Source organism: Micromonospora sp. NPDC049529 (genome assembly GCF_055586685.1).
This window is the reverse complement of record NZ_JBVJHT010000020.1, coordinates 57,016-114,686: the sequence shown is the minus strand read 5'-3', so window position 1 is coordinate 114,686 and position 57,671 is coordinate 57,016. Positions and strand designations below refer to the sequence as shown.

The window sequence follows — 57,671 nt, the reverse complement described above, 5'->3', positions numbered from 1 at the left end:
TGGGTCAACCACGACTTCGCGACGTACCACATCACCTCGAACGCGGACGTCGAGCGGATCGACGCGCACTGGATCGAGGAGGACGATCCGCACCTGGGCCCGCTCGGTATCAAGGGCGTCGGGGAGATCGGCATCGTCGGTGCGGCCGCCGCCGTCACCAACGCGGTCCACCACGCCACCGGGGTACGGATCAGGGAGCTGCCGGTGCGGCTGGACAAGCTCCTGACCGGGGTCGGCGCACTCGCGTTCTAGGTTCCGTCTCACGGACCACGAGAATCACTGGTTGGGCCTGTCGCGGCGGCCCGCGCCACCGACCTCCGCGTGCGTGAATCGGCAATGCGTCATGCCGGTCGGGTCACACTTCCGGGGACTTTCCGACCTGGCTACGAGGTGTACGCGACGTCCGCTGACTTGAAGCGGTACATGGCCGCGATCGGCGCGAAGTTCGCCGGCCCGTTCGGCGAGCCGTGGCGGGACCCGCCACTAGGGCAAAGCACGTTGACCACGGCGGCGTCGTGTGTGAAGGGGTTCTGCACCAGGCCGGACTGGGAATCAACGAGCGGCTCGGTGCGCAGTTGAACCCGACCCGACCGCCGTCGCGAGTGGACCGCGATCGGGCGCCGCTGGAACACGTCAAGCATGAGCTGCACCTGTCGGACCTCCATCTGCGCGAGGACGCGGCGTGCGGCGAGTGCCGGTCGGCGCACTCGCGTGTCTGTCACCGGGAGGGCACCGCGACCAACACGAAGTGGCCGTGGTCGCTGGAGGACGGCGCGGTACGGGGTGGACTGATCAAGCGGGTCAGCCCCGCGATGATCCACACCTACTTCGAGTACGTGACCACGGAGTACCCGGTCGGAGCGCAGCACGGTCTGGAGGCTGCATCCTCGTGGGACTCTCCGTAGATCATTCGCGTGAGACACCTCAGTGTTCACAGGACCACGAGGAGAACCAGAATGTACGAGTCGGACAGCCTCTGGCGCGATGTCGACGCCTACTTCGTCGAAACGTTGGTCGACGAGGATGCCGCGCTCGCGCGGGCCCGGGAAGCCGGGGCACTCACCACGATGCCGCGCGCCGAGGTCGCCCCGAACCAGGGAAAGCTGCTGGCGCTGCTGGCCCAGATGACCGGAGCGACCCGCGTACTGGAATTCGGCACCCTGGCCGGCTACAGCACCATCTGGCTCGCGCGTGCCGTCGGCGAACACGGGCGCGTAACAACCCTCGAACTGGAGGAACAGAACGCCGCCGTCGCCCGCGCGAACCTGGAGCGCGCACGTGTGAGTGAGCGCGTGGACATCATCGTCGGACCAGCCGCGGACTCCGCTCGACGACTCATCGACGCCAACACAGAGCCATACGACTTCGTCTTCATCGACGCAGACAAGCCAAGCAACCCGGACTATCTGAAGGCATCCCTCACCTTGAGCCGCCCCGGTACCGTGATCGTCATCGACAACGTCGTCCGCGACGGAGCGGTCATCAATCCCGACAGCACTGACGAAAGAGTCCACGGCGTCCGCACCGTCCTCAAGGACATCGCCGATGACCCACGACTCGACGCAACCGCCCTTCAGACGGTCGGTTCGAAAGGCTGGGACGGTTTCACACTCGTGCGACGCATCCGCTGACGACACGCGAAAGCGATCGCAGACACAGTTCGCAGGCAGAACGGTCGTCTTCGTGCAATCGCCTCCGCGCCGCACCGGTGTCGGGCACGCCGCATGTCACAGGCCCGAGCGCGAACGCGACATATCTACCCGAACCACGTACCAAATCGCCTTCAGGGTGACGCCCCCCGCGGTGGCCGCACCGTCGGCCGGCACGGGTCCGGCCCGCCCAGCGACCCCAACCTGACCGGCGGCGCCACCTGGATCCATGCATCGGCGAACCTGGCCCAGATCGGCAACGGCTGGAACAACCGGGCCAGCGCACTATGGATCTCCTGATCACGGTTCGGCGGCTCCGGATCGTCCCCCCGAGTTGACCCTTCTCCGGTGGGGGTGCGCCGTGCGGCGTACCCCCCACCGCTCTTGCCGTCACGAGGAGGGTCCACATTGGAGTCTCGGCGCCGTTGATCAGGGCATCGATGACAACCAGTAGCATAAATGCACCCGTTTCGCTACCATCCGTACCCGGAGCATGACCCGAGGTGAGTCCTCGGGTCATGGTCGCGCCACCGCACGTCGTACGCGTCATCTGAGAATGCGCCATCTGACGATAGGAGCCCCGGTGACGGACCTTCAGCAGGTGTCGGGCGCCCGCGCCTACCCGTTCAACCCACCCGAACGGCTGGATCTCGACCCGCACTACGCGCAGCTACGTGAGCACGAACCGCTGACCCGGATCCGGATGCCGTACGGCGAGGACGCCTGGCTGGCGACCCGCTACGCCGACGTGCGGGTGGTGCTCGGCGATCCCCGGTTCAGCCGGGCCGCCGCCGCGGCCCGCGACGAGCCGCGCAGCACCGAGCAACGGCTGGCGACCGGCATCCTCGGCATGGACCCGCCGGAGCACACCCGGATCCGCACCCTGGTCACGAAGGCGTTCACGGCACGTCGCGTGGAGCAGTTGCGGCCGCGTACCCAGCAGATCGCCGACGAACTGGTCGACGGGCTGATCGCCACCGGTCCGCCGGCCGACCTGGTCGAGCAGTTCGCCACCCCGCTGCCGATCCGGGTCATCTGTGAGCTGCTCGGGGTGCCGGTCGCCGACGAACACAAGTTCCACCTCTGGTCCGAGGCGATCGTGTCGACCACGTCGCTGCCGCCGGAGACGATCCAGGAGTACTTCGGCAACCTGTACGGCTACATGGGCGGCCTGATCGCCCAGCGTCGCGAGGAGCCGACCGACGACCTGCTCGGCGCGATGGTGCGGGCCCGCGACTCCGACGAGGGCCGGCTGACCGAGGAGGAGATGGTGCAGCTCGCCGCCGGTCTGCTCGCCGCCGGACACGAGACGACCGTGACCCAGATCCCGAACTTCGTCTACACCCTGCTGAGGTACCCGCAGGAGCTCGCCCGGCTGCGGGCCGACCGGACCCTGCTGCCCGGTGCGATCGAGGAGCTGCTGCGCCACGTGCCGCTCGGTGCCGCCTCCGGCTTCGCCCGGTACGCGCTGGAGGACGTCGAACTCGGCGGCGTGCTGGTCCGGGCCGGCGAACCGGTGATCGTCGAACTCGGCTCGGCCAACCGGGACGAGCGGGTCTTCACCGACCCGGACCGGCTCGACGTCACCCGCGAGCACAACCCGCACATGGGCTTCGGACACGGTGTGCACCACTGCCTCGGCGCGCAGCTGGCCCGGATGGAGTTGCAGGTGGCGATCGGTACGCTGCTCGACCGGCTGCCCGGACTGCAACTGGCCGTGCCGGAGGCGGAGCTGACCTGGAAGAGCGGGATGCTGGTCCGGGGCCTCAAGAACATGCTGGTGCAGTGGTGAGCGCCGGCTGGCGGCTTCGGGTGGACGCGCGCCGCTGCATCGGCTCGGGGATCTGCGCCCACACCGCACCGAAGCACTTCGTCCTCGTCGACGGGCTCTCCACCCCGGTCGCCGAGACGATCGTTCCGGCGGACGAGGTCGCCGACGCGGCCGACTCCTGCCCGGTGGAGGCGATCACCGTACGCGACTCGACCGACGACCGGCTGATCGCGCCGGAACCCTGATCGGCGGCTCCCCCATGGTCGGTGCGGCCCGGCCGACACCACCGGGCCGGACCCGCCGACGGATGGCTAAGCTGAGCAGGTGATCTACAAGCTGCTGGCGGCGGGTGAGTGGGCCGAGGCCGTGACCGTGGGCCGGTACGACGGTTCGGCGGTCGACCTGCGCGACGGCTTCATCCACCTCTCCGGCCCGGACCAGGTGGTCGAGACCGCCGCCCGGCACTTCGCCGGCCAGTCCGGGCTCGTCCTGCTCACCGTCGCCACCGACCGGCTCGGTGCCGACCTGCGTTGGGAGCCGTCGCGGGGCGGGGCGCTCTTCCCGCACCTGTACGGACCGCTGCCGACCGACGCGGTGGTGGCGGCGGCACCGGTGCCGGACCACCTCCCGGTCCCGGACGCCGTGACCACTCTGCTCACCTGAGCCCGGCGCGGCACGGGCCCGGCGACGCCATCGCTGGGCGCGCCGGACCGGCCGCCGTCCGGCCACATTCGCAAAAACCGGGCGGACATCGTTCGCCATCTACGCCACACTGAGCGGCATGGATCTGCATCGTCCGCATCCCCGCTGGTCACGGTCGTGCCGACGTGGGTGAATCCGACGACGCACTCGACGATCTCCGGGCCGAACTCGCGGTCGGGGTTCGGGCATATCTCGCCCTGACGGATCGGGACTCGGCGGCCGGGCAGGAACGGCTGCAACGGGTCTGCGCCCAGCTGGAATGGTTCCTCAACGGCCTGCTGCGCGACCATCCCGACTGGACCCGCCACCGGTACGTGGACGGGTTGCTACCCGCGTCCGTCGTGGTCGTCCCGCCGCTCGGGATCCAGATCCGGGCGATGATGGTCTGGGGCAAGGGACGCAGTCAGTGGGCCGAGCCGTTTCTGGGCCTGCTGGCCATCGCCGGCACGGCGGACCGGATCGAGTCCTACACCCTGCGCTTCGGCAACGCCGCCCAGGGGCTCGGGCAGGTGCCGTTCCGACCCCGCCGACGGCGCCCGGCCGACCCGGCACGCTGGCTGGTCACGCTGACCGACGGGGGTGACCCGACCGTCGGCGCGGAGCCGGACTGACCGGCGCCCGGGCCCGGGCCCGCCATCGTCTCCGGATGCCGGCCGACCCGGCGTACGACATCGCTTGTGACCCGCGGCGACTCGCGGACATCGGCCGACCGGCCGGGAACGGGGAGAACGGACCTTGATGAGTGCACCGGCGCGGGACGATCTCGGCGGGCGGCAACTGCGGGCGATCGCCGAGGTGCTTGCCCTGGCCGAGCGGGAGCGGATCGAGGTCTGGCTGCGCGGCGGCTGGGCGATGGACTTCTTCCTCGGGTCGCGGACCCGCGACCACGTCGACGTCGACTGGTTCTGCTGGTCGGCGGACGCCGGCCGGCTGACCGACGCGCTGACCGCCCTCGGCTTCCGGCCCACCGGTGGCGCACCGCCGCAACAGCAGCGCGACTTCGTCCGGGGCGACGTCGAGTTGGGGGTGGCCCTGCTCGACCGGGACGACACCGGCCGGGTGGTGGTGGCCGGTGGACCGTACGCCGGTGAGCCCTGGCCGGACGGGATGCTCGACGCGGCACCGGGCCGGCTCGCCGGGCTGACCTGTCCGATCATCGCGGCACCGGCCCAGATCGAGATCAAGCGGATGATGCCGGTCTGGGTGCCCGGATTGCCGCGCCGGGACAAGGACCGGGCGGATATCCTCCTGCTCCGCCGGGCTCTTCCACCGGACTGACCGGCACCACCCGCGCCGACCGGCGCACCACCGTCGACGCCGTACGGCGTCCCGCGCGTCCCGAGGTGCCCGTGGAACATCCGAACGTCGCCCTGATCACCCGGTTCTACGCCGCGCTGGCCGCCGGTGACGGCGCCACCATGGGGGCCGCATACTCCGACCGGGCACGCTTCTCCGACCCGCTCTTCCCCGACCTCGACGCCCGTGAGGTGCGCGGCATGTGGGCCATGCTGACCGCGCGGGCGCGGGCCGAGATCGAGGTGTCGGAGATCGTCGCGGACGACCACGGCGGTTCGGCGCACTGGATCGCCACATACCCGTTCGGCGGCCGGACCGTGCGCAACGACGTACGCGCCCGCTTCACCTTCGCCGACGGCCTGATCCTGACCCATCACGACGAGTACGACGTACGGCGGTGGGCGGCGCAGGCGCTGGGCGTGAAGGGACGGCTGCTGGCCCTCACCCCGGCCGGGCGGCGGGTGCTGCGACAGACCGGCCGGCAGCGTCTGGACGGGTTCCTGGCTGCCGGGCGCTGACCGGCGACGAGCGCGTCGCACCCGTGCTCCGGCGCCCATCCAGACGATGGGCACGCTCCCACACGTCCGTGTTACATTGACAATCGTCATTGCATTGACGATCGTCGTCGTAGTTTCGGGAGGGTGGAGATGAGAGGTCGCCTCGTTGTCGGGCTGGCCACCACGGTCGCCGTCGGTGTCGCCGGGCTGGTCGCCGTGACCGCACCGGCAGCCGGCGGAGTCGGGGTCGCCGGGAGAGACGGCGCCGGAATCGCCGCGGTCGGAGACTTCGACTTCACCCGCCCCCAGGTGGTCGCCACCAACCTCCAGACCCCGTGGGGCATGGCGTTCCTGCCCGACGGCAGCGCACTGGTCGCCGAGCGCAACAGCGCCCGGGTGCTCCAGGTGCGTCCGGGCCAGACCCCCCAGCAGGTGGCCCTGATCTCCGGAGTCGCGGCAACCGGCGAGGCCGGGCTGCTCGGACTCGCCGTGTCGCCGACGTACGGCCAGGACGGCTGGGTGTACGCGTACTTCACCTCCAGCAGCGACAACCGGATCGTCCGCTTCCGGTTGACCGCGCCGACGACCCAGACGCCGATCCTCACCGGGCTGGCCCGGGCCGCCATCCACGACGGCGGGCGGATCGGGTTCGGTCCGGACGGGATGCTCTACGCCGGAGTCGGTGACGCCGGCCAGACCGCCAGCGCGCAGGATCCGCAGAGCCGCAACGGCAAGATCCTGCGGCTGCGGCCGGACGGCGGCGTACCGGCCGACAACCCGACCGCCGGTTCGCTGGTCTACAGCCTCGGCCACCGCAACGTACAGGGGCTGGCCTGGGACGCGCAGGGTCGGCTCTACGCCAGCGAGTTCGGCCAGAACACCTGGGACGAGGTGAACCACATCGTGCCCGGCGGCAACTACGGTTGGCCGACCGTGGAGGGGCGGGCGAACGACCCGCGCTTCCGCGACCCGATCGTCACCTGGACCACCGCCGAGGCGTCACCGAGCGGCGCCGCCATCGCCGGCAACCGGCTGTTCGTCGCCGCCCTGCGCGGCGCTCGACTGTGGACCGTGCCGCTGACCGGCAACGGCGGTGCCGGCACCCCGGCCGCCCAGCTCACCGGCCAGTACGGGCGACTGCGCACGGTCGCGTACGGCCCCGACGGGTGGCTCTGGGTGAGCACCAGCAACCGCGACGGACGGGGTACCCCGGCGGCGACCGACGACCGGGTCCTGCGCTTCCCGCCGCTGGACGCCCCGCCCACCACCGCTCCCCCGACCACGCCACCGCCCACCACCGCGCCGCCGACCACCCCGCCGCCCACCACCGCTCCCCCGACCACCCCGCCGCCCACGACGGCACCGCCGACCACGCCGCCGCCGACCGGCCTCGTCTCCTGCACGGTCGGCTGGGCGACGAACCAGTGGGCGAGCGGGTTCACCGCGAACCTGACCGTCACCAACCGTGGTCCGGCCGTGAACGGCTGGACCCTGACCTGGGCCTTCACCGGCGGTCAGCAGGTCACCAGCGCGTGGAACTCCGTGATCACCCAGAGCGGTCAGAACGTCAGTGCCCGCAACGCCGCCTGGAACGCCGCGATCGCCACCAACGCGAGCACCACCCTGGGCTTCCAGGCGAACCACTCCGGCAACACCCCGCGACCAGCCGAGTTCCGCTTGAACGGGACCGTCTGCGGCGCCGGCTGATCCGTCGTGCCGGCCGGTCGACCGCCGGCACGACGGACAGCCGTACCCGGTGTACGCGCGGGAGGCCCGGACCACGGACACAGGTCCGATCGGCCCACGGGACCAGGCTCGAACCGGAGCCGCTCCCCGCTTCCCGCGCGTAGCCCGGGCGCGGAACGTCCATTTCTGCACGCACGTCGGGCCCGTTCGGTTCGACCGATTGAAGAGACAACTATCACTGCTTTTATCGGGCCTCACCTATGCGATTGTCTGTAAATGGGCGGCGGAAAATCGAACCGGCTGCTGCTGGTCGAGGATGACCCGGATCTGACGGATCTGCTCACCGAGACGCTGGTCGACGAGGGCTACGTCGTCGACCGCGCACCCGACGGTCAGCGTGGCCTGCACCTCGGCCTGACCCGGCCGTACGACGTGATGGTCATCGACCGGCTGCTGCCCGTACTCGACGGGCTCGACCTGCTCGCCCGACTGCGCTCACGGGCGGTCCCGGCGAGGACGCTGATCCTCACCGCGCTCGGCACGGTCGACGACCGGATCGCCGGGCTGGACGCGGGCGCCGACGACTACCTGGTCAAACCGTTCGACCTGGACGAACTGAGCGCCCGGCTGCGGGCACTGTGCCGACGTACGTCCGACGCCACCGAGGTGCTGCGGATCGGCACCGGGCTGCTCGACCTGGCGCCGCGTGACGTCGTGCTGGCCGACGGCACCCGGGTCGCGCTCTCCGCCCGGGAGTTCGAGCTGCTGCGGGTGCTGGCCGCCCGGCCGAACGCCGTGCACACCCGCAACGACCTGCGCCGCCGGGTCTTCGACGAGGCCGCCGCGGCGTCGATCGTGGACACCTACGTCTACTACCTCCGGCGCAAGCTCGGTCGCGCGGTGATCCGGACCGTACACGGGCTCGGCTACCGGCTCGGCACGCTCTGATGGACCCGGCCGAGCGGATGATCGTCCGGCGGGCCCGGCTCCGGATCGGGCTGCTGATCGGGCTGGCCATCGGCACACTGCTGATCCTGGGCGGTGGCATCTCGTACCTGGCCCTGGTCCGCAGCCAGGAGGCCCAGATACAGCGTGAGCTGGAGTGGGGCACGACCTACGGCACGATCGCCGGTCCCCCGGCCTGTAGCTGGATCTTCCAGTACGACGGCAGCACGGTGGACACCGGCGTCAATCCGCCGCCACCCGGCTTCCCCCTGGACGGGGCCCTGAACGCCGTCGCGGCCACCGGGATCACCGAGATCGCCACCGTGGCCCGCAACGGGACGGTCTACCACATCCGTACCGAGGCTCGTGGCGACGTGGTGGTGCAGGCGGTGTTCGACGCGCGTTTCCAGCTGTCCGACCGCCGGCACCTGTTGCTCGCCTTCAGTCTCGCCGCGGCCGTCGGACTGCTCGCCGCCGTGCTGACCGGCATGCTCGTCGGCCACCGGGCCGTGGCGCCGCTCGCGGAGGCGCTGACCCGCCAGCGCCGCTTCGTCGCGGACGCCAGCCACGAACTGCGAACCCCGATCGCCCAGGTGCACACCCGTGCCCAGTTGCTGGCCCGTCGAGCGCGCGGCGGCGGATCGTCCACCGACCTGCACGACCTGGAACGACTGGTCGGTACCACCCGCCGACTCGGCGAGATCGTGGACGACCTGCTGCTCTCGGCCCAGCTCGCCGCGGCTCCCACCGGCCAGCGGCCGAACTCGCCGGTCGACCTCACCGAACTGGTCGGCGCGAGCGTCGCCGCCGAGACCGAACGCGCCGCCGAACACCAGGTCACGGTCACGGTCGAGACGCCCGACGGCCCGCTGCCGGTGCCGGGCGTCGCGTCGGCACTGCGCCGGGTCGTCGGCGAGTTGCTCGCGAACGCACTGGCCCACACTCCCACCGACGGGCGGATCAGCGTGACGCTACAGGCGGGCGACGGCTACGCCGAGCTGGTCGTCGCGGACACCGGGGAGGGCTTCGACCAGACGGACGCGCGGCGTATCTTCGACCGGTTCCACCGAGGCGCGGGCTCCGGCGACCACCGCTTCGGCCTCGGCCTGGCCCTGCTGCACGAGGTCGTCACGAGCCACCACGGCACGATCGAGGCCGAGGGCCGTCCGGGCCGGGGCGCCACCTTCACCGTACGGCTTCCCACGACCCGGTTCCCCGCCTCCCAGCAGGGCCAGCTCCGGGGCATCGGGCGGCTTCGCGTGCGGCAGCTCGGAGCCGACAGCTAGCGGATCGACGCCGTCAACACATCGATGACTTTGAGATCAATCTGAAAAACGACCTGTACAAAATCTCCTATCCGCTGATTCGCGAGGAGACCATCGTGCATTCCCTCCGTCTTCCCGAACTGGTCACGTCCCTCTATCGGATCGTGGTCGGTCTGCTCTTCACACTGCACGGCGTGGTATCGCTGTTCGGCGTCTTCGGCGGCAACCGGGGCACGGGCGAGGCCATCCCGTTCGGCACCTGGCCCGGCTGGTGGGCCGCACTCATCCAACTGATCGGCGGGCTGCTCGTCCTGGTCGGGCTCGGTACCCGACCGGCCGCCGTGATCTGCTCCGGCTCCATGGCGTACGCCTATTTCGTGGTCCACCAGCCGGACGACCTGTTGCCGCTGAACAACGGCGGTGAGTCGGCCGCGCTGTTCTGCTGGTCGTTCCTGTTGATCGCCGTACTCGGTCCCGGCCGGTGGTCGCTCGACCATGGGCTGGCCGCCCTGAACCGGTCCGGTCGGTCGGCGCCGCAACCCGCGTCGGTGGCCTGACCGAGCCCGGCCGCCCCGCCTCGACCGCGTCGGCCGGCGGGCCTCCCGGAGATCCCGGGGTGCCCGCCGGCCGACATCAACCACTGCCGGGCCGACTGGCCCCGGCGCCGCCGTTCGTCCGGACCGGACTCGGTCAGTTCGCCCCGGACCGGCCGGACGCGCTGCCGGCGAGGAGCACCGCCACCGCGAGCAGGACCGCCCCGACGACGCCGGCCACGCCGAGGCGGTCGTGCAGCAGCACCGCCGCCAGCAGGGCCCCGGTCAACGGCTCCAACAGCGCCAGCACCACGGCGGTGCTGGGGCCGACGGTACGCAGACCACGGAAGTACAGCGTGTACGCGAGCGCGGTCGGCGCGGTGCCGAGGGCGACGAGCAGCCCCACTGTGAGCAGGCTCGGCTGGAAGCCCAGCCCGACCGTGGTGACCGCGAACGGCGCCACGAGCAGGCCACCGACCCCGAATCCGAGCCCGACCGCGGCCTGCTGGTCCAGCCCGGCGACCGGACGCGCGCCGAGTCGGGTGACGGTGGCGAACCCGGCGGCGGAGACCAGGGCCAGCCCCGCGCTGGCCAGTACGGCACCCGGCGTGTGTCCGCCGGCCGGCAGGCCCACCAGCAGACCCAGCCCGACAACGGCCAGACAGACGGCGCCGATCATCCGCCGGCTCGCCCGTTGCCGGGTGGTCGCCCACTCCGCCGCCAGCACGAGCACCGGCGAGGTGCCGATGGTGACCAGGGTCGCCAGCGAAACCGAGGTCAGGGCGACCGCACCGAAATAGCAGACCTGGTAGGCGCCGAACAACAGCCCGAGTACGCCGATCCGGGCCCAGGCGGGCCGAGTGCGCGGCAGTGGCCGACCGGAGATCAGCAGGACGAGGACGAGCAGCAGACCGCCCACCGCGAGGCGGTACGTGGCGACCGCCACCGGGGAGAGGCCGGCGTGCCGGCCGAGCAGGCTGCCGAGCAGTCCGCCGGTTCCCCAGAGGACCCCGGCGAGGGCGAGACACGACAGACCGACACCGGTACGGCTACGGGCAGCCGCCGTCGGCGTTGCCGGGACAGGCGGCATCGATGAGACGAGCATGGAAGGACGCTCCTGCGACGAGAAGGAATTGGTCGCGGAAGCGGGGCACGACGAACCGGCCCGGACACGGGCGGCGTCAGCTCAGACGGCGTGACGCGGAAGGCGCTCTGCCCCGCTCAGGAGCGGGGCGGGGAAATCGGGAAGCGTCGGTGCACGGCGTCACTCTAGCCGGACCGCGTGCGGCACGCACCCGGAAAACCTCGGGCGGTGCCGGCGTGGTTAGCTCCCGTCGGGCCCGTGTCCGGCGGCACCGGGCGCTGCGTCGTCGAGGCGCCCGTGCCGGTACGGATCAGCGCAGGTCGGCCACGTCGAGTCGGCGCTGCATGCCGCTCACCGCGTCGAGCGGATCGAGGTCGGCGCGGGGCAGCACGTACCGGGCGGTCAGGGTGTCCACACCGGTGCCCCGGGAGCCGCTGGGTCGGTACGTGACCGTGGCGGCGCCCGCCGAGGCGACCTCGACGACACCGGCCCGCCAGGTACCGGACCGGAAGATCCAGACCGGGTCTGTCGGTTGGTAACTGTCGGTGGGGACCACGTCGTGCGAGTCACGCTGGTTCGGGTCGATGGTCGGTGCGGCCATCTCTGCCTAGCCTCCTGTCGTTGCGCGGCTGGTCGGGTGGTCAACGCTCGTGTCGGCCCGGTTGGCGGTAACGCCGGGCAGTTGATCCGTCACGGGTCAACCCTCCCCGTCATTACTAACCGTGAGTAACCGGGCACACCTACACAAGCGCTATCATGCTCGCTGTGCGATGCAGACGCAAGAGCAGATGCACGTGCAGATGACCATGCAGAGCGGTCGGGAGAGGGAGCGTCACCGCGCCACCCATCTCCGCCCGGGGAAAAAGGTCCCGGGCCACGACCTGACCGACACCCGGCCTGTCCTGGCCGTTGAGAGAGACTTCGATGAATCAGCCATACAACGGGATTCCCGCCACCGAGCTACCCCCCATCGCCTGGCGGAAGAGTCGTCGCAGCAATCCGAGCGGTAACTGCGTCGAACTGGCAGAACTACCCGGTGGTGCGGGAATTGCGGTCCGTAACTCCAGGGACCCCGAGGGACCCGCCCTGATCTACACCCCGGACGAGATCACCGCGTTCATCCTCGGTGCGCGCGACGGCGACTTCGACCACCTCATCGGCTGAGCGCCCGCTCCCGGTGACGCCCGGGTCCGTCCGCCGGGGAAACCCGTGGATATTCGAGACCTCCCGTTGGTCCCGCACAGCACGCCGTCATGGCATGCTTACGCGGCAGAAAAGGCGGCCATCTCGGCCCGCGCGCAGCATCGGGAGGTCGGTGCATGACGACTACTCGGCCCGACGGGGAGACCGCCACCGGTCCCACCGTGCTCCGCATGCTGCTCGGCGCCCAGCTGCGCCGACTCCGCGAGGCCAACGGGGTCACCCGGGAGACCGCCGGCTGGGAGATCCGTGCCTCCGAGTCGAAGATCAGCCGGATGGAACTGGGCCGGGTCGGTTTCAAGGAACGCGACGTGGCCGACCTGCTCACCCTCTACGGCGTACACGACGACGGGGAACGCGCCGTACTGCTCGGGCTCGCCCGCGACGCCAACGAGCCCGGCTGGTGGCACCGGTACGGCGACATCCTCCCCCAGTGGTTCCAGTCCTATCTGGGCCTGGAGGCCGCCGCGTCGCTCATCCGTACCTACGAGGTGCAGTTCGTCCCGGGCCTGCTGCAGAGCCGCGACTACGCCCGCGCGGTCGTCCTGCTCGGCCACCGGACGGCCTCACCCGACGAGGTCGAGCGCCGGGTCAACCTACGGATGGCCCGGCAGCAACTACTCACCCGCCCGGACGCGCCGCAACTGTGGGCGGTGGTGGACGAGGCCGCGCTGCGCCGGCCGATCGGCGGGCCCAAGGTGATGTGGGACCAGCTCAACACCCTGATCGAGGCCACCAGACTGCCGAACGTGAGACTCCAGGTGATGCCGTTCGCCTCCGGCGGCCACGCGGCGGCCGGCGGCGCGTTCAGCATCCTGCGCTTCCCGGACCGGGACCTGCCCGACGTGGTCTACATCGAACAGCTCACCAGCGCCCTGTACCTGGACAAGCGCGACGACGTCGACCACTACGCGGCGGCCATGGAGCAGGTCTGCGTGGAGGCCGAGCCGCCGGCCCGTACGCCGGAGATCCTGGCCCGCATCCTGGCCGACCTCGACGCCTCGACCAACGACGGCTGACCCCCGGCCGGCCGGGTCTAGCGGGGCGCGTCCACCCCGGTCGCCCTGGCCACGTCGTCGAGGATCAGGTGCGCCCCCTGCACCCCGATGCCGGTCATCCAGGTGTCGTCGCTGACCTGGGTGGTGCGGTTGTTCCTGACCGCGGTGAGCTGGTTCCACAGCGGACTGGCCAGGAACGCCTTCTGCTGGGTCTTCTCCGGGTCGCCGTAGGTGGCGACGAAGACGAAGTCGGCGTCGGCCCGGTCGATCAGCTCCGGTCCGATCTCGGCGATCAGCTCGGTGCTGCTCTGCTGCGAGGCGGGCCGGGCCAGGCCGGCGTCGGCGAGGACCACCCCGCTGAAGCTCGCCGGCTGGTAGAGCCGGGTCGGCCCGTCGACGAACCGGACGATCGAGAAGGTCGGCATCGTGCCGCCGTTCTTCGCCCTGATCCCCTCACCCAGCGCCCTGGCCCGGTCGCGGTAGCCGGTCAACGCCGCCTGCGCCTCCCGGTCCCGCCCCATGGCTCGGGCGAACAGGGTGATGTTGTCCTGCCAGGCGGCACCCGGTGACTCGGAGAAGACGGTCGGCGCGATCTGGCTCAGCCGGTCGTAGATCTTCTCGTGGCGTACCTTCGAGGAGATGATCAGGTCCGGCCCGAGGGCCAGGATCCGGTCGATGTTCGGCTCGTCCAGCGGGCCGACGTCCGGCACACCGTCGAGTTCGGTACGCAGGTGCGCCGGGTAGGTCCCGTTCACCGGGTCCACCGAGACGGCGGCAACCGGCTTCACCCCGACCAGCAGGGCCGCACCCGCCTCGGCGGTGTCCAGCACGACAACCTTCGCCGGTTTCGCCTCGATGGTCGTCGCGCCCATCGCGTGCTGCACCGTACGGGGGAAACCGGCGGCGGCGTCGCCCGGCGTGGTCTGCGGCGTCGAGTCGTCACCGCCGCAGCCGGCGGCGGCGAGACCGACAACCGAGGCGAGCACCAGGGCGGCGGCGAATCGGCGCGGAGAGTACGGAGAACGCATCGTGGTCCTTTCGTCGTACGTCACGGAAGGTCGACCGGTGTCAGGGACGGGTTGGCGGTCCCGGGTGCGGGTGGACGCGGGCGGCGGTCGTGCGGCACCACCAGTGGGGTGCCGGTGATCGGGTCGGGAATCACCGCACACGGCAGGTCGAACACCTCGGCCACCAGTTCGGCGGTGAGCACCTCGCCCGGCGCCCCGGCGGCGACCAGCGCACCGGCCTTCATGACCAGCAGGTGGCTGGCGTACCGGGCGGCCTGGTTGAGGTCGTGCAGCACGGCCACCACGGTCCGTCCCTCGTGGACCAGACCGGAGAGCAGGTCGAGCAGGTCGAGTTGGTGGCGCAGGTCGAGGTAGGTGGTGGGCTCGTCGAGCAGCAACAACGGGGTGTCCTGGGCCAGGGTGAGGGCCACCCAGGCCCGCTGTCGTTGGCCACCGGAGAGCTCGTCGACCGGCCGGTCCCGCAGCTCGGCGACCCCGGCACGGTCCAGGGCACTGTCGACGGCCGCCTGGTCGGCCACGGTCCAACCGCGCAACAGCCCCTGGTGCGGGAACCGGCCACGGGCCACCAGCGCCGAGACGGTCAACCCGGCCGGCACCGACGGTGCCTGCGGCAGCAGCCCGAGTCGCCGGGCCACCCGGCGGGTCGGCAACCGGGCGATGTCGGCACCGTCGATCAGCACCGCGCCGCCCCGGGGTCGCAGCAGCCGGGCCAGACCCCGCAGCAGGGTCGACTTGCCGCAGGCGTTCGGCCCGACCACGACGGTGAAGCCGCCGGGCGGCACGGTCACGTCCAGGCCGTCGATCACCACCCGACCGTCGTACGCCAGCGTCACCGCCCTCGCCTCAAGCTCGGTCACGGCGCCTCCTCACTCCGGCCGGGTCGGGGCGGCCCGGTCATGACCGGCTCTCCCGGCGGTGGTGCCGCCAGAGCAGCCAGAAGAACAGGGGTGCCCCCACCGACGCGGTGACCACCCCGGCGGGCAGCGCGGTCGGCAACGCGTGCTGGGCGAGGACATCCGCCGCGAGCAGCAGTGCCGCCCCCATGGTGAGCGCGAGCAGCAGGGTGGCCGGGGTGAGCGGGCCGGCGATCAGGCGGGCCAGGAACGGCACGGCCAACGCGACGAAGGGCAACGGTCCGGCGAGACCGACCCCGACGGCGGCCAGCGCCACCGCGACCGCGAGGGTGGCCAGCCGGGTCAGCCGCACCCGCAGCCCGAGCCCGACCGCCAGGTCGTCACCGAGATCGAGTACGCCGAGCAGCCGGAGCAGGAGCAGCGCGGCCGGCACCAGCAGCGCCATCGCCACCGCCGCGACGGTGACCTCGGTCCAGGTCCGGTTGTAGAGGGTGCCGACGGTCCAGAGCACGGCTGACTGCACCAGGTCGTCCGGGAAACGTACGACGAGGAAGGTCTTCGCCGCGTACAGCGCGGTGTGCAGGCCGATGCCGATCAACACCAGCCGTTCGGTGCCGATGCCACGCCGCCAGGCCAGTACGGTCAGCAGCAGCGCCGCCGCGAACGCACCGAGTACCGCACCGCCGGTCGTCCACGGGCCGGGCACCCCGACCACGATGAAGGTCACCGCCACCACGGTGGCACCCATGTTGACGCCGATGACGTCCGGTGAGGCGAGCGGGTTGCGCAGGAGCAATTGCAGCAGTGCACCGGCACCGGCGAAGGCCGCCCCGGCCAGCAGCGCGCCGACCACCCGGGGCAGCCGCCAGGTCTGCACCACCAGCAGGTCGGCGCGCGGCCCGTCGCCCACCACCGCGCGGGCGGCACCGACCAGGCCGATCGGGTAGTCGCCGAGGGTGAGCGCCCAGACGCCGAGCAGCGCGGTCGCGACCAGGACGGCGACGATGACGGGCACCACCGGGCGGGTACGGGTCCGCCCGGCCCGCCCGACACCGCTGACGTCGGGTCGCCCGAGTGATCGGCTGGTACGGGGCCGCCGGCCGGTGGTCACGTGAGCACCATCCGGGCCCGCCGGGCGAGCAGGATGAGCACCGGCGCGCCGAGGAAGGCGGTGACGATGCCGACCTCCAACTCCAGCGGGATCAGCACGATCCGACCGATCACGTCGGCCAGCAGCAGCAACGTCGGCCCGATGATCGTGCAGGCCGGCAGGAGCAACCGGTGGTCCGGACCGACGATCTGGCGGGCCAGGTGCGGCGCGGCCAGTCCGATGAACGCCAGTGGCCCGGCAGCCGCGACCGCGCCGCCGGCCAGCAGGGTGACCGCGACCGCGCCGAGCAGGCGGTAGCGGACCGGGTCGAAGCCGAGCGCCGCCGCCGCGTCGTCGCCGATGGCGAGGGCGTCCAGTGGCCGGATCAGCAGCACCGCGAGGATCCCGCCGACGATCAGGAACGGCAGTACGGCGGCGAGCACCCCGACCGGGCGGCCGGCGAGCGAGCCGGCGATCCAGAACCGCGCCTCGTCCAGAGTGCGCCTGTCCAGCGCCATGACGGTGCTCATCCAGGAGACCGCGGCGGTGGCGAGCACCGCTCCGGACAGCGCCAGGCGTACCGGGGTGGGTGTGCCGGTGCCGGCTCCGGCGAGCAGGTACACCACGAGCGCGGAGAGTCCGGCGCCGCCGACGGCGAACCAGACGTAGCCGTACGGGCTTTCGATGCCGACCAGGTAGATGGAGAGGACCACGGCGAGGGCGGCGCCGGCACCGATGCCCAGCACGTCCGGTGAGGCGAGCGGGTTGCGGGTCAGGCCCTGCATCAGGCAGCCGGCGACGGCCAGGGCCGCGCCGACCGCGATCCCGAGCAGGGTACGGGGCAGCCGGATCTGCCGGATGACGATGTGGTCGCTCGACCCGTCGAAGTGACGCAGCGCGTCCACCGTGGCCACGGGATTGATCGGGCGGGCGCCGACGAAGAAGCTGAGTCCGATCGCCAGCAGGAGCACCGCCAGCCCGGCGAGCAGCCATCGCGGCCGGGACCGGTGCCCGGAGCGGCTGGCTGGGGGCACGAGTCGACCGCCTTTCGAGGGCGTTGACCTGGCTGTCTACCGGACCGGGGCAGCGTATAAAGTGAGGCTTGCCTAAGTCAAAGGGAATCCCTGTGGACCTGCCCCCCTCCGCCGCCGGACGACCGGCGCTCACCGAGGCGGACCTGCCCCCGGTCGTCCGCGACCACCTGCTGTCCGGCGCCCGCGCGGCCGACCCGGTCAGCGGTTACCTGTACGACCCGGCGGTGGCGGTCAGACGGGCCACCGAGTTGCGCGGCGCACTGCCGGACTGGGCCAGGGTCTGCTACGCGGTGAAGGCCAACTCCTATCCCCCGCTCGTGCACGCGCTCGCCCCGTACGTCGACGGGTTCGAGGTGGCCTCCGCCGCCGAGGCGACACTGGCCCGACACGTACACCCGGAGTCGGACGACGGCGGGCGGCTGATGGTCGCCGCCGGTCCGGCCAAGACCGAGCGGCTGCTGCACCGGCTCGTCGATCTCGACGTCGACGTGGTCAACGTGGAGAGTGCGCTCGAACTGCACCGCCTCCAGGCGGTGGCCGACCGACTGGACCGTCGGGTCGACGTGGCACTGCGGGTCAACCCGGCCACCGTGGCGGTCACCGGGGCGCTGACCATGGGCGGGGCGGCCACCCAGTTCGGCATCCCCGAGGCCGGGGTGCCCGACGTGTTGCGGCTGGCCGCGAGCCTGCCCCGGCTGCGGGTGGTCGGCTTCCACGTACACGTGGTGGGCAACAACCTCGACCCGGTCGCGCACGCCGCCTACGTGGCCTGGTGCCTGAAGTGGAGCCGGCGTACCGCCGCCGCGCACGGAATAGACCTGCGGATCGTCGACGTCGGCGGTGGACTCGGGGTGCCGTTCGGCGGCGAGGAACCGTTCGACGTGAAGGAGTTCGGGGTACGGCTCGCCGACCTCACCCCGCCGCCGGACTGCCGGGTGCTCTTCGAGCCGGGGCGCTACCTGGTCACCGACGCCGGCTGGTACGCCGCCGAGGTGGTCGACGTGAAACAGGCGTACGGCACCTGGTTCGTGGTGCTGCGCGGCGGCATCAACCACTTCCAGTTGCCGACATCGTGGGACATTACGCACCGGTTCGCGGTCCTGCCGGTGAATGACTGGCCGCACCCGTACCCCCGCCCCGAGCTACGCAGTCACCCGGTCACCGTCGTCGGCGAGCTCTGCACCACCGAGGACACCCTCGCCCGCGACGTCACGGTCGACTCGGTACGCGTCGGCGACCTGGTCGTCTTCCCGATGGCCGGCTCCTACGGCTGGGAGTTCGCCATGCCCGCCTTCCTCTCCCACCCCCCAGCCACCAGAACCCTGCTCCACCCCTGCCCCCCCGACCCGCCCCACCCCTCTCGTTGATCATGAGGTTGGCGCACTTCTCCGGCCCGATTTCCGTCGCCAACTTCATGGTCAACGCGCTTGGAGGCGGTCAGACGCGGTCGGGGGTGTTTGCGCGGGCTGTGGTGTACTGGTCGCGGATCGTGGGGGCGGGGTCCGGCTCGTAGACCTCGGTCTGCCCGACTGTCCACGAGGGGGGCCTCTGTTCGCCCGACACCATCCAGGCTGCCTGGCGGGCGGCGCCGTCCGCGACGTACTCCCCCAGTGGTGGGACGAGCACGGGGCAGCCGAAGACCATGGGTGCGATCCGGCGCACCGCCTCCGAACGGGCGCCGCCGCCGACCAGGATGACCCGGTTGACCGTCGTACCCCGGGCGATCATCGCGTCCAGCCCGTCGGCGAGTGCGCACAGCATGCCCTCCACCGCCGCGCGGGCCAGGTGCGCCGGGGTCGAGGTCCGCAGGGTGAGGCCGTGTACCGCGCCGGTGGCGCGCGGGCGGTTCGGTGTGCGCTCGCCCTCCAGGTACGGCACCAGGACCAGCCCGTCGGCGCCCGGCGGGGCGGACAGCGCCAGCGCGGACAGGTCCGCGTGGCCCACCCGAAGCATGGTCGCGGCCGCGTCCAGCACCCGGGCGGCGTTGAGCGTGCACACCACCGGCAGGAAGCGGCCGGTGGCGTCGGCGAACCCGGCCACGATCCCGCTCGGATCCGCGGCCGGCACATCGGAAACGGTGGACACTATGCCGGAGGTGCCGATCGACACGATCACGTCGCCCGGCTCGGCGCCGACACCCAACGCCGCCCCGGCACAGTCACCGGCGCCGGGGCCCAGCAGCGCACCGGTGCGCAGCTGCCCGGCCCGACCGGTCGGCCCGAGCACCTGCGGCAGCAGCACGTCATCGCGACCGAACGCCAACCGGACCAGGTCTCGACGGTATTCACCGGTCGCGGCCGACCAGTACCCGGTCCCGCTGGCCTCGCTGCGGTCGGTGCGCAGCGCGTCCAGCCCCGGTGCGCCGGCCAGTCGCCAGGTCAGCCAGTCGTGCGGAAGGCACACCGCTGCCGTGCGGGCGGCGTTGTCCGGCTCGGCCGAGGCCAGCCAGCGCAGCTTGGTGACGGTGAAGCTGGCCACCGGCACCAGGCCGACCGCCTCCGCCCAGGCCCGCTGTCCGGTCTCGCCACCACCGAGATCCAAGATCAGGTCGGCGGCGGCGCCGGCCGAGCGGGTGTCGTTCCACAGCACGGCGTCCCGGACCACCGCGCCGTCGGCGTCCAGGCACACCATGCCCTGCTGCTGCCCGGCGACCGAGGCCGCCACGACGTCGTCCAGCCCGCCGGCCTGTGCGACCGCGTCGGACAGGGCGGCCTCCCACGCGGCCGGCGGCACGGCGGTGCCGACCGGGTGCGGTGCGCGACCCTCGCGCACCAGTTCTCCGGTCTCGGCGTCGCGGATGACGACCTTGCACGACTGGGTCGACGAGTCGACCCCGGCGACGAGCGGCACCGGTCCTCCCGGGACTTGGCGGGTGGGGGTCAGCTGGCGCGGCTGGTCAGCGGAAGCGGAGCAGGTGGTCGACGGCGAACCGGTTGAGCCGGACGGACCCGCAGTCCATCGACGCCAGGCGATGAGTGAATTTGTTTAATGGCTGAATTATTTGACCCGTGGCGGGGCGTTGTCAAGACCGAGCCGGGCCGTTGACGGGCCCGGAGGACCCAACGGATCAGAGGCGTTCGAAGCCCCGGTGGCGTTCCCAGTCGGTGACGGCGCGGGCGTACTCCGAGAGTTCGGCCTGTGCGGCGGCGGCGTAGTGGGTGACGACATCGGAGCCGAAGGTGTCGTGGGCGAGGGGGCTGTTCTCCCACAGGTGGACCGCCTCGGCGAGGGACTGCGGGAGGCGGGGCAGGTCGGGGGCGGTGAAGGCGTTGCCCGCGTGTGCGGGCCGCAGGGGTAGCTCCCGGTCGATGCCGTGCAGGCCGGCGGCGATGATCGCGGCTACCACCGTGTACGGGTTCGCGTCGCCGCCGGCCACCCGGTGCTCGATCCGCAGCGAGTCGCCCGTACCGACGACCCGGATCGGGCAGGTGCGGTTGTCCCGGCCCCAGGCGAGCGCGGTCGGGGCGAACGCGCCCGGCGCCAACCGCTTGTACGAGTTGACGTTCGGTGCCATGAGCAGGGTCAGTTCGCGCAGCGCGGCGAGTTGGCCGGCGACGAAGTGTGCCATCAGCGGTGACATGCCCACCCGGTCACCGCTGCCGTCACCGGCGAAGACCGGGGTGCCGTCGACGTGGCGCAGTGACAGGTGCACGTGGCAGGAGTTGCCCTCGCCCTCGTCGTACTTGGCCATGAAGGTGACGGCCAGACCCTCCTGGGTGACGATCTGCCGTACCCCGGTCTTGTAGAGGGCGTGGTTGTCGCAGGTGGTGAGCGCGTCGGCGTACCGGAAGACGATCTCGTACTGGCCGGGGTGGACCTCGCCGCGGGCGGACTCCAGCCTGAGTCCGGCGCGGGTCATCTCGCGCCGGATCCGGCGGACCACCGGGTCGATCTCGGTCACCCCGGCGAGCGAGTAGTCCACGTTGTGCCGGGTGGCGGTACGCAGACCCCGGTAGTCCCGGTCGTACGCCTCCTGGAAGCTCTCCCGGAACAGGATGAACTCCAGTTCGGTGCCGGCGTACGCGACCAGCCCCCGTTGCGCGAGCCGGTCGAGTTGGGTCCGCAGCACCTGCCGGGGCGCGAATCCGATCGGCCCACCGTCGGGCCGGTACGCGTCGGCGAGCACCAGTGCGGTTCCCTGGTCCCACGGCAGTTCGCGCAGGGTACGGATGTCCGGGGTGAGGGTGACGTCGCCGAAGCCGGCGGCCCACGGGTCGACGGCGTAACCCGGTCCGGTGTTCATCTCCACGTCGGCGGCGAGCAGGTATACGCAGGCGGCGAAGCCGTCGGCGAGCACCCGCTCACAGAAGTGTTCCGCGTCGATCCGACTGCCCTGCAACCGACCCTGGAGGTCGGGGACGGCGACGATGACGTTGTCGATCCGGCCGGCGGCCACCTCGGCCCGCAACCGGTCGACCGGCATCGGGAACGGAAGTGGCGGCAGCGGCGTGTTCATCGGGCTGGCTCCGGGGCGGTCGGGGGCAGGTGCAGCGGGTTCGCGACCGGGGCGGCGTCGAGGTGGAAGGAGGCGTCCCGTTCGGCCCGGTCGTGGTAGCCGCCGGGCAGCAGGCGTTCCCGGTTCAGGCAGACCCGGGCGAACTCGGGCGCCAACAGGTCGAACCGGGCGAACCGCTCGGCCAGCTCCGGGAACCGGGCCTGGTACGCCAGGATCTCCGCCCTGGCCAGCCGCCAGAACTCGTCCTCCGGCACGCCGAGCTGCTCCGCGCAGAGCGGGGCGAGGTAGCGGAAGTGGCACATCAGCAACGACTTGGCGATCGAACCGGTCAGTTCCTCGGCCCCGAACCGCATCAGTACGCCCAACGCCTGCGCCGGCAGGTCGGCGTACTCGGGCAGGTCCTCGTCGAGCAGTTTCATGTCGTCGACGAAGTCCTTCACCACCAGCCGGACCGGCACGTCCGACCCGTCGTAGACGACGATCGCGTTCTCGCCGTGCGGGTTGAAGCCGATGCCGTACCGGTAGAGCAGGTGCAGCAGCGGCGGCAGCACGGCGGCGAAGAGCGCCGCCAGCCAGCGGGTCGGTGCCAGCCCGGACCGGTCGACCAGTTCCGCGACGAACGCCCGGCCGGCCGGGTCGACGTGCAGCAGCGCGGCCAGCGTACGAGCCCGCTCGCCCGGATCGAGCGCGGCGGCGACCGGCTCCCGCCAGATCACCCCGAGCAGTTGCCGGTAGCGGTACGGTGCCGCCGGCAGCGCCTCGAAGACCGGGTGCCGGACCGCCACGGCGGCGACCTCGCCGGGCAGGATCACCCGGCACTCGTCGCGCAGGAACGCATCGGTGTCCCGGATGTGGTGGATCCACGCGGTGCTGTGCGGGGCGGCGTGCACCAACTCGGTCGGGATGCCCCGGTAGACCATGGTGTTGAGGATGGACAGCGGCAGCTTCACGTCGAACCGGTCCGGCCGGGAGACGTTGCCGAACGTACGGATCGACTGCTGCGCCCGGTACGAGTCCGGTGCCGCGCCCAGTGGCACGATGTGCCGCCGGGCCAGTTCGGCGGCGAACAGCGGCACCACCACCTCGTCCCACTGCCACTCGTGCACCGGCAGCCAGACGTACGCGGCCGGGTCGAGCCGCTGCGCGGTGAGCAGTTCGGTGAAGCGCTGGCGGGTGTGTTCGTCCAGTTCCCGTTTGCGCAGCGCCGCCTCGTCCAGCCCCGGTACGCCGTGGAAGCTGGCCAGGTCCCGGTGCACGGCCATCCAGTGCAGGGGCAGGGCGTGGCGGGACTCCGGTGCGTGGCGGGACCGGTCGACGGCCGAGAAGCCGATCCGACCCTTGTTCGCGAAGATCCACGGATGCCCGGTCTGGTGCCCCTCCAGTTCGAGGTGGGGCAGCTCGGCCAGGTCGGCGGCCGGCAGGCCGGTGCTCAGCAGCCACGAGTCGGCGGCGAGGGTGGCGCTCAGCTCGCTCACGGTCAACGCGGTGACCGCCGGATCCAGCGCCCACGCCTCGTGCAGGTCGAGCAGCAGCCGGTACGGGTCCGCCGGTGCGAAGCCTGCGTCGGCGACGCCGTTCGTTGCGCCGAGGGCCGGGACCCGGCGTACCGAGTCCGGCTCGATCCGCCAGGAGTCCATCGACACCGGTCGGCCCCGGAATTCGTACCCGACGTCGGGCAGCACGGGCACCCGGTAGCGCCCGTCGCCGAGCGGGGCCGGGGTGAGCGCCTGCTCGAAGGCGAGTTCGGCGATCATCTTGGCGGCGAGGGCGGCGTTCACCCGCTGCCAGATCTCGGGGGCCAGGCCGGGTGGGACGAGCAGGTCCATCTCAGTCTCCGTCCACTCCGGCGCGGTGCAGGGGGTTGGCGAGGGTGCCGTACATGACGTCGAACTCGGCGTCGCGTTCGGACCGGTCGTGGAAGCCGCCACCGAGCAGTTGCTCCCGGTTGAGCGCCACCCGCCCGAACTCGGGCCCGAGCAGGTCGAACCAGGCGAACCGGTCGGCGAGTTCGGGGAAGCGCCGGTGGTAGGCGTCGATCGGTTCGCGTACCAGGGACCAGAATTCGCGCTCCGGTACGCCCAGGTGCCGCTCGACGATGTCGGTGAAGAAACGGAAGTGCCCGGCGCAGATCGCGGACAGGATCGAGTGCGCCAGGTCGGTGGCGGGCCAGCGGTGCAGCAGGTTCCGGGCCTCGGCCGGGATGTCGGCGTATTCGGGCAGGTCGAACGGGAGCAGTTCGACGTCGGCGCCGAAGTCCTTCAGCGCGATCCGGCTCGGCCGTTCGGTCGCGTCGCTGACCAGCACCACGTTCTCGCCGTGCGGGGTGAACGAGGCGCCGTACCGGTGGAGGTAGTGCAGCAGCGGCGGCAGCAGCGCCCCCAGGTACGCCCGCAGCCACTCCCGCGCGCCCAGGCCGGACCGGTCGACCAGTTCGCTCACCACCGCGCGCCCGTCGCCGCCCTCCAGCAGCAGGGTCGCCATGGTCCGGGCCCGCTCCCCCGGCTCCAGGTAGCCGTGCACCGGCTCCCGCCAGATCGCGCCCAGCAGCTCCTGGTACTTGTACGGGGCGTCCGGCAGGTCGCGGAAGGTCGGGTGCGGCACGGTCACCGAGGCGACCTCGCCGAGCATCGCCACCCGGCACTCGTCGCGCAGGAAACCGTCGCCGTCGCGCAGGTCCTGCAACCAGGTGGTGAGCCGGGGCGCGCAGGTGGTCTGCGCCTCGGACAGACCGCGCCAGACCAGCGTGTTGCGGATCATCAGCGGCACCTTGACGTTGCGCCGGTCGGGTCGGTCGAGGTTGGTCAGGGTACGGATCGACTGCAACGGGCGGTACCGGTCGACGCTCTCACCGAGGTGGATGACGCTGCCGTCGGCGATCTGCCCGGCGAACAGCGGCAGGACCACCTCGTCCCACTGGAACGGGTGCACCGGCAGCCAGACGTAGGTGTCCGGGTCGGCGCCCCGGTCGCGTACCCGGTCGGCGAACCCGGCGCGGGTGGCCGGGTCGAGTTCCCCGGCGAGCAGTGTCTCCCGGTCCAGGCCGGGCACGGCGGTGAACCGGGCCAGGTCGGGCGCGACCGCGAGCCAGACCAGCCGGAAGTCGCCGGCCGCCTCCGGGGTGTACCGGTCGGTGTCGGCGGCGGAGAACCCGAGCCGGCCCTTGTTGAGGAACATGCACGGGTGGCCGGTCTGGTGCGCCTCCAGGTCCTCGTGGGACAGGTCGGCGAGGTCGGTGGCCGGAATCGCTCGGGCGTGCAGCCGGGCGTCGGCGGCGTGGGTGGCGGTGAGGTCGCGGACCAGGTCGGCCAGGACCGACCGGGACAGGCCGAGCACACCGGCGGCGTCCACCACGAACCGGGTCGGGTCGGTCGCGGCCGACTCGTGGTCACCGCAGCGGCGCAGCAGGGTCTCCGGCCGGATCCGCCAGGCCCCGAACGCGCCCCGGCGGGCCTGGAACGCGTAGCTCACCCCGTCCGGCAGGTCGAGCCGCCAGCTCTCCGCCGGGCCGTCCGGGCGCGGGGTGACCATTTCCTCGTACGCCATTTCGGCGATCGTGCGGGCCAGCAGCGTCCGGCCGGCGGCGGTCCAGTGTGCCGGGACGAGGTGCGGCGGTGGTGCGGTGCCGGGCACGGCGCTCCTTCGTGGAGGGTGAGCGGGGTGGACGCGGCGGACGGGGTCAGTGCGCCAGCGCGTCGGGCAGGTCCTGCGCGACGGCGTCCTCGGGTACGCCGAACCCGGTGTACGCGGTCCGCGCCGGCAGCCGGTACGCCTTGCCGCCGGTGACGGCGTTCAGGATGGTGGCGCTGCGCCAGGCGCCGAGCCCCAGGTCGGGTGTGCCGACCCCGTGGGTGTGCAGTTCGGCGTTCTGCACGAACAGGGAACCGGTGACCGTCGGGGCGAGCGCGACCCGGTAGTCGGCGTCCACCCGGTAGCGCCCCTGCCCGTCCCAGCGCACCAGGTCGGCCAGGGGTTCGAGCAGCGCCGGCCGGCGGGCCCGGTAGCCGGTGGCGAGCACCACCCGGTCCGTACGCACGGTGAAGAGGCGTTCCTGGCGGGTCTCCCGGCAGGAGAGCAGGTAGCCGTCGTCGGTGACGCGGGCCGAGTCCACCGCCACGCTCGCGGTCAGCCCGACCTCGGGCCGGTTGCCGCCGACGGAACGCTCGTACAGCAGGGTGTGGATCTCGTCGATGGTCTCGGCGCTGATCGCCTTGTAGAGCTGCCACTGCTCGGGCACCAGCCGGTCCCGGGTGGACTCCGGCAGTTCCCGGAAGTACGCGGTGTAGTCCGGGGTGAAGTGCTCCAGCCCGAGTTTGGAGTACTCCATCGGGGCGAAGCCCGGCGACCGGGTGAGCCAGCGCAGCCGCCAGCCGTGTTCGGGTGCCCGGCGCAGCAGGTCGAGGAAGACCTCGGCACCGGACTGGCCGGATCCGACCACGGTGACGTCGCGGGCGCCGACCAGGTCCGGCAGCCGGTCGAGGTAGTGCTCGGCGTGGAAGATGTGCTCGCCGACCAGGTGGGCCAGGGATTCGGGGACGACCGCTTCGGTGCCGACGCCGAGCACCACGTGCCGGGCGGTGATCCGGCTGGTGGCACCGGTGTCCGGATCGGTCAGTTCGATCAGGAACCGGCGGGTCGGCGCGGACCAGCTCAGCCCGTCGACCCGTGCGCCGAACCGGCAGGAGGGCAGCGATTCGGCGACCCAGCGGCAGTAGTGGTCGTACTCGCGACGCGGGACGTGGAACCGCTCGGCGAAGTAGAACGGGAACAGCCGGTCGTGTTCGCGCAGGTAGGACAGGAACGACCAGCGGCTGGTCGGGTCGACCAGGGAGACCAGGTCGGCGAGGAACGGCACCTGCAACCGGGCACCCTCCAGCAGCAGGCCGGGGTGCCAGGCGAAGTCGGGGCGGGCGTCGAGGAAGAGCGTACGCAGACCGGCGATCGGTTCGGCCAGCGCGGCGAGTCCCAGGTTGAACGGTCCCAGGCCGATCCCGACCAGGTCGTATCCGGTGTCGCCCGGATCGGTGTCGGAGACGGTCGGTACGGCGTCGGTGTTCATCGGCTGGCTTCCTCCGGGGTGTGGCTGGTCCTCGCCCTCGGGGCGACGGCGTCCGGTGCTGCCGCGCCGGCTCGCCGGGCACCAGTCTGCTGCTGTGCGGCGGACTGCCGCTCGGCGGCACCGGCCCGGACCACCAGGTCCAGCAACGCGTCCACGTCGGCGGCGGTGGCATGGGGGTTGAGCAGGGTGAGCTTGAGCCAGACCGCGTCGCCGACCTCGGTGCGGCCGACCACCGCCGAGCCGTCGGCGAGCAGGCGTCGGCGCAGCGCGGCGTTGACCCGGTTGCCGCGCGCGCCCGCGCGGTAGCGGAACACCACGGTGCTGAGCACCGGTTCGGCGGCCAGTTCGAGGTGCGGGTCGGCGGCGATCCGGGCCGCCGCGTGCCGGGCCAGGTCGTGACAGGCGTCGACCAGGGCACCCATCCCGCGCCGACCGAGGGCTCGGAAGGTGACCGCGAGCTTGAACGCGTCCAGCCGCCGGGTGGTGCGCAACGAGTGTCCGAGCAGGCTCGGGTAGCCGGCCGCCTCGTCGTCGGCCGGGTTGAGGTAGGCCACCCGGCGGGACAGCGGTGCCATCGCGGCGGCGTCGCGGGTGAGGAACACTCCGGCGGCGACCGGTTGCCAGCCGAGCTTGTGCAGGTCGAGGGCGACCGAGTCGGCCCGGTGCAGGCCGTCGAGCAGGCTGGCGAGCCGGTCGGAGAAGAGCGCTCCGCCACCGTACGCGGCGTCGACGTGCAGCCAGGTCCGGTACCGGGCGGCGGTTTCGGCGAGCGCCGGTAGCGGGTCGATGCTGCCGAAGTCGGTGGTGCCGGCGGTCGCCACCACCGCCGCCGGTAGCCCACCGGCGCGTACGGTGGCGGCCAGCCGGTCGGCCAGCGCCACCGGGTCCATCCGGTAGGTCCGGTCGACGGGCACCGGGACCACGGCCTCCTCGCCGAGCCCGAGCAGGGCGGCGTTGCGCCGGATCGAGAAGTGGGCGACCTCGCTGCAGAAGTAGCGCACCCGGGAACCGACCGCGCCCAGGCCGACGGTGGCGGCGGTCGAGCCGGTGGCGGCGAGCACGGCCGCGTCGCGGGCGAGCAGGAGTCCCATCAGGTTGGACTCGGTGCCGCCGGTGGTGACGACGCCGGCCGAGCCGTCGGCGGGGTATCCGACCAGTCCGGACAGGGTGGCGATGACCAGCGGTTCGAGTTCGGTCGCGGACGGTCCCTGGTCCCAGGAGTCCAGTGACGGGTTCAGCGCGGCGGCGACCAGTTCGGCGGCGACCGCCACCGCCAGCGGCGGGCAGTGCAGGTGGCCGGCACAGTGCGGGTCGGCGGGGTCGGCGGTGCCGGCGGCGAGTTCGGTGGCGAGAGTGGTCAGTGCGGTTGCCGCACCGGTGCCCCGCTCGGGCAGGAGTTGCCCATCGGTCGCGGCGGCGACGGCGCGGGCCACCCGCGCCGGTGCTCCGGCGGGAAGTGGTCCGCCGCGTCGCCGCGCCCCGTGCCCGAGCGCGGCCAGCGCGACCTCGACCAGGGGGCGCAGGGCGGCGGGGCCGTCGGCGCCACCGGCCAGCGCGGTGTCCAGCGGATCGGCCGACATGTCCTGCGGGTCGTCGCTCACGGGCGGGGTCCCGGGTGGTCGAGCCGGGCGGCCCGGACGGCGTCGGCCAGCCGGGCGAGGACCGCGTCGACCTGCGCGTCGGTGATGATCAGGGGCGGCAGGAGCCGGAGTACGGCGTCGTGCCGCCCGCCGAGTTCGACGATCAGCCCCCGGTCGAGGCATTCGGCGCGGATTCGGCGGGCGAGGTCCGGAGCGGCCGGACGGGCACCGAGGTTGTTCGTCCCGGCGTCCGGCTCGACGATCTCCAGGCCGATCATCAGGCCCCGTCCGCGTACGTCGCCGATGGCGGGTTGCTGCGCCTGCAACAGCCGCAGTTCGCGCAGCATCCGGTCGCCGACCCGACCGGCCCGCTCCACCAGCCCGGACTCGCGGACGTGGTGGATGGTCGCCGAGCCGGCGACCATGGCGAGTTGGTTGCCACGGAAGGTGCCGGTGTGCGCGCCCGGCCGCCAGGTGTCCAGTTCGGCGCGGTAGGCGATCACGGCCAACGGCAGGCTGCCGCCGATCGCCTTCGACATGACCAGGACGTCCGGCACCACACCGGCGTGTTCGACCGCCCAGAACGCCCCGGTGCGGCCGACCCCGGTCTGCACCTCGTCGACGATCAGCGGGATCCGGTGGGCGGCGGTGAGCCGACGCATCTCGCGCAGCCAGTTGTCCGGGGCGGGCACGGTGCCGCCCTCGCCCTGGATCGGTTCGAGGATCATCGCGGCGGGTGGCACCACACCGGAGTGCGGGTCGGTGAGCATCGTCTCGGCGTACCGGGCGGCGAGGTCGGCGGCGAGGTCACCGCCGAGACCGAACGGGCACCGGTAGTCGTACGGGAAGGGCAGTCGGGTGACCTCGACGGCGGCGCGCGGCAGTGGCGCCTTGACCTCGACGTTGGCGCTGACCGCCAGCGCGGCGGCGGTCATGCCGTGGTAGCCGCCGGTGAAGGCGAGTACGCCGGAGCGCCCGGTCGCGGTCTGGGTGAGCTTCAGTGCGGCCTCGACGGCGTCGGTGCCGGCCGGTCCGCAGAAGTGCAGCCGCCAGCCGTCGGGTCCACCGGGCATCGTGTCCAGCAACGTGGTGGTGAACTCGTCCTTCTCGAAGGTGCCGAGGTCCAGTACGTGCAACGGCGCACCGGAGTCGAGCAGCCGGCGGATCGCGTCGACGACCACCGGGTGGTTGTGACCGAGTGCGAGGGTGCCGGCGCCGGAGAGGCAGTCGAGGTAGTGTCGGCCGTCCGCGCCCCGGACCACCATTCCGTCGGCGCTGACCGGCACGATCGGTAGTGTGCGCGCGTAGGTGCGGGCCGCGGACTCGCGATCCTGTTGGCGTGCCAGCACACCGGCGACGGCCTGGGCGGCGGGCACGGATGACGGCAGTTGCGAGACGACCACGAAGCCTCCAAGGTTAGCCTCACCTAACTACCACATCCCTGGCCACTCAGGCACCTTGGACCGGCAGCTTTTCGGTTAATGTCCGAAAAGTCGCCAAGAAACGCCCAGCCCTCGGTCACCGGCGTCCCCCGAACCGGAGCCGCCGAGACTCCGCTCGGTCCGTCCACAGACGATCATGCGCCCATCCTGGCACGTCGCCGCCCGGCGCGATTCTCTCGCCCGCGTGTCGGCAACGGACCCGACCCCGGCTCGACGGAAATGCGCCGACGCGACGAGATTAATGGTGAATACGTTGCAAAGTGTTCGACGATGAGCGAAACTTTGTGGGTCACAATCTACGCACCTATCAATTGCCCAAGGGGCGCCGACATGGCCAAGCAGACAATCACCCTACTCACCGACGACCTGGACGGCGGCAAGGCCGACCGCACCGTGGAGTTCGGTCTGGACGGGGTGAACTACACCATTGATCTGTCCGAAAAGAACGCGGGCAAGTTGCGCAAGGCCTTGGACGGCTTCATCGCCGCCGGCAGCCGAATGGGACGCAGCACCGCCGAGGGCCGGGGCCCCGCCCGGCGCGGCGCCAGGGGCACGACCCGCACCGACCGGGACCAGAACAGGGCGATCCGCGAATGGGCCGTCAAAAACGGATACGACGTTTCCGAACGGGGCCGGATACCGGCCGAGGTGGTCCGGGCGTACCAGAGCCATTGAGCCCTCACCGGGCTGATTGAATCGCACCCGACGGCGGTCGGGGACGGAGCCGGACACCGGCCGCGTCCCCGACCCTCGTCGGCGGCGCCGCACCGAGGCGCAAGATTCGCTCAAGACTCCCGCCGTGGGCCTTCCCGTGGCGACCGGGCCGATCCAGGCTGGTGGAAACCGTGCCGGATCCCGAGGGGAGCGAGTCGATGGCGACGATAACCCAGCTCAGAGCGACAACCGCGACTCGCGAGAACACGAACCCGCCGTGGCTGGACTGGCCCGACCTGGTCGAGGCGCTCGAGGTCGCCGCGCTGGTCCGCTGCACCCCCATCGGCGCCACCCCGGACGCCCGCCCGGCCGGCTCGCCCGGCCCGCACGGGGTGCTGGTGGCCGAGTTCAACCAGCAACTCGCCGCGCACCGGATGGCGTACCTGCTCGGCCGGCTGAATCTGCCGGTGACCAGGGAGGCGACCGTCGCCGGGCTGCGCCGCCGCTACCAACTCCACCGGCTCTACCTGCCGCAGAGCGAGCGGGCCGGTTACGGGGCGCTGATCACGGCGGCCTGGAGCCAGGGCCGGGCCGCGATCCTCGACCCGACCGCCAGCGGCGGATCGAGCGCGCGCCAACTGTGGCGTCCCCGGCTGGCCGGGGCCGTCTGGCGCTCGGTGCTCACCGCCGCCGGGCGCCACCTGCACAAGAACATCCTCGGCGTACGGGTCGCCGACCACGACCTGGCCGCGATGCTGATCCGGGGCGCCCAACTGCTCGACGCCCGTGCCGCCCTGCGCCGCCGCTCCGGCTGCTTCCTGATCAGTGTGGATGTCGGCCCGGACACCCAGCGGCTGTTGGGCGCGCTCCGCTCGGACGAGCAGTTCGACCTCGCCGTGTAGGGCCGAGGGGGTTGACCGTTCGGTCGGTATGCACGACCGAACCGGGTGGGCCAGACTTGCCGCGGCGACCCCTACTTCCGCCGGAGAGTTCGACCCGTGCCCCTCATCCCGCCGCCCCCGGACGGGTTACCACGCTCGGCCCGGCGGGCCGCCTTCGCGATCTGCGCCGCCGTACTGACGGTGCTCGTCGCCGGCTGCGTCGACACGGCCACCGAGCCGGTACGGATCCGGATCGCCACCGGCAGCCCGACCGCCGTCTACCACGCCTTCGGCCAGTCCCTGGTCACCATCATCAACCGGGAGATACCGGGCGTACGAGCGAGCGTGGTGATCACCGCCGCGTCGGCGGAGAACGTCGACCTGGTCTCCCGGGGCGGCGCCGAACTCGGCTTCACCCAGGCCGACACCCTGCCCGCCACGGTCGGCGACTCCTCCGCCGTACTCGGGGTGGCCCGGCTCTACGACGACCTGCTGCACTTGGTGGTCCGGGCCGACCGACCCATCCGCCGGTTGGCGGACCTGCGCGGGCGCATCGTCTCGGTGGGCGCGCCCGGCTCGGGCACGGAGATCACCGCCAACCGGCTGCTGAGCGTCGCCGGACTGACGCCGGGCTCGGTGGACACCCGGCGACTCGGGCTGGACGCGTCGGTCGCCGCGCTGAGCAGCGGTGAGATCGACGGTTTCATCTTCTCCGGCGGGCTGCCGGTCCAGGCGGTGGCCGAGTTCGTCCGGCGTACGCCCGCCCGGATCATCGACCTGGGCGAGTGGACCGAGCCGCTGCGCCAGGACTACAGCCAGGTCTACGTCAGCCGGGACATCCCCACCTCGGTGTACGGCCTGGAACCGGTCACCACCGTCGCGGACCCCAACTACCTCGTCGTCTCGGCCGACCTACCGAAACACTTGGTGTACGAGCTGACCCGGCTGTTGATGGAGCGGCGGATCGAGCTGGGCCGGGCGCATCCGGCGGCCGGGCGGATGAGCATCCAGTCGGCGATCGCCACCGCGCCGCTGCCCCTGCACCCGGGCGCCGCCGAGTACTACCGCTCCAGCAAACCCTGACCGGCGGTCACGCCGGTTCGTCGGGGGTACGGAACCACAGCGCCGCGTCCAGCCCACGCGGGATCGCCTGCCGCATGGTGAGCCGCCCGCCGGAGACGTCCACCAGCACCGCGACGATGGTCAGGCCGAGCCCCGCGCCGGAGATGTTCTGCGCGTCGGCGGCCCGCCAGAACCGTTCGGTGGCGTGCTTGAGCTGGGCCGAGGTCATGCCCCGGCCGGTGTCGCGGACGTGGATCGCCACCCCGCCGTCGAGCTTATACACCGACACGTCGACCCGGCCGCCGTCGTCGGTGAACTTCACCGCGTTGTCGATCAACGCGTCCAGGCACTGGTCCAGGGCGGTCGGCGCGGCGCTCGCGTACGCCGGGGTGCTCGGGGTGTTGACGCTGAGTTCGATGGACCGGCGGCGGGCCAGCGGCTGCCAGGCCGTCACCCGCGACACCGCCACCGCGGCCGCGTCGACGACCACCATCTTGTCCGCGCCCCGCTCCGCGCGGGCCAGGGTGAGCAGGCCGTCGAGCACCTGGGCCAGCCGGTCGCTCTCCTCCAGGGCGAGCGCGTGCTCGGTCCGGCCGACCTCGTCGGTGACGCTCGGACCGAGCTCCTCCACCCGCAGCCGCAGCGCGGTGAGCGGGTTGCGCAGCTGGTGACTGGCGTGCGCGACGAACGCCCGCTGCCGTTCCATCGCGTCGGAGAGCGCGTCGGCCATGTCGTTGAAGCTCGCCGCCAGCCGGCGCAGCTCCGGTGGCCCGACCCGGTGCGGCGCGCGGGCGGCCCGGTCCCCGGCGGCGATCTCGTGGGTCACCGCGTCGAGGACGGTGACCGGCCGCAGCACCCAGCCGGCCAGCCGGAAGGCGATCAGGACGCAGGCGAGCAGGGCGAGCGCCCCGATCACGGCCAGCGCCAGCCACCAGGTGAGCGTGGTACGGCCGATCCGGGACGTCGGCGACGAGATGATCACCGTGCCGAGCACCTCGCCGCTCTCGCTCACCGGCACCGAGACGACCAGCGGCTCGTCGCCCCAGGGCCAGACCAGGCCCGGTGCGGCGGACTGCTGTCCGGCCAGTGACGCCCGGGTGGCGGACTCCACGAGTTCGGTGTCGGGGCGGTACCGAGGGGTACGGATGACAACCGTACGGTCCCGGTCGACCAGGGCCGCGTGCAGGCCGTACAGCTCCGCGTAGCGGTCCAGTTCGGCGCTCACTCCGCCGGTCGCCCCACCGCGCAGCGCAGGCCCGGACAGGGACGAGAACCGGGTCGCGTCGGCGAGCCGGTCGGCCCGTACCCGGTCCGTCTCGGCGGTGGCCAGGGTGAAGGCGAGCGGGATCTCCAGCGCGACCAGCACCAGGACCATCAACAGCAGGTAGCTGAAGATCAGACGGCGACGCACGTCGGCTCCCGGCTACTCGGCCCGGAGCCGGTAGCCCACGCCCCGGACGGTCTCCACCAGGCCGGGGTCACCGAGCTTGGCGCGCAGCGATCCGACGTGCACCTCCACCGTGTGCCGCCCGGTCCAGGTGGTCTGCCACACGTCGAGCAGGATCCGGTCGCGCGGCACCACCAGTCCGGGCTGGCGGGCCAGCGACATCAGGATGTCGAACTCCTTGCGGGTGAGGGCCACCGCGACCCCGTCGATCTCGGCCGAGCGGGCGGTGACGTCGATCCGGATCCGACCGGCCTCGATCACCGTACGCGGTGCCGCGGCGAACGCGCCCCGGCGCAGCACCGCCTCGATCCGGGCGTGCAGTTCCGCCATCGAGAACGGCTTGACCACGTAGTCGTCGGCACCGACGCGCAGCCCGAGCACCCGGTCGCGCTCCTCGCCCCGGGCGGTGACCGCGATGATGCCGAGCTGCGGGCTGCGCTGGCGCAGTGTCCGGCACACCTCCACCCCGTCGCCGTCGGGCAGGGTGAGGTCGAGCAGGACCAGGTCGCACGGGGCCGCCGCCAGTGCCGCCGCCGCGGTGGCCGCCTGTTCGATGTCGAACCCGCGACGGGTCAGCGCGGAGGCCATCGCCGCCGCTACCCGGCTGTCGTCCTCGACCAACAGGATGCGCACACGCCCTCCCCCACGCCGACTGCCCGCTATTGTGCCGGGCCGCCCGCCGAAGGTTCACCCCCGGTCGCCACGCGTTCACCCGCCCGTCGGGCGAGCGATCGCCCTTTGCGCGCCGCGCGTCGCCGCGCGTCGCCGCGGGCGAGCGTCCGGAGCGTTTACGGGTCTCGTGACCGATAAACCCGCATGGGCGGGGTAAGTGTGGCCGGTGACGGCGACGCGGCGGCCCCGGTGACCGCCGCCGTTCCGGGCTGGGCCTGGCCGGTACTGGCGCTCGTCATCGCGACGATGCTCGCGGTCGACCTGCTGCTGCACCGGGACAACCACGTGGTCGGGCTGCGCGAGGCGGCGATCTGGAGCGGTCTGTGGATCGGCGCGGGGCTGGCGTTCGGCGTACTGCTGTGGTGGTGGCAGGGGGGCCGGTCGGGCACCGCGTACTTCGCCAGCTACCTGATAGAGAAAACGCTCTCGATCGACAACGTGTTCGTCTTCGCGCTGATCTTCACATATTTCGCCGTACCCGCCGCCTTCCAGCACAAAGTCCTGTTCTGGGGAGTCGTCGGCGCACTCGGCTTCCGGTTGGCGTTCATCTTCGCCGGTGCGGAACTGCTCCGTACGTTCTTCTGGACCGCGTACGTATTCGGTGCGTTCCTCGTCTACACCGGTTACCAGATGGCGTTCAGACACGACCGGAAGATCCAGCCCGAACGGAATCCGGTGGTCCGCCTCGTTCGCCGGATCCTGCCGACCGACGCGCGTTACCACGGAAGCCGGTTCGTGACCCGGCACAACGGTCGGCGCCGGGTCACGCTGCTTTTCGTGGTGCTGGTCGCGATCGAGGCGAGCGATCTGATCTTCGCGGTCGACTCGATCGCGGCGATCCTGGCCATCACCACCGACACGTTCGTTCTCTGGTCGGCGAACGCGTTCGCCATTCTCGGCCTGCGGGCGCTCTACTTCTGCCTCGCCGGCCTGCTGCGCCGGTTCAGCCGCCTGCACTACGGCCTGGCCGTGCTGCTCGCCTTCGCCGGGGTGAAGCTCGTCCTGGCCGAGACCCCGGTCGGCAAACTACCCATCTGGCTGACCCTCGCCGTGATCGTGCTGACCATCGCCGCGTCGATCGTCTGGAGCCTGCTGACCAGCCGGCACGGGCCCCGACCGGCCCCGCCCACCAAGCGGGACGGGCGGCACTGAGCCGGCGACCCGGACCTGCATAGAGGAAGATCACATGGCTGGGCCGGCAGCCGGCGCGGAGAAACGCTGGCAGCATGGTCACCGACGTCGGACCGAGGGAGAGAACAATGGCGGAACAGGCAGCGTTCGGAAAGCCAGCCGCGGGCAGCGCGCAGATCGGGGTCACCGGTCTCGGTGTGATGGGTCGCAACCTGGCCCGCAACCTGGCCCGGCACGGCTATCCGGTGGCGGTGCACAACCGCTCGGCGGACCGGACCCGGAGCCTGATCGCCGAGCACGGCCAGGAGGGCGAGTTCGTACCGAGCGAGTCGATGGCCGACTTCGTGTCGTCGCTGTCCCGCCCGCGCGCCGTCATCGTGATGGTGAAGGCCGGTGGCCCGACGGACGCGGTGATCGAGGAGCTGATCCCGCTGTTGGAGACCGACGACATCGTCATCGACGCCGGCAACGCCCACTTCGCCGACACCCGGCGCCGGGAGGAGACGCTGAAGGCGCACGGGCTGCACTTCGTCGGCACCGGCGTCTCCGGCGGCGAGGAGGGGGCGCTGCTCGGCCCGAGCATCATGCCCGGCGGCTCGGTGGAGGCCTACGCCAAGCTCGGCCCGATCTTCGAGTCGATCGCCGCGCAGGTGGACGGTGAGCCATGCTGCGTCCACGTGGGGCCCGACGGTGCCGGGCACTTCGTGAAGATGGTGCACAACGGCATCGAGTACGCCGACATGCAGCTCATCGCGGAGGCGTACGACCTGCTCCGGGACGGGCTGGGAGCGTCGCCGGGCGAGCTCGCCGAGATTTTCCGCACCTGGAACGAGGGGGACCTGGAGTCCTTCCTGATCGAGATCACCGCCGACGTGCTCGGCCACACCGACGCCGCCACCGGCAAGCCCTTCGTCGACGTGGTGCTCGACCAGGCCGAGCAGAAGGGCACCGGGCGCTGGACCGTGCAGAGCGCGCTGGACCTGGGCGTGCCGATCACCGGTATCGCCGAGGCGACCTTCGCCCGCTCGCTGTCCGGGCACGCCGACCAGCGGGCCGCCGCCCGCGAGCTGTTCGCCGACGCCGGTGGCAAGGCCAGCATCGGTGACCGGGACGCGTTCGTGGAGGACGTCCGGCGGGCGCTGTACGCCTCGAAGGTGGTCGCGTACGCGCAGGGGTTCGACCACATCAAGGCCGGCAGCGACGAGTTCGGCTGGGGCATCGACCCGGGCGCGATGGCCACCATCTGGCGGGGCGGCTGCATCATCCGGGCCCGGTTCCTGAACCGGATCCGGGAGGCGTACGACGCCGACCCCGAGCTGGCCTCGCTGCTGGTGGCCCCGTACTTCGCCGACATCGTGTCGCAGAGCATCGAGAGCTGGCGGCGGGTGGTCCGGTACGCCACCGAGGTCGGCATCCCGACCCCGGCGTTCTCCTCCTCGCTGGCGTACTTCGACGGGCTGCGCCGGGGACGGCTGCCCGCCGCGCTGATCCAGGGGCTGCGGGACAACTTCGGCGCGCACACGTACCAGCGGGTCGACCAGCCCGGCTCGTTCCACACGCTGTGGGCCGGTGACCGTACCGAATCGCAGGCCTGACCGGCGACGGCCCGTCGGTTGTCGCGTCCGCGGCACCGGCGGGCCGTCGCTGCACCGGGTCACCCGCCCGGCCGCTCCTCCGTCAGGTAGCCGTTCTCGACCAGCCAGGCGACGCTGAGCGGCGAGGGTGCGTTCGGTACGTGTCGCGCCTCGAGTTTGTACTGCAGGCCGAGGCCCAGTTGCCCGAACCACGGTGCGATCGGTCCGGAGTCGACCCGGAACGCCCGCAGGACGCAGTACAGGTGGTAGTTGCTGGCCGGCGTTCCGGTCGGGGTGTTGAGGTTCTGCGGCGGCAGTGCCCGCTGGAGGAAGAGGGTCCGGGCGGGCGCCAGGTAGGCGCCGCCGGGATAGCCGAACCGGTCGACCCGGCTGCCCGCCCAGAGGGTCTGGGCGAACCTGACCGGCTGGCCGTTGACGACGAGGAAGCCGTCGGCCGGTGGGTAGGTCCAGCCGGTCTCGCCCCGGTACCTGGCGACGAACTCCGCTTCGCTGAGCCCACCGAAGCGCTGGTAGCCGAAGAGCAGCGGCCCCACCGGACGCTCGGCCGGCAGGGCGGCCGGTCCGAGTTCGGGCCGGGCTGGATTGTGGAACTGCTGGGTGGGCGGCGCCTGGTCGGGTGTGCCGGGACGGCAGGCCGAGACGGCGGGAACCGGACCGGCGTACGCCGGCAGTGCCGGCGCGTTGACCAGGAGTACCGCGACGAGGGCGGTGGAGGCGAACAGACGGATCTTCATAAACCCCCCAAACCGGGCTGACATCGCGGTCAGTTAACTGGACGATCACCCAGAGTCGTCCAGCGAACTATCGGATTTCCGTCAATTCACCCGTCGCGGGGAGACCCACCACCCAGGTCAGCGGAACCGGCGTCGCAGGCTGCGCCGGTTCAGGCCCGGCGCGGTGGTCTCCAACCGGCGCCGGAGCAGGTCCCACTCCCGCCGCCGCTGGGCGGTGACATCGCGCAGGGTGATCGACACACCGGGCGGACCGGGCTCGGCCCGCAACGGCCGGCAGTTCACCTCGACCAGCACCCGACTGCGGTCGGCGCGGCGCAGCGTCCACTGGAGATCCGTCCCGGACGGCTCGTCGCCCGCGCGTACGGCACGCAGGGTGCGCTCCACCTGATCGTGGTCGTCCGGGTGGATGATGTCCCGCCAGGTGGCGAAGGCCTGCGACTCGATCCCGAGGATCCGCCACAGGGCCGGATTGGCGTAACCCAGCCGGTTGTCGTCGCCGACGATCAGCACGCCGTCACTGGTGCCGCCGGCCACCAGGTCCAGGTAGCGGTCCCGGTCCCGCAGGTTCGCCGCACCGGTCACCGCCAGCCGTTGCAGGGCGAGTGTGGCCTGGCCGGCAGCCACCTCGATGACGTCCCGCGAGGCGACCAGGGTGTCCCGGTCGGCGGCCACCAGCAGGGCGGCTCCCCCGGACCCGGGCACCGACCCGGAGCCGGGGGCCAGCGACGCCACGATGGTCGCCGGCAGCCCGCCCAGCGGTTCGTGCAGCGCACCGGGGAGCAGCCGGGTCTCGACCAGCAGACTGCGCCGCCGGGAGGCGTTCGTCGGCAGCGGCTGGTCCAGGTCCACCTGCGACACCCAGACGAGGTCGATGTCGTCGGTCCGCCGGCCCGGCGCCCGGTACCGGGCGAAGACCAGGCGGTGCGGCGTACCGGCCGGCATCATCTGCGCGACCATCATCCGCAGCGCCTCGCCGACCTGGGCGCTGCCGGTCGCACCGACCAGGCTGGTGCTGGTCTCGCGCAGGTGCCGCTCGCGGCGGACGGCGTGCCGGTGCTTGTTGCGGGCGTCGACCACCCGGATCACCACCAGGACCGTGCCGAGGCCGGCCACCACGGCGATCACCACACCGTCGGGCACCGTACCGCCGACCGCCTCGACCAGCAGGACCACCGGGGCGGCCAGGCTGGCCAGTGCCACCAGGCCCACCCGGGTGGCGCCGGTCTCGTCCGGCGATGCCTCGACCCGCGCGGTCAGCCGGGTCATCGAGGGGTGCAGCGCCGCCGCCCCCCAGGCGAGGTAGCAGGCGAGCCATCCCAGTTCGGCCGGCCCGCCCGGTCGCCATCCGGAGCCGAGCTGCGCGACGGCGTACGCGGTGTCGGCGGCGAGCAGACCGGCCGCCCCCACCACCAGGAGCAGTACGGCCACGTTGCGCGGCGCCGCGACCGCCAGCCGGACCATGACGACCAACACGAGCAGGGCGCCGAATACGTGGCTGACCAGCACACACTGCTCGACCCGGGAGAGCCCGGTGCCGGGCAGCGCCGGCGCGACCAACTGGGTCCAGCCGACGAGTCCGACGGCGAGCACCACCGCGAGCAGGTCGGTCAGGCCGGAGCGGTCCCGGATCACCGCGCTGCTGCGGCTCAGCTGCACCAGGGCGGCGGTCAGCAACGGGAACAGGGCCACGTACAGGACGTCGGCGAGCAGGTGGGCGGCAACATTCGAGGAGGTCGACGCGATCGCGTACGCCACGTCTCCGGCGGCCAGGACGGCCAGACCGGACCCGAGCAGCAGCCACGGCGCGGGGCGCGCGGGACGGTAGCGGCGGATGCCGTACCCGACCGCGGCGACGCTGCCCGCACCGATCGTCCCCCAGAGGATCGCCGCCGCCGACGGGACCAGCAGAATGCCCAGTCCGAGTGCGGCGATCAACGTGACGAAGGCGATCATGTGGCGCTGCGCCACCCGGAATCCTCCCACCCGCGCCGCCGGGCAGCCGCCGATCCACGGTGCCCGGTCGCACCGGCCTCGACAGCGGGCATGGGCGTACGCATCCGTTCTCCCGCGACACCGACTATGCCGTACGGGACCCGGAGGCGGAACGGAACGCGCCGGAGCGGGGCACAGCACCGTGACGACCATCCGCGCAGACGCGGTCCGGTCGGGCGGAACGCGGCGACGAGTGCCCGACGTCGAGCTCCGAGAGCTGGCCCGTACGCCGCCGCCGTCCATTGTGATCACCGCGTACCGGTCGCCCGGGCTACCGATCCGGTCCACAAAGGATGATCGATCCCGCCGCTGGGCGCGCAGGTCACCGGTTTTCGATCTCTGTTCGACTCACAAAACAACGGACTGTTATCGATCAAGTCCGCACGGTAATGTGCCCGATGAGCGGCATGCACACCCTTACACGGCATTAGTTCTCATTTTTGTCATCATCCTGTCCGAGCCTTGTCACGACCCGGAGGATAAAATGGTGGATACCGGGCAACCGCAGAGCGCAGCCTCCACGCCCGTCCCGGATCCGTCAAAGGGAAACCGGGCAACCCGTCTACGGCGTACCGTGCTCCGGCACGACCTGCCGGCATCGTTCGTCGTCTTCCTCGTCGCGGTCCCGCTCTCCCTCGGCATCGCCGCGGCCTCGGGCGCACCACTACTCGCCGGCCTCATCGCCGCGGTGGTCGGCGGGATCGTCGTCGGCACCCTCGGCGGCGCCCCGCTGCTGGTCAGCGGCCCTGCCGCCGGACTCTCGGTGATCGTCGCGGACCTGGTGCTACGGCACGGCTGGACGACCACCGCCGCCATGGTCACCCTCGCCGGCCTGCTCCAGATCGTCCTCGGGCTCAGCCGGCTCGGCCGGGCCGCGCTGATGCTCTCCCCCGCCGTGGTGCACGGCATGCTCGCCGGCATCGGCATCGTGATCGCCCTCAGCCAACTGCACGTCGTACTCGGCGGGGCGCCGCAACGATCGGTCTGGGAGAACCTGCGCGAACTGCCCGCCCAACTCGTCGGCTACCACGACGCCGCGGTCCTGGTCGGTGTCGTCACGGTCGCCGTCCTGCTCCTCTGGCCCCGGCTGGTACGGCTGTCGTACCTGCCGGCGCCGCTGGTCGCCATCGCCGTCGCCACCGCCCTGGCGACCGGCCTGGACCTCGACCTGTCCCGGGTCGCCCTGCCCGACGACCCGCTCGGCTACCTGACCATGCCCGCCTGGCCGGACGCGGCACTGACCGACATCCTCTCCGGGGTGCTCCTGCTCGCCGTGGTCGCCAGCGTGGAGTCCCTGCTCTCCGCCGTCGCGATCGACCGGCTGCACGACGGCCCACGGGCCCGGCTCGACCGGGAGCTGATCGCCCAGGGCGTGGCGAACTCCGCCTCCGGCGCCCTCGGCGGCCTGCCCGTCACCGGCGTGATCGTCCGCAGCTCGGCGAACGTGGAGGCCGGGGCCCGGACCCGCGCCTCGGCGATCCTGCACGGGCTCTGGATCGCCGTCTTCGCGTTGCTCCTGGCCAGCGTGCTCGAACTGATCCCGATGTCCGCGCTCGCCGGGGTGCTGGTGATCGTCGGCCTGCGGCTGATCAGCATCGCGCACGTCCGCGACCTGATGCGGCACCGGGAGTTCCCCGCGTACGCGGTCACGGTCGCCGGGGTGGTCTTCCTCGACCTGGTCACCGGCGTCCTGCTCGGCATGGCGGTGGCCCTGGTCGCGGCGCTGTACCGACTCACCCACTGGCGGATCGACGTCGACCGGCACGGCCCCGACGAGTGGCTGGTGCAGATCACCGGGACCCTGCTCTTCCTCGGCGCCGGACGACTCAACCAGGAACTGCGGCGGCTGCCGCCGGGTGGGCGGGTCCACCTGGAACTGCGCCTGGACTTCCTCGACCACGCCGCCTTCGCGGTGATCCAGCACTGGCGGGCCGGCTACGAACGCAACGGTGGCCAGGTGCGGGTCGAGGAGGCGCTGGACGGCTGGTTCGACCGGGCGGTACGCGACCGTCTCGGCAACCGCAAGACCCTGCCCGATCGGCTGCCGCGCTGGCTCGCCCCGTGGTCGCACTGGCAGGCCGGTGCGGCACCACCGGCCCGGCCCGACGCCACGCCCCCGGCCGCCGACGCACCCGACGCCCCGACGAGCGGCGAGATCGGCGACAACATGCTGGTCGGCGTACGGGAGTTCGAGCGGCGGGTGGCCCCGCTGGTCCGGCCCTACCTGACCGCACTGGCCCGCGACGGGCAGCGCCCCGACGAACTCTTCATCACCTGCGCCGACTCCCGACTGGTCCCCAACCTGGTCACCTCCAGCGGACCCGGCGACCTGTTCTGCCTGCGCAACATCGGCAACATCGTGCCCCGGCACGGCACCCCCGGCGACCACAGCGTCGGCGCCGCCATCGAGTACGCGACCGACGTGCTCCAGGTGTCCACCATCACCGTCTGCGGGCACTCCGACTGCGGGGCGATGCGGGCGGTCCTGGGCGGCGGTGTCGCCCGCGAGTCGCACCTCGGCTCCTGGCTCAGCCACGTACGCCTCGGTGGGCGCCGCGACGAGCGGCGCGGACCGGTGCCGCCACCGCCCCGGGGCCCGACCGGGCCGGCCGACAACCCGGCCGCGCTGGAACGCCAGGCCCTGGCCAACGTCGCCCAACAGCTCGCCAACCTGCAAACCTATCCGAGTGTCCGGCGACGCCTGGAGGCCGAACAGCTCACCCTGGTCGGCCTCTACTTCGACCTGCACGAGGCGCGGATGTACCTGGTCGACGCCGACAACGGTGCCCGCCGACCACTGCCCCTCTGAACCGACGTCCACCGAACCGGCGGGCGCCGCCCGCCCGCACCCGACCGTCCTCGCGGCCTCTCCTGCCGAATGCGTGGTACGGGCCGAGACGGTGGACGACGTACTCGCCCGCGACCTCGACCCGGCCGCCGGCGACCCGGACCCCGACCAACCGGTCTGCCGCTCATCGGCCGGCGAAACGCTCCGCGAACGCGCGTAGGTCGCGTCGCTCGATCGCCGCCGCCATCAGGTCCGGGAAGGCGTCCGGGGTGCACGCGAACGCCGGCACGCCGAGCGCGGCGAGCGCCGCCGCGTTCTCGTGGTCGTAGGCCGGGGCGCCCTCGTCGGAGAGCGCCAACAGCACCACCACCTGCACACCGGCCTCGACCATCGCCGCCACCCGGCGCAGCATCTCGGCCCGCACACCGCCCTCGTAGAGGTCGCTGATCAGCACGAAGATGCTGTCCCGGGGACGGGTGATCAGGCCCTGGCAGTAGCCGATCGCCCGGTTGATGTCGGTGCCGCCGCCGAGCTGGGTGCCGAACAGCACCTCCACCGGATCGCTGAGCTGCTCGGTGAGGTCGACGACGGCGGTGTCGAAGACCACCAGCGAGGTACGCAGCGACCGCATCGAGGCGAGCACGGCGGAGAAGACGCCGGAGTACACCACCGACGCCGCCATCGAGCCGGACTGGTCGACGCAGAGGAAGACGTCCCGCTGCACCGCCGAGGTACGCCGGCCGTACCCGATCAGCCGCTCGGGCACGACGGTGCGGTATTCCGGCTGGTAGTGCTTCAGGTTCGCCCGGATCGTACGGTCCCAGTCGATGTCGGCGTGCCGGGGCCGGTTGATCCGGGTGGCCCGGTTCAACGCGCCACTCACCGCGGCCACGGTGCGCTGCGCGACCCGCCGCTCCAACTCCTCGACCACCCGGCGGACCACCTGGCGGGCCAGGTCCTTGGTCTTGTCCGGCATCACCCGGTTGAGCGAGAGCAGCGTGCCGACCAGGTGCACGTCGGGCTCGACCGCGGTGAGCATCTCCGGTTCGAGCAGCAGGCCGGTGAGGTTGAGTCGCTCGATCGCGTCGGCCTGCATCACCTGCACGACGGTGCTGGGGAAGTATTCCCGGATGTCACCGAGCCAGCGGGCGACCCGGGGCGCCGAGGCGGAGAGTCCGGCCGACCGCTGCCGGGGGCGCCCGTCGTCGGTCCCGTCGCCGTCCGGCCCGTCACTGTCGTAGAGGGCGGCCAGCGCGGCGTCCATCCCGGCGTCCGAGCCGGATGGTTGCCCGCATGAGGGCCCGGCGGCCCCGCCGAGCACCAACCGCCACCGCCGCAGCCGCTCCTCATTCGGGTCCACGGACATCCCCCAACACGATCGGGTGGCCGAGCAGGGCGGCCAGGGTGGGCAGGACCAGGGCGGCACGGTCGTGGTCGATGGGCAGCGCGCCGGCCGGCGTACCGGCGTCGGGCCGGTCGCCGCGTACCCGCTCGCCGATGGCCCGTCGCTCCGGTGCGGCGAACGCGCCGAAGGTCCGCCGCAGCAGCGGCAGCACATCGGTGAACGCCTCCGGGTCGATGCCGGTCAACCACTCGTCGACCAGGGCGAGCAGGGCCGAGTCGTGGACGAAGAGCAGCCCGCCCCCGGCGAGGAAGCCCTCGATCCACTGCGCCGCCTGCGCCGGTGGTGTGCCGGGGGTGAGCACCAGACCCATCCGGCGCCGGGTCTCGGCGGCGTCGAGCCGCTGCGCGTCGTGCAGGATCCGGGTCAGCCGGCCGACGACCAGGCCGTGGATACCCTGCTCCGGGCCGGCGTGCGCCTCGGTGTCCCGGGCGGCGACGCCGGCCAGGGTGTCGAGCCAGCGGCCCCGCAGGTCGGGCTCGTCGAGCAGTCCGATCGCGGCGTGCACGGCGTCGACATGGTCGCGCATCGTCCGGGCGGCGTCGTCGGAGAGCGACCGTACGGCCGGTGGCAGTCCGACGCAGATCCGGACCAGCAGGCTCGCGGTCACGGTACGCAGGGGGCCCAGCTCGGTCCCCCGGACGTCGCCGTAGCGCAGCGTACGGGCCAGGGCCGGCACCGCCGCCATCAGTCGGGTCACGTCGGCGTCGAGAGCGGCTCGGTGGTGCAGGGCCCGCAGCACGGCCGGGTACGCGTCGGTGAGGTCACCCAGCAGGCAGCTCTCCACCAGCGGGGTCACCTCGGCGAGCGCCTGCGCGTCGCGGGCGGCGGCGGTGATCTTCGCGGTGGCGGCACCCCGGACGGTGGTGCCGTGCGCCCCGGCCTCGACCACGGCGATCGCGAACTCGGGTGACCACCGCAGCCGCCAGCTCTCCCGGAAGGTGCCCTTGCCCTGCCTGCCACGGGTCGTCTCGCCCCACGCGATGCCGAGCAACCGGAGCCGGTGCAGCAACCGGCTGCGACCCAGGTCGGTCTCCTTGCGCAGGTCGAGATCGAGCTCCCGGTCGAGCGCCTCCGGTTTGAGCCGCAGGGTCCGCTGCTGGGCGGCCAGGTCGCGAGCGAGCGGTACGGCCGGCATGTCGTCGGGCACCGACCCGAGCCGCTCGCCGACCACGAGTTGCCGGTCGACCAGGTTCAGTCGCAGGTCGTCGCCCTCGCAGATGACCGCACGGGTCGCCTCGGTCAGCTCGGCGAGCCCGGCCAGCGGGCGGCCCCGGATGGTGGCGAGGGCCTCGGCCAGCCGAACCGCCTCGATGACGTGCGCGGAGGAGGTCGGCACCCCCTCGGCGCGGAGCACTCCGGCGGCGGCGACCAGCCAGCGCGGCACCACCTCGTCGCTGGTGGTGAACAGGTGGTGGTACCAGCCGGGGGAGGTCACCCCGGCGCCGTAGCCCTGCCAGGAGGCGAGCCGGCCGTACGTCCACGGCACCCAGGTGAAGGTGACCTTCGTCTTGCGCCGCCCCTTGAGCAGGGCGGTGTCGTGGCTGGCCGGCACGGTGGCGGTCAGCGCCGGCACGTGCCACGCGCCGCAGACGACGGCGAGGTTGCGGTGACTCTTGCGGGCCTCGCGCAGCACCCCGCGCATGTACGCCTCGCGGAGCAGGTCGTCCGGGTCCTCCGGGGACTCGGCTCGGATCGCGGCCATCGCCTCCCCGATCGCCTCGAAGGCCGGTGCGCCCCGGTGCTCGACCACGTCCTCCCACCAGCGCTCGGGGTCGTCGTAGCCGGCGGCGGTGGCGAGTTCGCCGATCGGGTCGACCGGCCGGACCGGCTGCTCCGGTTCGTCACCGGCCTCGCTGTCGCCGTCGCTGTCGAACGGCCCGTCGATGCCGGTGCCGCCGTCGACCCCGGTGCCGTCGTCGGCACCCGTCGGCTCGTCCGCCCCGTCGGTGGCGCCCAGGCGGTACGCGTACGGCAGGTCGAAGAAGCGCACCGGCACGCCGTGCTCCGCCGCCCAGCGGATCGCCTGCCACTCCGGGGAGAAGACCGCGAACGGCCAGTACGCCGCCCGGCGCGGGTCGTCGGCGGCGTAGCCGAGCAGCGCCACCGGCGGCTCCAGCCCCTCGTCGGCGACCCACCGGACCAGGTCGTCGGCCTCCGGCGGGCCCTCGATCAGCAGCAGGTCGGGGCGCTGCTCCGTCAGCGCCGCCAGCACCGCCCGAGCGGATCCGGGACCGTGGTGGCGTACCCCGTAGAAACGCTCAGGCATCGCGGGCGGCGCGGTAGAAGGCGGTCCAACCCTCGCGTTCGCGGACCACGGTCTCCAGGTACTCGCGCCAGACCACCGGGTCACTGCTCGGGTCCTTGACCACGGCGCCGAGAATGCCGGCGGCCACGTCGCCGGGTCGGAGCACCCCGTCCCCGAAGTGGGCGGCGAGCGCCCAGCCGTTGGTGACCACGGAGATCGCCTCGGCGGTGGACAGGGTGCCGGTGGGTGACTTCACCTTGGTCCGGCCGTCCTCGGTGAGGCCGCTGCGCAGCTCGCGGAAGACCGTGACCACCCGGCGGATCTCCTCCAGCGCGGGTGGCACCTCGGGCAGTTCGAGCGAACGGCCGAGTTGCGCGACCCGCCGGGCGACGATGTCGACCTCCTCGTCGGCGGAGGCGGGCACCGGCAGGACGACGGTGTTGAAGCGACGGCGCAACGCGCTGGAGAGCTCGTTGACACCCCGGTCCCGGTCGTTCGCGGTGGCGATGATGTTGAAACCCTTCACCGCCTGCACCTCGCTGGCCAGCTCCGGCACCGGCAGGGTCTTCTCCGACAGGATGGTGATCAGCGTGTCCTGCACGTCGGACGGGACCCGGGTCAGTTCCTCCACCCGGGCGATGGCGCCGGTCTCCATCGCCCGCAGCACCGGGCTCGGCACCAGGGCGGCCGGGGACGGGCCCTCGGCGAGCAGCCGGGCGTAGTTCCAGCCGTACCGGATGGCCTCCTCGGCGGTGCCGGCGGTGCCCTGGACCAGCAGGGTGGAGTCGCCGGAGATGGCCGCCGCGAGGTGCTCGGAGACCCAGGTCTTGGCGGTGCCGGGCACCCCGAGCAGGAGCAGTGCCCGGTCGGTGGCCAGCGTCGCCACCGCCACCTCCATCAGCCGGCGCGGGCCGACGTACTTCGGGGTGATCTTGGCGCCGTCGCCGAGCAGGTACGTCACCACCGCCTGCGGCGACAGCCGCCAGCCGGGCGGCCGGGGTCGGTCGTCGGCGCCGGCGAGCGCCGCCAGTTCCTCGGCGAACAGTTGCTCGGCGTGCGGGCGCAGGGCGGTCATCGCAGCTCCTCGTACATCTCGTGGCGAAAGGTCAGGGTGGTGGCGAGCCGGGTGATGGTCCCGTCGTGCCGGTTGTCGGGGTTGTCCCGCCGGATCGTGTCGGCCAGTTCGGCCACCCGCGCGGCGTAGGACGGTGGCATCGCCGTCGCGGCGACGCGGCACAGCTCACCGGTGTGCCAGGTGGTCCGCTCACCCCGGGCCAGGACGGCGATCGCGTCGAGCACCGCGTCGGCGAGCGGCTCGGGCCACGGGCCGGGGTGCAGTTCGACCACCCGCAGCGCCCGGCTCGGGTCCCGGCGCAGCCCGGCCGCCGCGTACCCGGCCAGGTCGGCCGGGGAGAGCGCCTCGTACAACTGCGCCGCCAACTGCTCGTCGTACGGGTCGAGGTCCTTGTTCACCGGTCGGGACATCTCGTCGGCGAGCAGGGTCACCCAGACCGGGTCCCGTTGCAGCACCGCCGCTCGGGCCAGCCCCTTGTGCAGCACCGGACCCCAGTCGTCGGCCACCGGCAGGGCCAGCACCTCGTCGGCCGGCAGTCCGTACGCGGCGGACCAGGTTTCCAGCGGCGTACGCGCGACCACCTCGCCCAACAGCCACGCCCCGGTGCCGATCCCGCGTGGCGGCTTGGCCGGTACGCCGTCGCGACGCATCCCGGCGTCGCACTCGGTCGGCGGGGTGACCGTCAACCGCCCCTGGTCGAGCCGGACGTAACCGAGGGCACGGGCGGCCATCCGCTGCCGCAGCGCCGAGCCGGCCAGAGTGCCGAGCAGCCGGGCGGCGGCCTCGCGTACCTCCTTGCGCCGGTCGTCGAGGGCCCGTTCGAGCAGGGGCTCGTCCCGGTCGGACAGGCCGGTGGCGAGGGCGCCGACGAACCGGACCCGGTCCTCGGGCGCCTCGTCGTCGAACACCGAGCTGAGCAGGTCGAGGCCGGCGGCCGGGTCGGTGCCCCGGAGCGCGACCAGGTGGGCGAGCCGCTCACCGGGGGTGCCGGTGGCCCAGTCGGCCGGGTCCGGGTCGGCGGTCGCCTCGCCCAGCAGGTAGGCCCAGTCGTCGTTGCGGGCGGCGAGCCAGCCGCCCCGCCGACCGGCGACGACGGCGAGCGCGGGCCGCAGCGCACTGCTGCGCCGGCCGCTGTCCAGCAGCGCGGGCAGGGTGTGCGCCGGGGCGAGGTAGCCGCGTTGCGCGGCCGTGTGCAGCCACCCGCCGAGCAGCCGGTGGGCCAGGTCGCCGCCGCCGGGGCCGCCGCCGGCCAGCAGCGTGGCGAGCCGGCGGGCGGCCGGGGCCGCAACGGTGGGGCGGCTCTCCGGCGGTGCGACGTCGACCGGTCGGCGGCCAACCTCGGCCGCGGCCGCCGCCCGCCGGTAGGTCCAGGCCGCCGCGGCGGTGTCCAGCAGGGACGTCGCCGGTTCACCGCCGGGGACGACCGGCATCGCCCGCCCGCCGAGATCGACCGTGGCGGCGGTGAACGGCCGGCGGTCGGTGCCGATCAGCGCGGCGGAGACCAGGTCCGGCGGGAGCTGCGCGGGCGGTCGGTCGCCGCCGGTGCGGGCCGGGGCGGGCAGGTACTCCCCGTCCGGCCAGGCGGCCAGCGGACGGAACCCGGCGGCGGAGTATTCACCGGCGACCGGGACCGGGCGGCCTCCGGCGGCGGCCAGCAACCACCACGGCGGGTCGTCGCCGGGGCGCAGCGCCACCGCGTCGCCGGCCGCGTCGACCAGGTACCCGTCACCGGTCGGCACCACGTCGGCCAGCAGCATGCCGACCTGTTCGCACCAGGGTTCGGCGGCGAGGGCGGCGGTCCAGCCGGCCAGCGCCGCCCGGACCGGCATCGCCCCGGCCGGTGCCCCGGCGGGCCGGGTGCCGTGCCGGCGGGCGAGCAGGGCCCGCTGCGCGAACGCGCCCGGATACCAGCACAGGTCGGCGTCGAGCACGGTTCCCGGCACCACGTCCGCCGGGAGGGCCTGACCGGGTGCGGCGAACGCCAGCAGCAGGGCGAACCGCCCGGAGGTGGTGCCGTACAGCCAGGTCCGGCGGGCGACCAGCCGTTCGTCGGGCAGGTCGACCTGGCCGAGCACCAACCAGTGGTCGCGCTGCGCGGGGCCGGCGAGCACCTCCTCGGTCGACACCGGGATGCCGATCCGGGTACGGACGGTGGCGGCGAGATCCGCCGGCAGGTCGTCGATCCGGGCGTACCCGGCGGTCAGCAGGCGCAGCAGGGCCAGTTCGCCGAGGAGCCGGTCGGCCCAGTCCGGGCCGACGCCGACCACCTCACCGAGGCGCCGCACGGTGCCGGCCGCCGCCGGGGCCTGCGCGTCCACCAGCCGGGCCGCCATCGCGGTGAACGGGCCGGAGCCGGTGCGCTGGGCGCCGGCGAGTCCCTGGCTCACCTGGTCGGTCACCCACCGGCCCAGCTCGACCAGGCCGGCGGCGACCCGGTCGGCCCGCACTCCGGCCCGTTTCTGCGCGGCGGCCTCGTCGACCGGTCCGGCCTGCGCCCGCCTGGCGGCGGTGGTGGCGGCCCGGGCCGAGCGCCGGGCCTGCCATTCCGCCACCCACTCGGGCGCGGCCTGCTCGGTCACCCCGCCGCCGGACCAGAGCAGGAGCAGACCGAGCGCGTGCTTGCAGGGAAACTTGCGGCTGGGGCAGGAGCACCGGTACGCCGGCTCGGTCAGATCGACACAGGCCTGGTACGGGTTGCTGCCGCTGCCCCGGCACAGCCCCCAGAGCACGTCACCGTCCAGGCCGGTGGCGGACCACTTCGCCGCACCGCTGACGCTGCGCGCCCCCTTGGCGGAACTGGGGTCGGGAGCCAGCGCGAGCACCTGTGCGTTGGACCACGGTTCGATTGGCACAGCGGCACTCTAGAGACCCGGTCCGACACTTCGGTGGGCGTACCGATGGGCCTGTTCACCCGCCGTTGCGCTCGTCGCTCCCGACCCCGGTCGGGGCGGCTACGCTCCACCGTGGACGGCGTCGAAACCCGGAGCGGGCTCCCCCACCGGCAGGTCCGACACCGGTCCGGCGCCCGCCGGTTGCGGGTCGGCGAACGCCTCGACCGGGATCTGCGGCCAGCGGGCGAACGCGGTGTCGAGGAAGTACTGCTGCCCCGGATCCCAGGTGTGGCCGGCCTCGCGGCGGTGGTACACGTAGCCGAACGGATGGGTCCGGTAGATCACCGCGCCGTCGCGGCGCAGCCGTTCGAGCACGCCGTAGTCGACCGACCGGGGCACCGGCCGCCAGCCGCCGACCGCTTCGAGATCCCCCTTGGCGAGCAGCATGGTGCCACCGGCGACCACCTCGCCGTCGGACTCGGGCACGCCGGCCGGGCGCCGTACGGTGGTGCCGAGGGTCTCCAGGAAGACGAACTCGGCACCCTTGCCGACCAGGGTGGCTCCGGAGTAGTGCCGGGCCAGCACCAGGTCCCAGACGTGCTCGACGCCGTAGCTGTCGTCGTCGTCGAACTTGGTCACCAGGCTGCCCCGGGCCCGCCGGGTCGCCTCGCCGAGCGCGGCACCGAATCCGGTGCTGCCCGCCACCCGGACGATCTCGTACGGGCGGCCGGATTCGGCCAGCAGCGCCGCCACCTCGGCCGGCAGGTCGATGCCGTGCAGGCAGAGGACGAGTTCCAGCTCCGGGTAGGTCTGGTCGACGATCGCCCGGACCGCACCGGCCAGCATGTCCGCCCGTCGGGTGGCCAGGATCGCGCTGACCGACGGCGGGCGCGCCAGTTCCGGCAGGGCCTCGGCGGTCACCGCCGGCAGCGCGAAGCCGGCGGCGTGGCCGCGCAGCGCGGCCCGGCGCTGGCGTACGCTGCGCGCCTCCAACGCCAGCGGATCGCCGGCCGGCAGCGGACGGGTCAGCAGGTCCCGCAGTTCGGGTCGGATCAGCCCGGCGACGCGGGGCGGCAGCGCCGGCACCCGCAGCACCGCACCGGTCATCGCCAACTGGACCAGCAGGGCCGCCGTCTCGACCGGCCGCTCGTCGGTCAACGCAGCGCAGTCCACCACCCCGACCTGCCGCAACGTCGCCAGGGTCGCCGCGTCGAGTCCGGGCCCGACCAGCGGATGCCGGTCGGCCTCGCTGCGGGCCCGTCGGGCCGCCCGGCCGCGCGGGTCCAGTTCGAGCCGTACGGTCGCCGCCTCGGGCTGGTACGCCCCGGCCCGGCGCCCTCTCGGGTTGATCCGGCGGGCGTCCACCAGCACCACGGTCCCGCCACCGGGGACCGTCACGTCGTGCCGACCGGCCGGCACCGCCACCGCGTACGGGTGGTCCTGTGCCGGCCCGCCCGGCTCGGCCATGGCCGGGTCGCGCAGGACGACGTCATGGGCCCGGATGTCGGAGCTGAGCGGCAGCGCGTCGGGCACGACGGTGGTGCCGGGTTGTGTCGGCAGGTACGCCGGCAGCCCGCCCTGCCCGGTGAGGTTCGCGCTCACCGGGGCGGGCAGCGGGCGGGTCGGGCCGAGCGCCTCCACCGCCCCGCGCACGATGTCGCGCAGCGGGGCCGGGTGGCGCAGCCGGAGCCGGACGGTGGCCGGGCCGCGTCCCCTGGAGGGCAGGGCGACCCGGTGCCGGACCAGGTGGTCCAGCGGGCCGACCCGACCGGACCAGCCGGCGCGCGGCGATCGCCAGTAGACGACGACGATCCGGGCGCGGGTGGTCGGTGTCAGCGCCCCGGGATAGGCGTGCAGCAGGTCGTGCAACCGGTCCGGTGTCCCGGCGACGACCAGCACGCCGCGCGATCCGGGAAACCGCAGTGTCCGCAGGCCGACGAGGCGGCCCAACCGCTCGCTGAGCGCCGGCGGCGGACCGTTGACCAGTCGCCACGTACCGGCCGAGTTCGTGCCCCCAGTTGCGGCTTTCGACATGCCTCATCCTGTTTTGATCGGTGACCGTCGAACCATGCTACGCGGCACGACGGAACCCCTTCGCGGGCGCCGATCGGTCGACCGGCGCCCGCGAACGCTCAGCGCAGGCCGTTGCGGACCGCCACCCCGATCAACGTGTCCGGGTCGTCGGTGATGATCCCGTCCACCCCGAGGTCGATCACCCGCTGCATCAGCGCCGGATCGTCCACCGTGTACGGCACCACCTTCAGCCCGTCGCGGCGCTGCAACACCTCCACCGTCGGCCCGTGGAAGTAGCTCGGGTCCCGGCGCAGGTACCAGTCGGGCGAGACGACCGTCGGCTGGTCCGGGTCGTGCACCTGCCAGTTCGCCGAGACGGTGCCGGCGCCACTGGCGCGTACCAGCTTGCCCAGGTCGCGGAAACGCCACCAGTCCAGGCCAGCGGTCCACGGGCTCTTGACCGAGGCATCGTCGTAGTCCGCCCGCAGCGAGCACTCGTCGGCCAGCGAGGCGCACTCGGTCGGCCCGTACTGCCAGACCAGCGCCACCGTCTCGATCTTCCGGTTGAGCGAGCGGGCCAGCGTGATGGTCCGCCAGTCGAACGACTGGATGGTGACCCGGTCGACGAACCTCGCCCGCTCGATCGCCCGTACCAGTTTCGTGGTGAAGACCGGGTACGTCACCGTGTCCGCCACCAACGGGCTGATCTTCGTCTCGATGTTCAGCGACACGTCGGTCCGGCCGCTGGCGCGGACCAGGTCGAAGACCTCGTCCAGGGTCGGGATCCGGGCTCCCGGCGCGGGCACCTGGCGGGGCAGTTCCGGCAGCGTCTTCGTGCCGCAGTCGAGGGTCTTGAGCTGGCGCAGCGTCAGGTCCCGGACCAGCTTGCCGACGTACGGGTACTGCGGGTCGCCGGGGTGGGCCGGTGCGGTGTCGAGACAGTGCGAGCCGTTGACGGTGCGGTCGTGCAGCACCACGAGTTCCCCGTCACGGGTCACGCCGGTGTCGAGTTCGAGGGTGGAGATCGCCGGGTTCGCCAGCGCGTACGAGAACGCGGGCAGGGTGTTCTCCGGCCGTACCGCCCGCCCGCCCCGGTGAGCCTGGATGTCGAACGGCGAGGCGTACGTCCGGGGCAGGGCGAGGCCGCGCCGTTGCAGCAGGCCACGGAGCAGGTCGGGATAGTCGGTGATGATCCCGTCCACCCCGTCGTCGATCAGTTTGCTCATCGTCGGCACGTCGTCCACCGTCCACGGCACCACCTCGATGCCGTTTCGGTGCGCGTGCCGGACCATCTCGGCGGTCACGTACGGCCGGTAGCCCGGATCACCGACCTTGCCGTTCTGCGGGAAGCCGTGCACCGGCGAGAAGGCGGTCGCGCCGAAGGTCCTGATCGCCCGGATCGGGTCGCCGCCGAAGTCGTCGATGTCGAGGCCGCCCAGCCACGGGGAGGCGCCCGGTTGACCGGTCTGGAGGAAGTCGTAGTTGGTCAGCGCGACCAGCGGCAGCCGGGGCTCGACCCGGCGCATCAGCCGCAGGGCACCCCAGTCGAAGCTCTGGATGGTGACCTGCCCGAGCAGGCCGGCGGCCCGGATCTCGCGTGCGGTGATCTCGACGAACTGTTCCCGGGGCGCGGTCTCGCTCGGTGCCCCGGCCTCCACCTTGGTCTCGACGTTGAGCTTGACCCGGTCGGCACCGTAGCGCTTGACCAGCGCGAACACCTCGCTCAGCAGCGGCATCCGGGAGCCCGGTACGGCCAGCTGTCCGGGCTTGTCGGCCAGCGTCCGGCTACCGCAGTCGAGCGTACGCACCTGGGCCAGGGTGAGGGTGTTGACGTATTTGCCGACGTACGGGAAGCCCGGGTCGCCGCTGGTCACCGGGGCGGTGTCGACGCACTTGGTGCCGCTGACCCGCCGGTCGTGGGTGACCACGGCCCGGCCGTCCTCGGTGATCTGCACGTCGAGTTCGAGGGTGCTCACGCCGAGTTGGAGGGCGTTGCCGAACGACGCGAGGGTGTTCTCCACCCGCAGACCGAGTCCGCCCCGGTGGGCCTGCAGGTCGAAGCTGCCCGGCCGGCCCGGCTTCGACCGGCCGTCGGCGTACCCGGCGGTGGCGGGCAGTCCGCTGAGGACGGTGACCGCCGCGATGGTGGCGACGGCGGCCTTGCGCCATCGGTTGAGGGCCATGTGCGGGTGTCCAATCAGGTCGTCCGGACGCTTCCGCGCGCATCGTCGGGCGACCAGGCGTCCGCCGGGCGTTCGGCAGGCGACCATCCGGTTAACCCCGGTGGGACATTCATGCCCGTCACGTCGGAGGGCCCGGGCGCGGCGCCGATCGTGGCGGTCCACGAACACCGGTTGCTGGACTACCGGGCGCGGTAACCCGTCTCGTCGTCAGCCGGCGCGGGAGGTGCCGGCCGGCGGGTTCACCCCGTCCCGACGGCGGTCGCGTCCGGCGAGCAGCGGCAGTGGCTTCGGCTCGACCAACGGGGGCGGGTTGGGCGAGGCGGCGGTCCGGGCCAGCAGTGCCGCCAGTCCGGCCCGGGTGGCGACCACCAGCAGGCGATCGGTGCGGACCAGTGGTCGCCGGTCCGGTAGCGACCAGAGGGTCTGACCGACCCGGCCGGTCCGGACCGCGATCAGGCGTACCTCGTGCGGCCGGCTGACCTCGGGGCAGAACTCGCCCTCCAGCGCCGATCCGGCACCGACCGGGATCTCGGCGACCAGCAGCACCCGCCGTCCGACCGAGACGGTGTCGATCACCTCGCGGCCGAGCAACGCGGCGGCGAAGGCCGGCGCGGCCAGGTAGGAGACGCTGCGCGAGATGTTGATCCCGAACGACCGCCGGATCCGGCCGGCGAACTCCTCGTCGAACAGGCGCAGCACCACCCGCAGCGGTGCCGCCGGTTCCGCCGCCGGTCCGCCCCGGTCCTGGTCGGCCCGGTGTACGGAGCGCGCCAGCAGCGCGGTCTCCAGGTTCGTCACGTCGTCGCGGCAGAGCACGACCAGCGCCCGGCAGGTCTGCACCGACGCCGCCCGCAGCGTCTCGGCGCTGTTGGCGTTGCGGACCAGGACCGGGATGTCGAGGTCCCGGGCGACCTGCACGCCCCGGGCGTCGGCGGACCGGTCGATCGCGACGACACCGATCCCGAGGGCGTGCAACTCCTCCATCACCCTGGTCCCGATGTTGCCCAGACCGACCACGACCACGTGCCCGGAGATCGGCTCGGTGAGTTCGCCTGCGGCGAGCGCCAGCCGAACGTTGATCACCAGCCCGACCAGCAGCACGGTGACGGTCGGGATGAGTGCGACCCCGGCGAGGACGAGGACGAGCTGCACCGCCTGCTCGGCGGCCGAGCCGTCGAGGTCGGCGTCGGCTCCGCCGAGGGCGGTGACGGCGGTCAGGTAGGCCGCCTGCCAGAAGCCGAGGTCACGCAGGACGGTCAGGGTCAGCGTGCCGGCGAGCAGCAGCCCGGCCACCGAGCCGAGGGCGAGCCGCAGCTTGCGGTCGAGCAGCAGCCGGGTGGTCCGCAGCGGGCGGCGCCGGCGGCGTCGGGCGGGTCGGGGCCGGGGTCCGGAGACCCGCGCCAGGACGAGGTCGGCCGCGTCGTCCCGCTCCGGCAGGGTCACCGGCTCGGCCGCTGGCGCGGTGACCGCGAGGCCGCAGAGGATGTCGTCCGGATCGGCGACCCGGTCCCGGTTCACCGCCATCAGCAACTCGTCGGGCAGCCGGACGTACCGTGGGGTGTCGTCGCCGAGCGCGGCGGCGACGAACGCTGGGGCGGCGATCTCCGACCCGGAGAGTACGTCGCAGTCGCCCAGCATGGCGGCGACGCCCTCGCCGAGCACCGGGTTGAAGATCCGGACCACGATCCGGACGGTCGGGCTGACCTCGCGGGCCATCATCGCCGCGTCGACGTTGTCGATGTCGTCCCGCCCGACCAGCGCCAGCGCGGCGGCCCGGTCGACCCCGACGTGCCGGAGCACCTCCTGGCTGAGCCGGGGCGCGACGACGACCACGGGTCGCAGCGCCGGGTCGCCGTCCTCGGGTCGCAGCCCGGCGATGTCCGGTGCCTGCCCGGCCGACATGGACCCGACGATCACCGTGACCGGCGCGCGGTAGGTGTCCATCAGTTCGGCGACCAGCCGCCGGGCGAGCGGGTTGTCGCCCCAGACCACGAAGTGCCCGGCCCGCCCGTGCTCGACCGGCTCGCCCGGACCCGTGGGCGCGCCGGACCCGGGCGGCTCGACAGGGGACGGCGGGTCACCGGGCACGGGTCGATGATAGGCAGGTCGGACACAGCGGGCTGGTCCGTCCGTCCACGGAGGATCAGGCCGGACCGGAGTGTCATCTGGGCTTCGGGTCCCGGTCAGCGGCCGGATTGACGGCGTTCACCACCGCCCCGTGCTCCCGGTCAGGTTCGGCGAGCGGGCAACCGATCGGTGGAGTCGTAGGCGGTCCGGGCCTGCTCGACCCGACCGAGGAACGTGTCGGACCACTGGGCGAGGGTGTGGAACAGCGGGGCCAGGCTGCGCCCGAGTTCGCTGATCTCGTACTCCACCCGCGGCGGGATCTCCGGGTGGTAGGTCCGCACGACGAGGCCGTCGCGTTCCAGTTGTCGCAGCCGCTGGGTGAGCACCTTCGGTGTGATCGTGGTGATCCGCCGTTCCAACTCCACGAACCGCTGTCGGCCGTGCTCGTTGAGGGTCCAGAGGATCGGTGTGGTCCAGCGACTGAAGACGATGTCGACCACGGGCCCGATCGGGCAGGCCAGCTCGGGAGCACTCGACGCGTCCGGCCGGGTGGTGTTGCCACTCATTCAGGTCCCCCGGGGAAGTCACTTTCCTGTAGGTACCTACTATACCGAGCCTGCTAGCTTCGCTGGGTCACGGCGACGACCTGGGGTTTCGCCGTCGATCCAACGCCGTCACCGGTGGCGTGGGCCCAGTGGAAATCGACCAGGAGCTGTCGAATGATCGTGGT

Annotated in this window: 48 protein-coding genes and 1 pseudogene (2 of these 49 only partly in view); 24 read left to right on the top strand and 25 right to left on the bottom strand. The window is 72.5% G+C overall.

Going from position 1 to position 57,671, the window contains the following annotated elements; genetic code table 11:
• The 14 genes and pseudogenes from ACZ6QQ_RS29775 to ACZ6QQ_RS29710 all read left to right on the top strand — a co-directional run.
• Positions 1–252 carry the end of a xanthine dehydrogenase family protein molybdopterin-binding subunit gene (locus ACZ6QQ_RS29775; protein ID WP_465880774.1) on the top strand. 1,857 nt of this gene lie to the left of the window's left edge, so the window shows 252 of its 2,109 coding nt (coding positions 1,858–2,109); its start codon lies beyond the left edge, outside the window; it ends in the stop codon at positions 250–252.
• 263 nt (positions 253–515) lie between these two features.
• Entirely contained in the window at positions 516–905 is a 390-nt protein-coding gene (locus ACZ6QQ_RS29770) for a hypothetical protein (RefSeq protein ID WP_465880773.1), read from the top strand.
• A gap of 51 nt (positions 906–956) precedes the next feature.
• On the top strand, positions 957–1,631 hold the full coding sequence (locus ACZ6QQ_RS29765) for an O-methyltransferase (RefSeq protein WP_465880772.1): 675 nt from the start codon (positions 957–959) through the stop codon (positions 1,629–1,631).
• Positions 1,632–2,232: 601 nt separating this feature from the next.
• Entirely contained in the window at positions 2,233–3,441 is a 1,209-nt protein-coding gene (locus ACZ6QQ_RS29760; protein ID WP_465880771.1) for a cytochrome P450, read from the top strand.
• On the top strand, positions 3,435–3,665 hold the full coding sequence (locus ACZ6QQ_RS29755) for a ferredoxin (RefSeq protein ID WP_465880770.1): 231 nt from the start codon (positions 3,435–3,437) through the stop codon (positions 3,663–3,665). The genes ACZ6QQ_RS29760 and ACZ6QQ_RS29755 overlap by 7 nt, the downstream gene beginning before the upstream one ends.
• Positions 3,666–3,744: 79 nt before the next feature.
• A complete protein-coding gene (locus ACZ6QQ_RS29750) occupies positions 3,745–4,083 on the top strand; it encodes a DUF952 domain-containing protein (protein ID WP_465880769.1) in 339 nt (112 codons plus the stop codon).
• Positions 4,084–4,247: 164 nt separating this feature from the next.
• Positions 4,248–4,733 carry a hypothetical protein gene (locus tag ACZ6QQ_RS29745; protein ID WP_465880768.1) on the top strand — a complete coding sequence of 162 codons (486 nt, stop codon included), beginning with the start codon at positions 4,248–4,250 and terminating at the stop codon, positions 4,731–4,733.
• A 127-nt stretch (positions 4,734–4,860) separates the two neighbouring features.
• On the top strand, positions 4,861–5,400 hold the full coding sequence (locus ACZ6QQ_RS29740) for a nucleotidyltransferase domain-containing protein (protein ID WP_465880767.1): 540 nt from the start codon (positions 4,861–4,863) through the stop codon (positions 5,398–5,400).
• Positions 5,401–5,471: 71 nt separating this feature from the next.
• Positions 5,472–5,936 carry a nuclear transport factor 2 family protein gene (locus tag ACZ6QQ_RS29735; RefSeq protein WP_465880766.1) on the top strand — a complete coding sequence of 155 codons (465 nt, stop codon included), beginning with the start codon at positions 5,472–5,474 and terminating at the stop codon, positions 5,934–5,936.
• 129 nt (positions 5,937–6,065) lie between these two features.
• Positions 6,066–7,154, top strand: a pseudogene (locus ACZ6QQ_RS29730) (PQQ-dependent sugar dehydrogenase); the annotation flags it as partial.
• Positions 7,149–7,622: a cellulose binding domain-containing protein gene (locus ACZ6QQ_RS29725; RefSeq protein ID WP_465880798.1), complete on the top strand. Its 474-nt coding sequence runs from the start codon at positions 7,149–7,151 to the stop codon at positions 7,620–7,622. The pseudogene ACZ6QQ_RS29730 and the gene ACZ6QQ_RS29725, both read left to right, overlap by 6 nt.
• Positions 7,623–7,877: 255 nt before the next feature.
• Entirely contained in the window at positions 7,878–8,549 is a 672-nt protein-coding gene (locus tag ACZ6QQ_RS29720; protein WP_465880765.1) for a response regulator transcription factor, read from the top strand.
• Positions 8,549–9,832 (top strand): sensor histidine kinase, encoded by a 1,284-nt coding sequence (locus ACZ6QQ_RS29715; protein ID WP_465880763.1) that lies wholly within the window; start codon positions 8,549–8,551, stop codon positions 9,830–9,832. Before ACZ6QQ_RS29720 ends, ACZ6QQ_RS29715 begins: the two co-directional genes overlap by 1 nt.
• Positions 9,833–9,927: 95 nt before the next feature.
• A complete protein-coding gene (locus ACZ6QQ_RS29710) occupies positions 9,928–10,368 on the top strand; it encodes a DoxX family protein (protein WP_465880761.1) in 441 nt (146 codons plus the stop codon).
• A 133-nt stretch (positions 10,369–10,501) separates the two neighbouring features.
• Here the strand turns inward: ACZ6QQ_RS29710 and ACZ6QQ_RS29705 are convergent, their stop codons facing one another.
• Together ACZ6QQ_RS29705 and ACZ6QQ_RS29700 are read right to left on the bottom strand one after the other, a co-directional pair.
• Positions 10,502–11,449 (bottom strand): DMT family transporter, encoded by a 948-nt coding sequence (locus ACZ6QQ_RS29705; protein WP_465880759.1) that lies wholly within the window; start codon positions 11,447–11,449, stop codon positions 10,502–10,504.
• A gap of 289 nt (positions 11,450–11,738) precedes the next feature.
• A complete protein-coding gene (locus tag ACZ6QQ_RS29700) occupies positions 11,739–12,029 on the bottom strand; it encodes a hypothetical protein (RefSeq protein ID WP_465880757.1) in 291 nt (96 codons plus the stop codon).
• 323 nt (positions 12,030–12,352) lie between these two features.
• Here ACZ6QQ_RS29700 and ACZ6QQ_RS29695 point away from each other — a divergent pair, with 323 nt between their 5' ends.
• Together ACZ6QQ_RS29695 and ACZ6QQ_RS29690 are read left to right on the top strand one after the other, a co-directional pair.
• A complete protein-coding gene (locus ACZ6QQ_RS29695; RefSeq protein WP_329109933.1) occupies positions 12,353–12,592 on the top strand; it encodes a DUF397 domain-containing protein in 240 nt (79 codons plus the stop codon).
• A gap of 155 nt (positions 12,593–12,747) precedes the next feature.
• On the top strand, positions 12,748–13,647 hold the full coding sequence (locus ACZ6QQ_RS29690) for a helix-turn-helix domain-containing protein (RefSeq protein ID WP_465880755.1): 900 nt from the start codon (positions 12,748–12,750) through the stop codon (positions 13,645–13,647).
• Positions 13,648–13,664: 17 nt separating this feature from the next.
• Here ACZ6QQ_RS29690 and ACZ6QQ_RS29685 read toward each other — a convergent pair whose 3' ends face one another.
• The 4 genes from ACZ6QQ_RS29685 to ACZ6QQ_RS29670 are packed head-to-tail and all read right to left on the bottom strand — an operon-like array spanning position 13,665 to position 17,632.
• Positions 13,665–14,654, bottom strand: coding sequence for an ABC transporter substrate-binding protein (locus ACZ6QQ_RS29685; RefSeq protein ID WP_465880754.1), 990 nt, complete (start codon positions 14,652–14,654; stop codon positions 13,665–13,667).
• Between the two features lie 20 nt (positions 14,655–14,674).
• Positions 14,675–15,511 carry an ABC transporter ATP-binding protein gene (locus ACZ6QQ_RS29680; protein WP_465880753.1) on the bottom strand — a complete coding sequence of 279 codons (837 nt, stop codon included), beginning with the start codon at positions 15,509–15,511 and terminating at the stop codon, positions 14,675–14,677.
• Between the two features lie 37 nt (positions 15,512–15,548).
• The gene (locus tag ACZ6QQ_RS29675) at positions 15,549–16,619 is read right to left on the bottom strand and encodes an iron chelate uptake ABC transporter family permease subunit (protein ID WP_465880751.1); all 1,071 of its coding nucleotides are present in this window, start codon (positions 16,617–16,619) and stop codon (positions 15,549–15,551) included.
• Positions 16,616–17,632 (bottom strand): FecCD family ABC transporter permease, encoded by a 1,017-nt coding sequence (locus tag ACZ6QQ_RS29670; RefSeq protein ID WP_465880749.1) that lies wholly within the window; start codon positions 17,630–17,632, stop codon positions 16,616–16,618. Before ACZ6QQ_RS29670 ends, ACZ6QQ_RS29675 begins: the two co-directional genes overlap by 4 nt.
• 92 nt (positions 17,633–17,724) lie before the next feature.
• Here ACZ6QQ_RS29670 and ACZ6QQ_RS29665 point away from each other — a divergent pair, with 92 nt between their 5' ends.
• The gene (locus tag ACZ6QQ_RS29665) at positions 17,725–18,999 is read left to right on the top strand and encodes an alanine racemase (RefSeq protein ID WP_465880747.1); all 1,275 of its coding nucleotides are present in this window, start codon (positions 17,725–17,727) and stop codon (positions 18,997–18,999) included.
• Positions 19,000–19,069: 70 nt separating this feature from the next.
• Here the strand turns inward: ACZ6QQ_RS29665 and ACZ6QQ_RS29660 are convergent, their stop codons facing one another.
• From ACZ6QQ_RS29660 to ACZ6QQ_RS29630, 7 genes are all read right to left on the bottom strand, one after another.
• A complete protein-coding gene (locus ACZ6QQ_RS29660; protein ID WP_465880745.1) occupies positions 19,070–20,482 on the bottom strand; it encodes a xylulokinase in 1,413 nt (470 codons plus the stop codon).
• Positions 20,483–20,699: 217 nt separating this feature from the next.
• Positions 20,700–22,088, bottom strand: a complete 1,389-nt coding sequence (locus ACZ6QQ_RS29655) for a glutamine synthetase family protein (protein ID WP_465880743.1) — start codon at positions 22,086–22,088, stop codon at positions 20,700–20,702.
• Entirely contained in the window at positions 22,085–23,914 is a 1,830-nt protein-coding gene (locus tag ACZ6QQ_RS29650; protein WP_465880741.1) for an IucA/IucC family protein, read from the bottom strand. The genes ACZ6QQ_RS29655 and ACZ6QQ_RS29650 overlap by 4 nt, the downstream gene beginning before the upstream one ends.
• Position 23,915: 1 nt before the next feature.
• On the bottom strand, positions 23,916–25,718 hold the full coding sequence (locus ACZ6QQ_RS29645) for an IucA/IucC family protein (RefSeq protein ID WP_465880740.1): 1,803 nt from the start codon (positions 25,716–25,718) through the stop codon (positions 23,916–23,918).
• Between the two features lie 46 nt (positions 25,719–25,764).
• Complete coding sequence (locus ACZ6QQ_RS29640) at positions 25,765–27,144, bottom strand: lysine N(6)-hydroxylase/L-ornithine N(5)-oxygenase family protein (protein WP_465880738.1); 1,380 nt, start codon at positions 27,142–27,144, stop codon at positions 25,765–25,767.
• Positions 27,141–28,745, bottom strand: coding sequence for a pyridoxal phosphate-dependent decarboxylase family protein (locus ACZ6QQ_RS29635; RefSeq protein ID WP_465880737.1), 1,605 nt, complete (start codon positions 28,743–28,745; stop codon positions 27,141–27,143). The genes ACZ6QQ_RS29640 and ACZ6QQ_RS29635 overlap by 4 nt, the downstream gene beginning before the upstream one ends.
• Positions 28,742–30,127, bottom strand: coding sequence for a diaminobutyrate--2-oxoglutarate transaminase family protein (locus ACZ6QQ_RS29630; RefSeq protein WP_465880736.1), 1,386 nt, complete (start codon positions 30,125–30,127; stop codon positions 28,742–28,744). Before ACZ6QQ_RS29630 ends, ACZ6QQ_RS29635 begins: the two co-directional genes overlap by 4 nt.
• A 369-nt stretch (positions 30,128–30,496) precedes the next feature.
• On the opposite strand from ACZ6QQ_RS29630, the gene ACZ6QQ_RS29625 reads away from it, so the two are divergent.
• The 3 genes from ACZ6QQ_RS29625 to ACZ6QQ_RS29615 all read left to right on the top strand — a co-directional run bounded on the left by ACZ6QQ_RS29625 (position 30,497) and on the right by ACZ6QQ_RS29615 (position 32,784).
• The gene (locus ACZ6QQ_RS29625) at positions 30,497–30,841 is read left to right on the top strand and encodes a histone-like nucleoid-structuring protein Lsr2 (RefSeq protein WP_465880797.1); all 345 of its coding nucleotides are present in this window, start codon (positions 30,497–30,499) and stop codon (positions 30,839–30,841) included.
• Positions 30,842–31,038: 197 nt separating this feature from the next.
• A complete protein-coding gene (locus ACZ6QQ_RS29620; RefSeq protein WP_465880735.1) occupies positions 31,039–31,722 on the top strand; it encodes a hypothetical protein in 684 nt (227 codons plus the stop codon).
• A gap of 105 nt (positions 31,723–31,827) precedes the next feature.
• On the top strand, positions 31,828–32,784 hold the full coding sequence (locus ACZ6QQ_RS29615) for a TAXI family TRAP transporter solute-binding subunit (RefSeq protein WP_465880796.1): 957 nt from the start codon (positions 31,828–31,830) through the stop codon (positions 32,782–32,784).
• A 7-nt stretch (positions 32,785–32,791) separates the two neighbouring features.
• On the opposite strand, the gene ACZ6QQ_RS29610 is transcribed toward ACZ6QQ_RS29615, so the two are convergent.
• Positions 32,792–34,174 carry a sensor histidine kinase gene (locus ACZ6QQ_RS29610; RefSeq protein WP_465880734.1) on the bottom strand — a complete coding sequence of 461 codons (1,383 nt, stop codon included), beginning with the start codon at positions 34,172–34,174 and terminating at the stop codon, positions 32,792–32,794.
• Positions 34,175–34,186: 12 nt separating this feature from the next.
• Positions 34,187–34,843: a response regulator transcription factor gene (locus ACZ6QQ_RS29605; protein ID WP_465880733.1), complete on the bottom strand. Its 657-nt coding sequence runs from the start codon at positions 34,841–34,843 to the stop codon at positions 34,187–34,189.
• A gap of 183 nt (positions 34,844–35,026) precedes the next feature.
• On the opposite strand from ACZ6QQ_RS29605, the gene ACZ6QQ_RS29600 reads away from it, so the two are divergent.
• Both ACZ6QQ_RS29600 and gndA read left to right on the top strand, forming a co-directional pair.
• Positions 35,027–36,034 (top strand): TerC family protein, encoded by a 1,008-nt coding sequence (locus ACZ6QQ_RS29600; RefSeq protein ID WP_465880732.1) that lies wholly within the window; start codon positions 35,027–35,029, stop codon positions 36,032–36,034.
• A 107-nt stretch (positions 36,035–36,141) separates the two neighbouring features.
• Complete coding sequence (gene gndA / locus ACZ6QQ_RS29595) at positions 36,142–37,608, top strand: NADP-dependent phosphogluconate dehydrogenase (protein WP_465880730.1); 1,467 nt, start codon at positions 36,142–36,144, stop codon at positions 37,606–37,608.
• 59 nt (positions 37,609–37,667) lie between these two features.
• On the opposite strand, the gene ACZ6QQ_RS29590 is transcribed toward gndA, so the two are convergent.
• Together ACZ6QQ_RS29590 and ACZ6QQ_RS29585 are read right to left on the bottom strand one after the other, a co-directional pair.
• Positions 37,668–38,342, bottom strand: coding sequence for a TNT domain-containing protein (locus tag ACZ6QQ_RS29590; protein ID WP_465880729.1), 675 nt, complete (start codon positions 38,340–38,342; stop codon positions 37,668–37,670).
• Between the two features lie 117 nt (positions 38,343–38,459).
• On the bottom strand, positions 38,460–40,310 hold the full coding sequence (locus ACZ6QQ_RS29585) for a PAS domain-containing protein (protein WP_465880727.1): 1,851 nt from the start codon (positions 40,308–40,310) through the stop codon (positions 38,460–38,462).
• Positions 40,311–40,908: 598 nt separating this feature from the next.
• On the opposite strand from ACZ6QQ_RS29585, the gene ACZ6QQ_RS29580 reads away from it, so the two are divergent.
• Positions 40,909–43,143, top strand: a complete 2,235-nt coding sequence (locus ACZ6QQ_RS29580) for a SulP family inorganic anion transporter (protein WP_465880725.1) — start codon at positions 40,909–40,911, stop codon at positions 43,141–43,143.
• Between the two features lie 163 nt (positions 43,144–43,306).
• Here the strand turns inward: ACZ6QQ_RS29580 and ACZ6QQ_RS29575 are convergent, their stop codons facing one another.
• From ACZ6QQ_RS29575 to ACZ6QQ_RS29540, 8 genes are all read right to left on the bottom strand, one after another.
• Positions 43,307–44,482 (bottom strand): VWA domain-containing protein, encoded by a 1,176-nt coding sequence (locus ACZ6QQ_RS29575; protein ID WP_465880723.1) that lies wholly within the window; start codon positions 44,480–44,482, stop codon positions 43,307–43,309.
• A complete protein-coding gene (locus tag ACZ6QQ_RS29570) occupies positions 44,469–46,793 on the bottom strand; it encodes a DUF5682 family protein (protein ID WP_465880721.1) in 2,325 nt (774 codons plus the stop codon). The genes ACZ6QQ_RS29575 and ACZ6QQ_RS29570 overlap by 14 nt, the downstream gene beginning before the upstream one ends.
• Positions 46,786–47,847 carry an ATP-binding protein gene (locus ACZ6QQ_RS29565; RefSeq protein WP_465880720.1) on the bottom strand — a complete coding sequence of 354 codons (1,062 nt, stop codon included), beginning with the start codon at positions 47,845–47,847 and terminating at the stop codon, positions 46,786–46,788. The genes ACZ6QQ_RS29570 and ACZ6QQ_RS29565 overlap by 8 nt, the downstream gene beginning before the upstream one ends.
• Positions 47,844–50,699, bottom strand: coding sequence for a DUF5691 domain-containing protein (locus ACZ6QQ_RS29560; RefSeq protein ID WP_465880719.1), 2,856 nt, complete (start codon positions 50,697–50,699; stop codon positions 47,844–47,846). Before ACZ6QQ_RS29560 ends, ACZ6QQ_RS29565 begins: the two co-directional genes overlap by 4 nt.
• 99 nt (positions 50,700–50,798) lie before the next feature.
• The gene (locus tag ACZ6QQ_RS29555; RefSeq protein ID WP_465880717.1) at positions 50,799–52,712 is read right to left on the bottom strand and encodes a glycosyltransferase family 2 protein; all 1,914 of its coding nucleotides are present in this window, start codon (positions 52,710–52,712) and stop codon (positions 50,799–50,801) included.
• Between the two features lie 98 nt (positions 52,713–52,810).
• Complete coding sequence (locus ACZ6QQ_RS29550) at positions 52,811–54,874, bottom strand: glycerophosphodiester phosphodiesterase family protein (protein ID WP_465880716.1); 2,064 nt, start codon at positions 54,872–54,874, stop codon at positions 52,811–52,813.
• 207 nt (positions 54,875–55,081) lie between these two features.
• Positions 55,082–56,962, bottom strand: coding sequence for a potassium channel family protein (locus ACZ6QQ_RS29545; protein WP_465880714.1), 1,881 nt, complete (start codon positions 56,960–56,962; stop codon positions 55,082–55,084).
• A gap of 140 nt (positions 56,963–57,102) precedes the next feature.
• Positions 57,103–57,507 carry a winged helix-turn-helix transcriptional regulator gene (locus ACZ6QQ_RS29540; RefSeq protein ID WP_465880712.1) on the bottom strand — a complete coding sequence of 135 codons (405 nt, stop codon included), beginning with the start codon at positions 57,505–57,507 and terminating at the stop codon, positions 57,103–57,105.
• Between the two features lie 153 nt (positions 57,508–57,660).
• Here ACZ6QQ_RS29540 and ACZ6QQ_RS29535 point away from each other — a divergent pair, with 153 nt between their 5' ends.
• Positions 57,661–57,671 carry the start of an NAD(P)H-binding protein gene (locus ACZ6QQ_RS29535; RefSeq protein WP_465880711.1) on the top strand. Its footprint extends 829 nt past the window's final position, so 11 of the gene's 840 nt are visible here — the first part of the coding sequence; its start codon is at positions 57,661–57,663; its stop codon lies beyond the right edge, outside the window.

What these genes read in the sequence shown, in the direction of transcription:
- ACZ6QQ_RS29685 (WP_465880754.1), bottom strand. Translation starts at nt 14,654, where the DNA reads ATGCGTTCTCCGTACTCTCCGCGCCGATTCGCCGCCGCCCTGGTGCTC.
- gndA (WP_465880730.1), top strand. Translation starts at nt 36,142, where the DNA reads ATGGCGGAACAGGCAGCGTTCGGAAAGCCAGCCGCGGGCAGCGCGCAG.
- ACZ6QQ_RS29690 (WP_465880755.1), top strand. Translation starts at nt 12,748, where the DNA reads ATGACGACTACTCGGCCCGACGGGGAGACCGCCACCGGTCCCACCGTG.
- ACZ6QQ_RS29720 (WP_465880765.1), top strand. Translation starts at nt 7,878, where the DNA reads ATGGGCGGCGGAAAATCGAACCGGCTGCTGCTGGTCGAGGATGACCCG.
- ACZ6QQ_RS29625 (WP_465880797.1), top strand. Translation starts at nt 30,497, where the DNA reads ATGGCCAAGCAGACAATCACCCTACTCACCGACGACCTGGACGGCGGC.
- ACZ6QQ_RS29695 (WP_329109933.1), top strand. Translation starts at nt 12,353, where the DNA reads ATGAATCAGCCATACAACGGGATTCCCGCCACCGAGCTACCCCCCATC.
- ACZ6QQ_RS29565 (WP_465880720.1), bottom strand. Translation starts at nt 47,847, where the DNA reads ATGACCGCCCTGCGCCCGCACGCCGAGCAACTGTTCGCCGAGGAACTG.
- ACZ6QQ_RS29650 (WP_465880741.1), bottom strand. Translation starts at nt 23,914, where the DNA reads ATGGACCTGCTCGTCCCACCCGGCCTGGCCCCCGAGATCTGGCAGCGG.
- ACZ6QQ_RS29740 (WP_465880767.1), top strand. Translation starts at nt 4,861, where the DNA reads ATGAGTGCACCGGCGCGGGACGATCTCGGCGGGCGGCAACTGCGGGCG.
- ACZ6QQ_RS29715 (WP_465880763.1), top strand. Translation starts at nt 8,549, where the DNA reads ATGGACCCGGCCGAGCGGATGATCGTCCGGCGGGCCCGGCTCCGGATC.
- ACZ6QQ_RS29570 (WP_465880721.1), bottom strand. Translation starts at nt 46,793, where the DNA reads ATGCCTGAGCGTTTCTACGGGGTACGCCACCACGGTCCCGGATCCGCT.
- ACZ6QQ_RS29655 (WP_465880743.1), bottom strand. Translation starts at nt 22,088, where the DNA reads ATGAACACGCCGCTGCCGCCACTTCCGTTCCCGATGCCGGTCGACCGG.
- ACZ6QQ_RS29620 (WP_465880735.1), top strand. Translation starts at nt 31,039, where the DNA reads ATGGCGACGATAACCCAGCTCAGAGCGACAACCGCGACTCGCGAGAAC.
- ACZ6QQ_RS29540 (WP_465880712.1), bottom strand. Translation starts at nt 57,507, where the DNA reads ATGAGTGGCAACACCACCCGGCCGGACGCGTCGAGTGCTCCCGAGCTG.
- ACZ6QQ_RS29705 (WP_465880759.1), bottom strand. Translation starts at nt 11,449, where the DNA reads ATGCTCGTCTCATCGATGCCGCCTGTCCCGGCAACGCCGACGGCGGCT.
- ACZ6QQ_RS29550 (WP_465880716.1), bottom strand. Translation starts at nt 54,874, where the DNA reads ATGGCCCTCAACCGATGGCGCAAGGCCGCCGTCGCCACCATCGCGGCG.
- ACZ6QQ_RS29640 (WP_465880738.1), bottom strand. Translation starts at nt 27,144, where the DNA reads ATGAACACCGACGCCGTACCGACCGTCTCCGACACCGATCCGGGCGAC.
- ACZ6QQ_RS29555 (WP_465880717.1), bottom strand. Translation starts at nt 52,712, where the DNA reads ATGTCGAAAGCCGCAACTGGGGGCACGAACTCGGCCGGTACGTGGCGA.
- ACZ6QQ_RS29590 (WP_465880729.1), bottom strand. Translation starts at nt 38,342, where the DNA reads ATGAAGATCCGTCTGTTCGCCTCCACCGCCCTCGTCGCGGTACTCCTG.
- ACZ6QQ_RS29700 (WP_465880757.1), bottom strand. Translation starts at nt 12,029, where the DNA reads ATGGCCGCACCGACCATCGACCCGAACCAGCGTGACTCGCACGACGTG.
- ACZ6QQ_RS29600 (WP_465880732.1), top strand. Translation starts at nt 35,027, where the DNA reads ATGGGCGGGGTAAGTGTGGCCGGTGACGGCGACGCGGCGGCCCCGGTG.
- ACZ6QQ_RS29765 (WP_465880772.1), top strand. Translation starts at nt 957, where the DNA reads ATGTACGAGTCGGACAGCCTCTGGCGCGATGTCGACGCCTACTTCGTC.